58 protein-coding genes and 2 riboswitches (2 of these 60 cut by a window edge) are annotated in these 57671 nt (G+C 34.3%); of the genes, 43 read left to right on the top strand and 15 right to left on the bottom strand.

All coding sequences use genetic code 11. The annotated features are described in order from the left end of the window. From HYD3684_RS02895 to pyk, 10 genes are all read left to right on the top strand, one after another. Nucleotides 1-135, top strand: the 3' end of a protein-coding gene (locus HYD3684_RS02895; protein ID WP_015419195.1) for a hydrogenase 4 membrane component (E). Its footprint begins 489 nt before the window's first position; only the last 135 of its 624 coding nucleotides appear in the window; the start codon falls outside the window, past its left edge; it ends in the stop codon at nucleotides 133-135. After that, nucleotides 132-1499 carry a proton-conducting transporter membrane subunit gene (locus HYD3684_RS02890; RefSeq protein ID WP_015419194.1) on the top strand — a complete coding sequence of 456 codons (1368 nt, stop codon included), beginning with the start codon at nucleotides 132-134 and terminating at the stop codon, nucleotides 1497-1499. Before HYD3684_RS02895 ends, HYD3684_RS02890 begins: the two co-directional genes overlap by 4 nt. After that, nucleotides 1496-2719 carry a Ni,Fe-hydrogenase III large subunit gene (locus HYD3684_RS02885; RefSeq protein ID WP_015419193.1) on the top strand — a complete coding sequence of 408 codons (1224 nt, stop codon included), beginning with the start codon at nucleotides 1496-1498 and terminating at the stop codon, nucleotides 2717-2719. The genes HYD3684_RS02890 and HYD3684_RS02885 overlap by 4 nt, the downstream gene beginning before the upstream one ends. Before the next feature lie 13 nt (nucleotides 2720-2732). Further along, on the top strand, nucleotides 2733-3185 hold the full coding sequence (locus HYD3684_RS02880) for a hypothetical protein (RefSeq protein ID WP_015419192.1): 453 nt from the start codon (nucleotides 2733-2735) through the stop codon (nucleotides 3183-3185). Then, the gene (locus tag HYD3684_RS02875) at nucleotides 3179-5038 is read left to right on the top strand and encodes a proton-conducting transporter membrane subunit (protein WP_015419191.1); all 1860 of its coding nucleotides are present in this window, start codon (nucleotides 3179-3181) and stop codon (nucleotides 5036-5038) included. Before HYD3684_RS02880 ends, HYD3684_RS02875 begins: the two co-directional genes overlap by 7 nt. A 46-nt stretch (nucleotides 5039-5084) precedes the next feature. Beyond that, nucleotides 5085-5170: riboswitch (Fluoride riboswitch) on the top strand. A gap of 19 nt (nucleotides 5171-5189) precedes the next feature. Beyond that, nucleotides 5190-5558 (top strand): fluoride efflux transporter CrcB, encoded by a 369-nt coding sequence (crcB, locus tag HYD3684_RS02870; RefSeq protein WP_015419190.1) that lies wholly within the window; start codon nucleotides 5190-5192, stop codon nucleotides 5556-5558. Continuing rightward, nucleotides 5555-5866 (top strand): DUF190 domain-containing protein, encoded by a 312-nt coding sequence (locus HYD3684_RS02865; RefSeq protein ID WP_015419189.1) that lies wholly within the window; start codon nucleotides 5555-5557, stop codon nucleotides 5864-5866. Before crcB ends, HYD3684_RS02865 begins: the two co-directional genes overlap by 4 nt. Next, on the top strand, nucleotides 5863-6162 hold the full coding sequence (locus tag HYD3684_RS02860; RefSeq protein WP_015419188.1) for a DUF190 domain-containing protein: 300 nt from the start codon (nucleotides 5863-5865) through the stop codon (nucleotides 6160-6162). Before HYD3684_RS02865 ends, HYD3684_RS02860 begins: the two co-directional genes overlap by 4 nt. Continuing rightward, on the top strand, nucleotides 6155-7543 hold the full coding sequence (locus HYD3684_RS02855; RefSeq protein WP_015419187.1) for a chloride channel protein: 1389 nt from the start codon (nucleotides 6155-6157) through the stop codon (nucleotides 7541-7543). Before HYD3684_RS02860 ends, HYD3684_RS02855 begins: the two co-directional genes overlap by 8 nt. A gap of 22 nt (nucleotides 7544-7565) precedes the next feature. Further along, complete coding sequence (gene pyk, locus HYD3684_RS02850; protein WP_015419186.1) at nucleotides 7566-8999, top strand: pyruvate kinase; 1434 nt, start codon at nucleotides 7566-7568, stop codon at nucleotides 8997-8999. On the opposite strand, the gene HYD3684_RS02845 is transcribed toward pyk, so the two are convergent. The 3 genes from HYD3684_RS02845 to HYD3684_RS02835 form a co-directional block, all read right to left on the bottom strand. Beyond that, nucleotides 8996-9367 carry a HEAT repeat domain-containing protein gene (locus tag HYD3684_RS02845; RefSeq protein WP_015419185.1) on the bottom strand — a complete coding sequence of 124 codons (372 nt, stop codon included), beginning with the start codon at nucleotides 9365-9367 and terminating at the stop codon, nucleotides 8996-8998. The genes pyk and HYD3684_RS02845 overlap by 4 nt on opposite strands. A gap of 44 nt (nucleotides 9368-9411) precedes the next feature. Then, on the bottom strand, nucleotides 9412-10602 hold the full coding sequence (locus HYD3684_RS02840; RefSeq protein ID WP_015419184.1) for a class I SAM-dependent methyltransferase: 1191 nt from the start codon (nucleotides 10600-10602) through the stop codon (nucleotides 9412-9414). Between the two features lie 126 nt (nucleotides 10603-10728). After that, nucleotides 10729-11469, bottom strand: a complete 741-nt coding sequence (locus tag HYD3684_RS02835; protein WP_015419183.1) for a prenyltransferase/squalene oxidase repeat-containing protein — start codon at nucleotides 11467-11469, stop codon at nucleotides 10729-10731. Between the two features lie 92 nt (nucleotides 11470-11561). Further along, a riboswitch (Fluoride riboswitch) is annotated at nucleotides 11562-11631 on the bottom strand. 100 nt (nucleotides 11632-11731) lie between these two features. Between HYD3684_RS02835 and HYD3684_RS02830 the strand changes: the two genes are divergently transcribed. The 16 genes from HYD3684_RS02830 to HYD3684_RS02760 all read left to right on the top strand — a co-directional run bounded on the left by HYD3684_RS02830 (nucleotide 11732) and on the right by HYD3684_RS02760 (nucleotide 26887). After that, nucleotides 11732-12010: a hypothetical protein gene (locus tag HYD3684_RS02830; protein WP_015419182.1), complete on the top strand. Its 279-nt coding sequence runs from the start codon at nucleotides 11732-11734 to the stop codon at nucleotides 12008-12010. Continuing rightward, the gene (locus tag HYD3684_RS02825; RefSeq protein WP_015419181.1) at nucleotides 12007-12351 is read left to right on the top strand and encodes a metalloregulator ArsR/SmtB family transcription factor; all 345 of its coding nucleotides are present in this window, start codon (nucleotides 12007-12009) and stop codon (nucleotides 12349-12351) included. The genes HYD3684_RS02830 and HYD3684_RS02825 overlap by 4 nt, the downstream gene beginning before the upstream one ends. Beyond that, nucleotides 12348-12749, top strand: coding sequence for an arsenate reductase ArsC (locus HYD3684_RS02820; RefSeq protein ID WP_015419180.1), 402 nt, complete (start codon nucleotides 12348-12350; stop codon nucleotides 12747-12749). Before HYD3684_RS02825 ends, HYD3684_RS02820 begins: the two co-directional genes overlap by 4 nt. After that, nucleotides 12733-14016: a TolC family protein gene (locus HYD3684_RS02815; protein WP_015419179.1), complete on the top strand. Its 1284-nt coding sequence runs from the start codon at nucleotides 12733-12735 to the stop codon at nucleotides 14014-14016. Before HYD3684_RS02820 ends, HYD3684_RS02815 begins: the two co-directional genes overlap by 17 nt. Further along, entirely contained in the window at nucleotides 14013-15182 is a 1170-nt protein-coding gene (locus tag HYD3684_RS02810; protein WP_015419178.1) for an efflux RND transporter periplasmic adaptor subunit, read from the top strand. Before HYD3684_RS02815 ends, HYD3684_RS02810 begins: the two co-directional genes overlap by 4 nt. Then, entirely contained in the window at nucleotides 15179-18280 is a 3102-nt protein-coding gene (locus HYD3684_RS02805; RefSeq protein WP_015419177.1) for an efflux RND transporter permease subunit, read from the top strand. The genes HYD3684_RS02810 and HYD3684_RS02805 overlap by 4 nt, the downstream gene beginning before the upstream one ends. Then, entirely contained in the window at nucleotides 18270-18842 is a 573-nt protein-coding gene (locus tag HYD3684_RS02800; RefSeq protein ID WP_015419176.1) for a hypothetical protein, read from the top strand. Before HYD3684_RS02805 ends, HYD3684_RS02800 begins: the two co-directional genes overlap by 11 nt. Then, nucleotides 18815-19468 carry a MarC family protein gene (locus tag HYD3684_RS02795; RefSeq protein ID WP_015419175.1) on the top strand — a complete coding sequence of 218 codons (654 nt, stop codon included), beginning with the start codon at nucleotides 18815-18817 and terminating at the stop codon, nucleotides 19466-19468. Before HYD3684_RS02800 ends, HYD3684_RS02795 begins: the two co-directional genes overlap by 28 nt. 23 nt (nucleotides 19469-19491) lie before the next feature. Beyond that, nucleotides 19492-19770, top strand: a complete 279-nt coding sequence (locus HYD3684_RS08370; protein WP_158305776.1) for a hypothetical protein — start codon at nucleotides 19492-19494, stop codon at nucleotides 19768-19770. 98 nt (nucleotides 19771-19868) lie between these two features. Beyond that, nucleotides 19869-20330, top strand: coding sequence for a methyl-accepting chemotaxis protein (locus HYD3684_RS02790; protein WP_158305775.1), 462 nt, complete (start codon nucleotides 19869-19871; stop codon nucleotides 20328-20330). 97 nt (nucleotides 20331-20427) lie between these two features. Next, a complete protein-coding gene (locus HYD3684_RS02785) occupies nucleotides 20428-20784 on the top strand; it encodes a TraR/DksA C4-type zinc finger protein (RefSeq protein ID WP_015419174.1) in 357 nt (118 codons plus the stop codon). After that, nucleotides 20777-21988 carry an aminotransferase class I/II-fold pyridoxal phosphate-dependent enzyme gene (locus HYD3684_RS02780; RefSeq protein ID WP_015419173.1) on the top strand — a complete coding sequence of 404 codons (1212 nt, stop codon included), beginning with the start codon at nucleotides 20777-20779 and terminating at the stop codon, nucleotides 21986-21988. Before HYD3684_RS02785 ends, HYD3684_RS02780 begins: the two co-directional genes overlap by 8 nt. A gap of 112 nt (nucleotides 21989-22100) precedes the next feature. Beyond that, nucleotides 22101-23537: a leucyl aminopeptidase gene (locus HYD3684_RS02775; RefSeq protein ID WP_015419172.1), complete on the top strand. Its 1437-nt coding sequence runs from the start codon at nucleotides 22101-22103 to the stop codon at nucleotides 23535-23537. Next, nucleotides 23534-24880, top strand: a complete 1347-nt coding sequence (locus HYD3684_RS02770) for an FAD-dependent oxidoreductase (RefSeq protein ID WP_015419171.1) — start codon at nucleotides 23534-23536, stop codon at nucleotides 24878-24880. The genes HYD3684_RS02775 and HYD3684_RS02770 overlap by 4 nt, the downstream gene beginning before the upstream one ends. A gap of 1 nt (nucleotide 24881) precedes the next feature. Continuing rightward, a complete protein-coding gene (hisS, locus tag HYD3684_RS02765; protein ID WP_015419170.1) occupies nucleotides 24882-26093 on the top strand; it encodes a histidine--tRNA ligase in 1212 nt (403 codons plus the stop codon). A gap of 251 nt (nucleotides 26094-26344) precedes the next feature. Beyond that, nucleotides 26345-26887 carry a transglycosylase SLT domain-containing protein gene (locus HYD3684_RS02760; RefSeq protein ID WP_015419169.1) on the top strand — a complete coding sequence of 181 codons (543 nt, stop codon included), beginning with the start codon at nucleotides 26345-26347 and terminating at the stop codon, nucleotides 26885-26887. On the opposite strand, the gene dcd is transcribed toward HYD3684_RS02760, so the two are convergent. The 4 genes from dcd to purS are packed head-to-tail and all read right to left on the bottom strand — an operon-like array spanning nucleotide 26865 to nucleotide 30702. Continuing rightward, on the bottom strand, nucleotides 26865-27398 hold the full coding sequence (dcd, locus tag HYD3684_RS02755) for a dCTP deaminase (RefSeq protein ID WP_015419168.1): 534 nt from the start codon (nucleotides 27396-27398) through the stop codon (nucleotides 26865-26867). The genes HYD3684_RS02760 and dcd overlap by 23 nt on opposite strands. Continuing rightward, entirely contained in the window at nucleotides 27395-29818 is a 2424-nt protein-coding gene (gene lon / locus HYD3684_RS02750) for an endopeptidase La (protein ID WP_015419167.1), read from the bottom strand. The genes dcd and lon overlap by 4 nt, the downstream gene beginning before the upstream one ends. A gap of 15 nt (nucleotides 29819-29833) precedes the next feature. Beyond that, complete coding sequence (gene purQ / locus HYD3684_RS02745; protein ID WP_041112951.1) at nucleotides 29834-30490, bottom strand: phosphoribosylformylglycinamidine synthase subunit PurQ; 657 nt, start codon at nucleotides 30488-30490, stop codon at nucleotides 29834-29836. Next, nucleotides 30490-30702, bottom strand: a complete 213-nt coding sequence (gene purS / locus HYD3684_RS02740) for a phosphoribosylformylglycinamidine synthase subunit PurS (protein ID WP_015419165.1) — start codon at nucleotides 30700-30702, stop codon at nucleotides 30490-30492. The genes purQ and purS overlap by 1 nt, the downstream gene beginning before the upstream one ends. A 152-nt stretch (nucleotides 30703-30854) precedes the next feature. On the opposite strand from purS, the gene HYD3684_RS02735 reads away from it, so the two are divergent. Further along, complete coding sequence (locus HYD3684_RS02735; protein WP_015419164.1) at nucleotides 30855-31346, top strand: SCP2 sterol-binding domain-containing protein; 492 nt, start codon at nucleotides 30855-30857, stop codon at nucleotides 31344-31346. A 4-nt stretch (nucleotides 31347-31350) separates the two neighbouring features. On the opposite strand, the gene HYD3684_RS02730 is transcribed toward HYD3684_RS02735, so the two are convergent. Both HYD3684_RS02730 and trpE read right to left on the bottom strand, forming a co-directional pair. Then, nucleotides 31351-31950, bottom strand: a complete 600-nt coding sequence (locus tag HYD3684_RS02730; RefSeq protein WP_015419163.1) for a serine/threonine protein kinase — start codon at nucleotides 31948-31950, stop codon at nucleotides 31351-31353. Next, a complete protein-coding gene (gene trpE / locus HYD3684_RS02725) occupies nucleotides 31940-33430 on the bottom strand; it encodes an anthranilate synthase component I (RefSeq protein WP_015419162.1) in 1491 nt (496 codons plus the stop codon). The genes HYD3684_RS02730 and trpE overlap by 11 nt, the downstream gene beginning before the upstream one ends. Before the next feature lie 44 nt (nucleotides 33431-33474). Here trpE and carB point away from each other — a divergent pair, with 44 nt between their 5' ends. The 7 genes from carB to folK are packed head-to-tail and all read left to right on the top strand — an operon-like array spanning nucleotide 33475 to nucleotide 40154. Continuing rightward, nucleotides 33475-35061 carry a carbamoyl-phosphate synthase large subunit gene (gene carB, locus HYD3684_RS02720; RefSeq protein WP_015419161.1) on the top strand — a complete coding sequence of 529 codons (1587 nt, stop codon included), beginning with the start codon at nucleotides 33475-33477 and terminating at the stop codon, nucleotides 35059-35061. After that, nucleotides 35058-36542, top strand: a complete 1485-nt coding sequence (locus tag HYD3684_RS02715; protein WP_015419160.1) for a DHA2 family efflux MFS transporter permease subunit — start codon at nucleotides 35058-35060, stop codon at nucleotides 36540-36542. Before carB ends, HYD3684_RS02715 begins: the two co-directional genes overlap by 4 nt. Before the next feature lie 32 nt (nucleotides 36543-36574). Next, nucleotides 36575-37510: an ATP-binding protein gene (locus HYD3684_RS02710; protein ID WP_015419159.1), complete on the top strand. Its 936-nt coding sequence runs from the start codon at nucleotides 36575-36577 to the stop codon at nucleotides 37508-37510. A gap of 1 nt (nucleotide 37511) precedes the next feature. Then, nucleotides 37512-37913: a hypothetical protein gene (locus HYD3684_RS02705; protein WP_015419158.1), complete on the top strand. Its 402-nt coding sequence runs from the start codon at nucleotides 37512-37514 to the stop codon at nucleotides 37911-37913. Between the two features lie 23 nt (nucleotides 37914-37936). Further along, nucleotides 37937-38392 (top strand): 6,7-dimethyl-8-ribityllumazine synthase, encoded by a 456-nt coding sequence (gene ribE, locus HYD3684_RS02700; protein ID WP_015419157.1) that lies wholly within the window; start codon nucleotides 37937-37939, stop codon nucleotides 38390-38392. Between the two features lie 2 nt (nucleotides 38393-38394). Next, nucleotides 38395-39672: an amidohydrolase gene (locus HYD3684_RS02695; protein ID WP_015419156.1), complete on the top strand. Its 1278-nt coding sequence runs from the start codon at nucleotides 38395-38397 to the stop codon at nucleotides 39670-39672. Continuing rightward, on the top strand, nucleotides 39669-40154 hold the full coding sequence (gene folK / locus HYD3684_RS02690) for a 2-amino-4-hydroxy-6-hydroxymethyldihydropteridine diphosphokinase (RefSeq protein WP_015419155.1): 486 nt from the start codon (nucleotides 39669-39671) through the stop codon (nucleotides 40152-40154). Before HYD3684_RS02695 ends, folK begins: the two co-directional genes overlap by 4 nt. Before the next feature lies 1 nt (nucleotide 40155). On the opposite strand, the gene HYD3684_RS02685 is transcribed toward folK, so the two are convergent. Both HYD3684_RS02685 and HYD3684_RS02680 read right to left on the bottom strand, forming a co-directional pair. Beyond that, on the bottom strand, nucleotides 40156-43041 hold the full coding sequence (locus tag HYD3684_RS02685) for a DUF2309 domain-containing protein (protein ID WP_015419154.1): 2886 nt from the start codon (nucleotides 43039-43041) through the stop codon (nucleotides 40156-40158). Beyond that, nucleotides 43035-43766, bottom strand: coding sequence for a hypothetical protein (locus HYD3684_RS02680; protein ID WP_015419153.1), 732 nt, complete (start codon nucleotides 43764-43766; stop codon nucleotides 43035-43037). Before HYD3684_RS02680 ends, HYD3684_RS02685 begins: the two co-directional genes overlap by 7 nt. Nucleotides 43767-43836: 70 nt before the next feature. On the opposite strand from HYD3684_RS02680, the gene hemB reads away from it, so the two are divergent. Then, the gene (gene hemB / locus HYD3684_RS02675; RefSeq protein ID WP_015419152.1) at nucleotides 43837-44805 is read left to right on the top strand and encodes a porphobilinogen synthase; all 969 of its coding nucleotides are present in this window, start codon (nucleotides 43837-43839) and stop codon (nucleotides 44803-44805) included. Here hemB and HYD3684_RS02670 read toward each other — a convergent pair. Next, nucleotides 44797-46230, bottom strand: coding sequence for an aldehyde dehydrogenase family protein (locus HYD3684_RS02670; RefSeq protein ID WP_015419151.1), 1434 nt, complete (start codon nucleotides 46228-46230; stop codon nucleotides 44797-44799). The two genes, hemB and HYD3684_RS02670, sit on opposite strands and share 9 nt — an antisense overlap. Nucleotides 46231-46296: 66 nt before the next feature. Between HYD3684_RS02670 and HYD3684_RS02665 the strand changes: the two genes are divergently transcribed. Genes HYD3684_RS02665 through HYD3684_RS02655 form a run of 3 tightly spaced genes read left to right on the top strand, consistent with a single transcriptional unit; the run spans nucleotide 46297 to nucleotide 50356 of the window. Beyond that, complete coding sequence (locus HYD3684_RS02665) at nucleotides 46297-47667, top strand: amino acid permease (RefSeq protein WP_015419150.1); 1371 nt, start codon at nucleotides 46297-46299, stop codon at nucleotides 47665-47667. Beyond that, on the top strand, nucleotides 47664-49421 hold the full coding sequence (locus HYD3684_RS02660; RefSeq protein WP_015419149.1) for a bifunctional 3'-5' exonuclease/DNA polymerase: 1758 nt from the start codon (nucleotides 47664-47666) through the stop codon (nucleotides 49419-49421). Before HYD3684_RS02665 ends, HYD3684_RS02660 begins: the two co-directional genes overlap by 4 nt. Further along, a complete protein-coding gene (locus HYD3684_RS02655; protein WP_015419148.1) occupies nucleotides 49421-50356 on the top strand; it encodes an ABC transporter permease in 936 nt (311 codons plus the stop codon). The genes HYD3684_RS02660 and HYD3684_RS02655 overlap by 1 nt, the downstream gene beginning before the upstream one ends. A gap of 112 nt (nucleotides 50357-50468) precedes the next feature. Here the strand turns inward: HYD3684_RS02655 and HYD3684_RS02650 are convergent, their stop codons facing one another. The 3 genes from HYD3684_RS02650 to HYD3684_RS02640 form a co-directional block, all read right to left on the bottom strand. After that, nucleotides 50469-51734 carry a divalent metal cation transporter gene (locus tag HYD3684_RS02650; protein ID WP_015419147.1) on the bottom strand — a complete coding sequence of 422 codons (1266 nt, stop codon included), beginning with the start codon at nucleotides 51732-51734 and terminating at the stop codon, nucleotides 50469-50471. 197 nt (nucleotides 51735-51931) lie between these two features. Beyond that, on the bottom strand, nucleotides 51932-52177 hold the full coding sequence (locus HYD3684_RS02645) for a hypothetical protein (RefSeq protein ID WP_237698625.1): 246 nt from the start codon (nucleotides 52175-52177) through the stop codon (nucleotides 51932-51934). 118 nt (nucleotides 52178-52295) lie between these two features. Beyond that, nucleotides 52296-53414 carry an aminotransferase class I/II-fold pyridoxal phosphate-dependent enzyme gene (locus HYD3684_RS02640; protein ID WP_015419145.1) on the bottom strand — a complete coding sequence of 373 codons (1119 nt, stop codon included), beginning with the start codon at nucleotides 53412-53414 and terminating at the stop codon, nucleotides 52296-52298. A 44-nt stretch (nucleotides 53415-53458) separates the two neighbouring features. On the opposite strand from HYD3684_RS02640, the gene HYD3684_RS02635 reads away from it, so the two are divergent. The 5 genes from HYD3684_RS02635 to HYD3684_RS02615 form a co-directional block, all read left to right on the top strand. Then, on the top strand, nucleotides 53459-54247 hold the full coding sequence (locus HYD3684_RS02635; RefSeq protein ID WP_015419144.1) for a thiamine pyrophosphate-dependent enzyme: 789 nt from the start codon (nucleotides 53459-53461) through the stop codon (nucleotides 54245-54247). Beyond that, complete coding sequence (locus tag HYD3684_RS02630) at nucleotides 54207-54773, top strand: hypothetical protein (RefSeq protein WP_015471346.1); 567 nt, start codon at nucleotides 54207-54209, stop codon at nucleotides 54771-54773. Before HYD3684_RS02635 ends, HYD3684_RS02630 begins: the two co-directional genes overlap by 41 nt. Nucleotides 54774-54782: 9 nt before the next feature. Next, complete coding sequence (locus tag HYD3684_RS02625) at nucleotides 54783-56459, top strand: dynamin family protein (RefSeq protein WP_015471345.1); 1677 nt, start codon at nucleotides 54783-54785, stop codon at nucleotides 56457-56459. A 181-nt stretch (nucleotides 56460-56640) separates the two neighbouring features. Beyond that, nucleotides 56641-57228, top strand: a complete 588-nt coding sequence (locus tag HYD3684_RS02620; RefSeq protein ID WP_148233654.1) for a hypothetical protein — start codon at nucleotides 56641-56643, stop codon at nucleotides 57226-57228. Between the two features lie 10 nt (nucleotides 57229-57238). After that, nucleotides 57239-57671, top strand: partial view of an MBL fold metallo-hydrolase gene (locus HYD3684_RS02615; RefSeq protein WP_015419141.1) — the 5' portion only. 350 nt of this gene lie beyond the right edge of the window; the window shows 433 of its 783 coding nt (coding positions 1-433); it begins with the start codon at nucleotides 57239-57241; its stop codon lies off the right edge, out of view.

Raw genomic sequence — 57671 nt, 5'->3', positions numbered from 1 at the left:
TTTCTCTTTAGTGAACTGCCTTTTATAGTAGAAGCTGGTATTATCTTGGATGTTTTGGGTGTTGTGGTGGTGGCCGGTCTTTTAATGAGGGTAAGGGATGAAGATATAGAAAAAGAGGAGGAACTTTTAGGATGATATATTTATTGCCTTCTATATCTGCAACGCTTGGTGCTATTTTAAGTTTTAGTCTTTTTAGAAGTAAGCACAAAGAAGCATCGGTTTTGGCTAGTTTTTTGGCTTTGGTGTTTTCAATCTTTCTATTGTTTGAGCCAGATAGATTTACCGCATTCTTTTATGTGGATAGCTTATCAAAGATTTTTCTGCTCATGATATCTTCTGTTTATCTTGGTGTAGTGATATTTTCAATAGGATATTTAGAACATTCTCATGGACATCTTGTAAAATCTTGTCAATATTTTTCACTCCTGGATATATTTGTTGGTATCATGCTTTTTAGTGTGACTTTAAACAATTTTGGTCTTTTTTGGGTTTCCATAGAGGCTACTACTTTTGCCACAGCTTTACTTGTGGCCTCAGAAAATGATATAGCAGCTCTTGAAGCAGCCTGGAGATACATCATGATAGTATCTGTGGGCCTTACAATTGGCCTTGTGGGGACGCTCTTTTTGTACTCATCAGCCCATACGTTATCTATAACAGATCTTTTAAGCCGACAAAATCAAGGTAGCTTGTTTTTCCTTAGCGGGATGTTGCTTGTGATAGGCTATGGGACAAAGATTGGTATTTTCCCTATGTATACATGGCTTCCGGACGCCCATGGGAAAGCTCCAGCTCCTATAAGTGCTATATTTAGCGCTGTTTTACTGCCTGTATCCTTGTATCCTTTGATAAGGTTTTTTGAAGTTTATCAAGATCCATCTTTATCAAAATTTGCATTTGTTTTAGGCTTTTTAAGCGTTATGACTGGTAGTATCATGACTTTAAATCAAAGGTTGTACAAAAGGCTGTTTGCCTATTCATCTGTTGAAAATATGGGTCTTTCGTTGATAGGCGTAAGTTTGGGCTCTTACGCTTTGTTTGGTACTATCGTTTTGATATTCACTCACGCTTTTGCCAAATCCGGCGTGTTTATGTTAACAGGCAACATGCTTCATGAACTTAAAACAAGAAAGATCGAAGATGTTAAAGGGCTTATTAAGATTATGCCGAAAACTGGTTTATTTTTGTTCTTTGGTGCGCTTGCGGTTACAGGCACACCACCTTTTGCCACATTTTTTGGTGAGCTTTTAATAGTATCAAAAACTATAAACTATTATGGTTGGATTGTAGGAGTTGCTTTATTTTTCTTTTTGATGTGTGGATTTTTGTTTATAAACTACAGGGTGATAAACATGGTATTTAACGATGAGACAAAACCAGTATCTTCTGCAAAAGAAAGTCCTTTTACCTTTGTACCGGTAATATTTATAACATTGGCTGCGTTTGTGATACTTATAGTTCCTATCTTTTATAGGTTTATTGAGGGAGTTATAAAATGAAAAGGCTTCTTGGTATAGTAAATATCGATGGCAAAGAGCAACTTTTTGTAAGCTCTGGAACATTTGTAGGTTTTGTGGATAGCTCTCAAAGTAAAGACTTTAAAGCTTACAATTGGCAAAAAGGTTTAATAAAAGCCAAAGAAACCAAAGATGAGCTTTTTAACTTTAGACTTGGACCTTCGGCTGGGGCATTGTTTGAGTCTGTGGTTTTTAATATATACACTTACGGAGAGAGAATGAAAGAGGTTTATATAGACAATACCTACAAGTCAAGATTTATAGAAAATAAGATGATAAACAAAGATATCTTTGAGGCTTTAAAACTATCAGAACAAATTTGTGCAAGCTTTTCCTTTTCTCATTCTTGTGCGTTTTCAAGGGCTGTGGAAGAGGCATTTGGTATAACACCAGACGATAACACAAAGATTATGAGGCTTATACTTCTTGAGGTGGAGCGTATATTTAACCATATATTTGTTATATCTCGTCTTAGCGGTGCTGCTGCCCAAAAGGTTTTTACAAATCATCTAATATATCTATTTGATGAAATACTTAGTTTAAACAAAACGTTTTTTGGAAGTAGATTTTTAAAAAATATAAACACTATTGGCACAATCAAAGGTATATCTAAAGATAAGATGGAAGAGTTTGTTAAAAAGCTTGATGACATAGTAAAAGAGTTTTCGAAGCTTTATCAGTTTTCTTTAAAAAGCTACAATTATTTAGATAGGTTGCACAACACAGGTATTTTGACAATGGAGGATTTTGAATCTATCAATTTTGATGGGCCAGCTCTTAAAGCCATAGGTGCATCTTTAGATACCAGAGTTTACGAAGAGCTGTTGGAGGGCTTTGATAGCATAGTGCATGAGGGCGGAGATTCTCTTTCAAGGATGATAGTAAGAGCTGAGGAAATCATGCAATCTATGGAACTTATAAAAAAGCTTTTCCAAAAGCTTAAAACATCAAACAACAAAACAAACATTAAAATTGAAAAGGATAATCAAAAAAGAACGGCAATTGGCTTTGCTGAGTCTCCAAGCGGTGCAATTTATTATTATATTGAGCTTTTAGGAGATAAAATTAAATACGTCTATATTTCAACGCCTTCCATGTTTTTGATAAAAGCGATGGAAGCATCTTTGGTGGGCCAAATTTTTACAGATTTTGCTTTTACGATAGACTCTTTTGGAGCCTTTTTCGCAGATGCGGCAAAATAGCGGAGGATAGATTATGTTGTTTTGGCCAATTTACGGACTTTCAAAAAGATACAGCAAAAGATACAAGTTTGACATTCCTTCTAAGCCCAGAAACCCTTTCAGAAGATCTTTGCATGTATTTGTGATTGATGCTGGATCTGATGTAGAACTCCTTTTAGAATTTTACAGCCTTATGTCTCCAAAATACAACATTCACAGGTACGGCATTTTCTTTGTAAATACGCCAAGACATGCGGATTTGTTGATTATCTTATCAAAACCCACAGAGAAAATGCTGCCGATAGTTAAAGAGGCTATAAATCAGATGCCAGAGCCTTTTGGAGTACTTCTTATAGAAAATGAAACTTTTGAAAACGGCGTTGATATTGACTTGCCAAACCTGGTGGGACGCTTGAAAGGAAATTTGGAAGCTGAGGAAATATTTAAAAAATTGGTGGAGATAGCCAAAAGGGGTTTGATATGTTAGCATTTGTACTAGCGATAATTTTTTTCCTTTTGGGAATGGTGTTTTCTTTTAATAGAACAATAAGTTATAGCTTTGGTGTTTTGGGTGCTATATCTGCAGTTGTGCTTGGCTTTGAAGGGTACAAAGATGGATTTTACCATCAATGGGATATATACAACAACGTTAGTTTAGGTATAAACATAGACAAAGTATCATCGTTTTTTATAATCATTGCTTACATATGCTTTGCTTTGATGGCTTTTTACTCTATAGACTTTGGTAAGCTTTTTAAAAAGTCTATGGCTTTTTTGATGAACTTTCTGATGCTTAGTATGCTTATTGTTTTTTGTGCAGCGGATTTTATAAGTTTTCTTATCGCTTTTAAATTTGTAACCATAATCCTTTTTTTCAGCATATTAGAAAGACCAAACACCCAAAAAGAGGGTTATATCTTTTTAGCTTTTTCTGAAGTCTCTTACGCTCTTTTGTTTGTGGGTTTTGCTGTAGTAATAGCTTCAAACGGTTTGTTTTTGTTTAAAGCTGGATACAACAACGTTTTGTTTGCGGTTTTTGCGTTTTTGGGATTTGTTATGAAAATGGACGGAGTTCCAACCCATATATGGGTTCCTTTGGTTTATCCTAAAGCCCCTTCAAACATAGCCGCCATTCTTTCTGTACCATTAACACTTATAGGAGCCTACGGTGTATTTAGGGTATTGGTTCTAAGCGATAATTATTCTTATGTATTGGGGATTTTGGCAATAATAATAGGTTCTATAAGTGCTTTTTGGGGTGCTTTACAGGCGGCCAGAGAAACCCATTTAAAAACACTACCGGCTTATTCTACTATAGAAAACAACGGCATGATACTAACAGCCGTTGGTCTGAGCGCACTTGCGAAATACAGCCATTTAACGGTGCTGTCAAAATTTTCCTACCTTACAGCGCTCATCATCATAATAGCTCATTCTTTATCAAAAACCACGATGTTTTTAACCATTGGGCATGCAAAAGAGATGCTTGGAAGAGATTCCATAGATGATGTAAGGGGTATTTTAAAGCACATTAGCAAACCCGCCGGTATAGGCTTACTTATATCCGGTTTATCTTTTAGTGCGGTGCCTCCGTTGGTGGGTTTTGTAGCAGAGTGGATGCTTCTTGAAAGCTTGTTTCAATCTTACAAGTTTTCTGATTTTCTATTGAAGTTTATAATCACTTTTGCCGGTATTTTGATAGCTCTTGCGATGGGACTTAGTTCTTTTAGTATGAAAAAGCTTGTGGGATTTTCTGATCTTGGTGAACTAAACTTTGAACTAAAAAGGTTTAAAGATTTTACAATGAAATGGGCAGAAAATATACTTAGTTTTCTTATTATAACAAGCGGTGTTTTATCGTTTTTAATAATAAAATATCTTGGATACGAAGAGTTCTTGGATGGGCTTTTAGGTGTCCCTAAACCTACGCTTATTGTCTCAAGTAGACCGATATTTGGTGTCATATCGCCTTTCATGTTTTTCATCGTGGTAGGATTTTTCTTGATAAGTTTGTTGATCATACTAAAAGCCCAAAACAAAAATGTAAAAACCACCATACCTTGGGTTGGAGGTTTACCTTTGAAAGAAAACGAGGTTTACAATACCAGAGGCTATTCTTTTATAGTGGAGTATGTGTTAAGAGGCATATATAGAACGAAAGAACTAAGAACCAGTGTCGAAACCTACGATATATCAAACGCTATATACGATTTCTTGGTACGCTTTTTCAAACGATTAAGCGCTATTGTGTCAAACATAATTATGAATGGTTATTTACATTATTACATTATTTATATCATAGCTATATTTGTCATAGCACTGATTGTTTTTAAACTTTGATTAATTGAGTAAGATCATTGAACTTATGTATGTGATTTTGTATAATGTTAGCCAAGGAGATGGCGTTCTCCTTGATGCTCATAAAAGCATCAAAACCGCCTCACATATAAGGCTAATAACGCCTACCTACTCTATATTTTGAGGAGGTGATGTGAACTACTTAGTGGTTCTTTTAGGTGGTGGTGTAGGTGCTTTGACCAGGTATCTGGTCTCTATTTTTATTCAGAAGTTTGTGCCAAACTTTCCTCTTGGTACAATGGTGATAAATACAACGGGAGCGTTTTTAATAGGGTTTTTAAGCATATACCTAACTGAGGTGATAGATGCTCCTCCAAACATAAGACTTCTTCTTATAACAGGCTTTCTTGGTGGATATACGACATTTTCTACATTTACATTAGAAGGCATAGGTCTTATAAACAATGCAGATTATCTCAAAGCTTTTTATTACATAGTGGGCACAAACGTAATTGGGTTTTTATTTGTGGCTCTTGGTAGATTTTTGGGAGGTTTGTTATGAAAGGGTATCTTCTTCAAATACTTATAGAGCATGGGATAAAGTATAAGGGTAAATCTTTGTGTAGTAGCATAGAGCATGTTTGTATGGAAAACGGTATTCACGGTGCAACGGTGTTTAGAGCTATAGAGGGTTATGGTAAATCCCATAAAATACATCATCATGGTTTATTTGAAAAGAATGAACCAGTAGCCATTGAAATCATAGACACAAAAGAGAATATAGAAAAAATATTACCTGTATTAAAAAATATACTTCAAGAGCTAAACACAGGTCTTATAACCCTTGAAGAGGTGGAGATAGTAAGATGAAGAAGCTAAGAATATACTACAAAGAGCAAGATAAAATAGGGCATAAAAATGTAAAAAATTATATCTATGGGCTTTTAGAAGAAATTGGTATAAAAGGCGCCACTATATACGAGTCAATTTATTCTTATGGGCCTTCTGGGCGGGTTTCAAACGAGTATATAGAGGTAGAATCTTACAATCCGGGTATGAAGATGGAGATAGTAGATGAAGATGAAAAAATAAACACTCTTGTAGACAGACTAAAAGACAAAAATATTCATATTGTTATATCAGATTGTGAGGTAGTGTATGGATAATATATTCCACAAGATAGGTAGTTTTATATCAAGGCAAGATTATTTTTTAAAGTGGTTTATACTTGGACTAATAAACGGTGTTATATCTGGACTTGGTGCTCTTTTCTTTTATTATAGTTTAAAGCTTTGTGAGTTTATATTTTTTAACAAAATCCTTCATTATCATATACCATCTCCCACTGGTGAGGAAACAAACAACCTTATTTTTAAGCCAGGATTGGTTTATCTATTACCCATTGTAATAGCTTTTGGTGGTTTTATAGCTGGATTCATAGTGTTTAAGTGGGCTCCGGAGGCTGAGGGACATGGTACCGATGCAGCAATAGATGCCTATCACAACAAAAAAGGTTTTATAAGAGATAGGGTAATTTTTATAAAGACCATAGCTTCTGCTATTACTATAGGATCTGGGGGTTCTGCTGGAAGAGAAGGTCCTACGGCGCTCATATCTGCAGGGATAGGCTCTTGGCTTGCAAGACTTTTGGGGCTCAGCGAAAAAGATAGGGAAAGGATGTTGGCCGTGGGTATAGGAGCAGGTATAGGTACTATCTTTAAAGCTCCCATAGGTGGTGCTATCTTAGGAGCTGAAATCCTTTATAAATCTGATTTACAAGCCGATATCATATTTCCTGGGCTTGTGGCTTCTGCTGTAGGATATTCTATATTTGGGAGTATCGTTGGTTTTGTGCCTGTGTTTGGGTATTATCTACAAAATTTTAACCCTCTAAGATTGCCCCTTTATATAATCTTAGGTATCGTGTGCGGAATCGTTGGGCGCATATATGCAAGAACATTTTATTATTTTAAAGATAATCTTTTTAAAAGCCTAAAAACAAACATATATTTAAAACCTGTCATAGGTATGTTTTTAACAGGTATTATAGGTATGGCTTTCCCGGAGGTTTTAGGAACTGGTTACGGTTGGCTTCAGGGTGCTATAGATACCAAGTTTAGTATGTTTAATACATACGGTATTCCTCTTTTTATATTCTTTGTTTTGTTGGCTTTTATAAAAATAATAGCCACATCTTTGACGGTAGGTTCTGGAGCTTCTGGGGGTGTGTTTGCACCGGGGCTTTTTATAGGTGGATTTTTAGGAGCGGGGCTTGGTATTGTTTACCATCAGCTTTTTCCGTCTTTGGTGAATACAAGTCATATAGGTGGTTTTGTAATAGTTGGTATGTTGGCTTTGTTTGGCGCTGCTGGTAAGGCTCCTGTGGCAGTGACTCTTATGGTTGTAGAGATGACTGGTAGTTATCAGCTTTTACCAGCTTGTATGTTGGCGGTGGCGGTAGCTTACCTGGTCTCTGGAGATTATTCTATATACAAATCCCAAGTAAAAACAAGAGAAGATTCTCCCGCTTACAAAAGCCTAGCTTAAAATTATAATAGGAGGGGGTAAGATGATAGAGTTTTCAAAAAGTAAAACAAAGATCGTATGTACCATAGGACCAGCTTCACAAGAGATTGAAACTCTTACAAAGATGATAGAAAATGGAATGAACATTGCAAGGATAAACTTTGCTCATGGGAGTTTTGAAGAGCACAAAAGCGTTGTAGAAAATATAAGAAAAGCCTCAAAAATAGTAGGCAAAGATGTAACGATAATGGGAGATTTACCGGGACCAAAGATAAGAATAGGGGATATCAAACCGATGGAGATTAAGAAAGGAGATATTCTCATCTTATCAGAAAAGCCCCAAGAAGGAGTAATACCAATAAATTTTAAGGATTTTAGTAAGTATGTGAAAGCAGGTGATAGTATATACATGAACGATGGTTTCGTAGAGCTAATGGTGGAGAAAGTAGAAGATGATAAGGTGTACGCTGTTAGCCTAAGTGCTGGTAAGATCTCTTCTCACAAAGGTGTAAATTTACCAAATGTAGACCTTCCGGTAAAAGCCATCGGTGATTATGAAAAAAGATGCATTGATTTTGCTAAAAAGATAGATATGGATGCTATAAGCGTATCCTTTGTAAAAGATCAATCAGATGTAATAGATGCAAAAGAGTATTGCAACACCATAGATTATCATCCTTTTATAATAGCTAAAATAGAAAGACCACAGGCTTTAAAAAATATAGATGAGATTTTAGAAGCCTCAGATGGTATCATGGTGGCAAGAGGGGATCTTGGCATAGAAACCCCTATAGAATGTATAGCTATGACCCAAAAACATATCATCAAAAAAGCCAACTTAGCTGGAAAACCTGTAATAACAGCTACCCAGATGCTTGAATCTATGGTAGAAAGCCCAAGACCCACAAGGGCAGAAGCCTCAGATGTTGCCAACGCCATATTGGATGGAACAGATTGCATTATGGTATCTGAAGAGTCTGCGATAGGAAAACAACCAGATTTGGTGGTATCTACGTTGGCAAATATAGCAGCGTGCGCTGAAAAAGAGTTTGACAAAAACCCTATTTACAAAGCTTTTTTACAAGAGCTATCAACTTTAAACACCTTAGAAGATATAATGGCATACAACGCTTTTAACATGGCAAAGCATATAAACGCATCTCTTATGATTGTACCCACCACCAGCGGTACTACAGCAAGGCGTATGAGCAAGTTTAAACTCCCTGTCTGGGTGCTTGGTATCACACGTGATGAAAGGGTGAAAAAACATTTGGGGTTCTCTTACGGGGTTTTTGGCTTTTACGATCAAAACCCTCCCACCGACAAATACAGTGTAAACGCTTGGAAAGAGTATATAAAAAACATCGTTGGAGATAATCTTTATAAAAGCCTACAAAACACTTACGCAGTGCTTCTTAGAGGACCTTCTAAAAGAAATAAAGACGTTGGTAACTCTTTGGAGGTTATAAAACTCTAATATTTATTAAGATGATCTTCTAAAAACTTTCTTAGTATGACGTTTTTATCAAAGTTATGATGCTTAAGACAATCTATAGCTTCTTTGTTTGATATAGACAAAAGGGCTTTAACGATAGCCATTAGCTCGTAGGTGTCTCTTTCTTCTGATAGCATACTACAAAGCTTAGGAACAGCTTTTTGATTTTTTCTTTTTTCTATTACTTCTATTACAAGCATTCTATTTTCTGGTGTTGGGTTATCAAGGCCATATAAGAGTTTTTCATCAAAATCAAGAGATGTAAAATGATAGATATCTTTCCCGCAATTGGGGCATATCCTTTCATCCCCTTTTAGTTCAGCCCAGCAATAAGGACAAAACCATTTCATTGCTTTATTCCTTTATCCATAGGTTCAATATGAATAATCATAGCTTATTTATTAACAGTTATAGGGCTAAGGAATTGTCTTTTTATAACAGGGTATTCATTAAGTACACCTTTAGAAAAAAGAATTTGAAAAAGATGATTGGAACCGGTTAGGAACGATACCGCAGAACCTATTAAGTAAAGGTCCCACATACGGAAGAACTCCTCGCCATTTTTTTTCACAACTTCTTCGGCATGCTTATAAAATCTTTTTCTCCACTCTTGAAGCGTCTTGTAATAATGGAGTCTCCAATCATCTATATCTATGAGGTTGAATTCTAACCCTTTGGTTGCTTCAATTATTTCGGTAAGTGCAGGTACATACCCTCCGGGAAATATGTATTTTCTTATCCACTTGCTCGGGCTTTCTGGTAAACCCTTTCCTATGGTGTGAAGAAGAAAAAGGCCTTTTTCTTCAATAGTATTGTGTACTATTTTAAAGAAGTCTTTATGTCTTCCTTTACCTACATGCTCAAACATACCTACCGAAACTATTTTGTTAAACTTCTCTCCAAGACGTGGTAGATCTTCATAGTGCATTAGATAAACTCTTGTTCTACTACTTAGTCCATTGTTTTCTATCTTTGATTTTATATAATCGTATTGGTTTTTTGAAACTGTTATACCTACAGTTTCTATGTTGTATAGTTTTGATGCTTCAAGAATTATGGCACCCCAACCACAGCCTATATCCAACAATTTATCCCCCTCGGTAAGTTGCAGTTTTTCATATATAATCTTCCTTTTTTCCTTTTGCGCCATCTCTAAGCTCTGATGTGCATCTGTAAAGAAAGCACAAGAATATGTCATAGAATCATCAAGCCAAAGCTTATAAAAGTCGTTGCCAAGATCGTAATGACTTCTTACTTCCTTTTCCTCAGTAAACTTCAGAAGTCCAATATATCTAAGAATATTTCTAAATAAACTATTTCTAAAATTTTTGTTTAGTTTATTTTCTTCAAGATAATTAAAGGAGGCCACTAAAAATCTCTCAATATCTCCATCTATCTCTATGGCTCCTTTCATGTATGCCTCTCCAAAGCCCATTTCAGGATCTTTTAGTATGTTTAATATAACATTCTTATCTTTGATTTTAACTTTGCAATTACCACTACCGAGAACTCTACCGTCTGGAAGCTCGACGCATAGTCCTTCTTCTAACCTTTTACCAATCTCCTGAATTAAAGATTCTAACATTTATAACCTCCTCCTTTTATTTTTCTTACATAAGATAAAGCCTCACTTGAGCCCATCAAAAATTTTTGCACTCGTCTTTTGCCTAAAATATTTATTATCATCATTCTACTTTCTATATTTCTTTATTCATAGGTTCAATATGTTCAATATGAAAATACCGCAGTAGTTTGATCTTAAATCTGGTAGAGCTTCTTTGGTTTCTGAAAAAGCGCCGTATTTGTCCTGGGTCATAAGTACAAACTCTTTTGCTTTTGAAATGTACTTTAATTCTCTGTTTAGAGCTTTTAAAAGCCAATAACCTGCATAAAGAGTTGAAATGTTTGTATATTTTAAGTTAGGGATTGGCACTATGCCTAAATCCTTGTCAAAATAAGGGTCTATATCTTTTTCTAAATTACCTGTTATAGCGTATATTAAAGAAACCGTTTTTATATCTGATTTATCTATAGAGCTTATAAAATGCTTGGTTTTTTCTTCAGAGTATCCTATATCGTAATATGCTGATATCCTTTTAAACATCAGTATCCTTAAAAGTTCTAAGTTTATATCTTCTAATTGTTTGGTTGATATCTCAAAGTGTAGCTCAACGCCTTTTCTATATGTTCTAGGATCTTCTTTTAAAAGCTCAATACATCTAATAGAATAATAATATTTTTCAAGTGTATCAGCCTCTAAAAATGAGTTTAGGATATACCTGATAGTTTTATCAGATATACTTTTACCAAACATTATAAGCGTTCTTATGGCATAGTAAGTATCGTAAATGTTTGTTTCTTCCAAATATATATGTCTATAAAACGAATACCCGCCATCGCTACAAAGCTTAGACATCACATATTCTACAGATTTTTCAATAGCTTTTTCCATCTTTATATACCCCTCCATATATTAATTGTAAAAGCTTCAATGTCGCCTACAAGCGCTGCGGGATAGTTCATAAAACCTCCTAAAATATCTCAGAGCTTGTAGGCGTTATCAGCCCCCTTTTGAAGGAGGCGGTTAAAGGAGAACGCCATCTCCTGGTGATTATATTTTACCATTAAAAGCATAAAACTACTATGAGAAAACTCATTGTATATATAAAAAATTTTTTATATAATAAATACTAACCTAAAAGGAGGTAATGTTTATGGAAGGCAAAAAGCTAAAAGACGTAAGCGAAGTAAAACAAACCCAAGAAGGTGTTAAAATAGATATAGTAGAAGATGTGGATCCAAGCAAAGTAGAGCAAATAGTGGAAAACTGCAAAGCAGGAAGATGTGAGTGTATGAGCAATGAAATGAAAGCCAAGGTTAGTTTTATGGATTTTAAGAAAGAAAACGGCAAGCTTAGCATAGAGATAAAAGGCGATGTGACAGAAGAGGATATAAAAGCTTCTATGGAAAAATCCAAAGTAATAGTAAAATGACAAAAGAAGAGCTAAGGCGCATATTTTATGCGCTTTCTGATGATATAAGGCTTGAGATAATAAGTGTGTTACTAAAAGAAGAAGAGATATGCGTATGTAGTTTCATGAAGCATTTTAACATATCTCAGCCAAATATCTCTTTTCATCTTAGGATTTTAAAAGATGCTTCTTTACTAAAAGCCAGAAAACAAGGCAAATGGGTTTATTATTCAATAAACAAAGAAAACCAAGTTTTGGAGCTTTTAAAAGATGTTATAATAGAATCTATAAATGTTGATATGTTGCATGGCATACTTGTAGAGGATTTATCTTGTAGCATAGAGGAGGGGCCAAGATCATGAACATAGCTTTTATATGTGTGGGAAACTCTTGTAGAAGCCAAATGGCAGAGGGCTATGCAAAGCATTTTTTAAAGGATTTAAAATCCAAACACAACATATACTCCGCTGGGATGAACCCAAAAGATCAAATACATCCTTTGGCCATAGAGGTAATGAAAGAAGATGGGATAGATATAAGTTCTCAATATCCAAAAGCCTTGGAAGATATACCTCTAAAAGACCTTGATATATATATCACACTATGCGGTGAAGAGGCTTGCCCAAACATACCAGGAGTTAAACATCTTCACTGGGGTTTAGAAGACCCAGCCAAAACAAACGATATAAACGTTTTTAGAAGCGTTAGAGACATCATAAAACAAAAGGTAAAAGATTTTTTGTATGAACTTGAAACTTAAAATTTTTATATCTGGTCTTATCTTAAGTGTAAACGGGTTTTCTTTGAGCCTAAAAGAGGCTATAGATCTTAGTTTAAAGCACAATACCTTTATCCAAAAAGCCAAAAACAACGTCTATATAAAAGAACAAGAGCACAAAAAAGCCATAGTGTCAAAACTTGGTGAGGTAGATATAAACGCCGATACATCAAAATTTAACACTCCAAGGCTTCTCATACCCTTTGTACCAAAGCTTCCGCTTTCACCAAGCTCAATACCACCAAGCGCTTACAATTTGACTACGCTGTCTTTATCTTATACAATCCCTTTGTTTACTGGTTTTAAGCTTTTAGAAAATATAAAAATATCTGATTTAGCAAGCAATATAGCAAAGTACAACTATAAACTTACTAAAAGGCAAATCGTTTTCAACGTTTATTCTATATATATAAACGGCATTATCCTAAAAAAAGATCTCATGGCTCAGCAGCAAAGGCTAAAAGCCTTAGAAAAGCTTTATCAAGATGTGTCTTTGGGAGTAAAGCTTGGAAAGTTTGCACCGGTGGATTTGATGAAAGTCCAATATGAGTTAGCTCTAACCAAAGCCAGTATAAAATCCATAAGAGACGATATAAACTCTGTAAAAGCATCTTTAAACACGCTAACAGGTTTAAAATCCATAGATTGGCATTTTGAACCTATCAAGTACAAAGAAGAACATTTTGGAAATTTAGAACAACTTATAAATATAGCCCTAAAAAACAGATATGAGTTAAAAGTGGCAAAAGAAAACGAATATATTGCCAAAAGAAAGCTTTTCTTAGCTAAGAGCTCGTATCTACCAAATATTTATTTTAACTACACATATTCAAAAATCATAGGTGGTGGTGCCGAAGAGCCTCAATGGAGTTATAACCTTATGGCATCTGTGCCAATATTTGATTTTGGGAAAAGGTATTTTGATATACTATCAACTCACAAAGAATACCTAAATACAAAAAAAGACTACGATCAAACCGCCCTTGATATAAGAAAAGAGGTGGTAGATGCTTATTCAAAATTAAATTCCGCAAAAGAAAACCTAAGAGCTTCTCAAAAAGCGCTTGCTTACGCAGAAGAGGTGATGAAGATAGAAGAACTAAAGTATAAAACTGGTGCTGGGGATATGTATGATACTCTTTTGGCGATAGCAAACTGCTACAACACACTTGCAGATATGTATAAAAATCAATATACCCTTTATCTCATGCAAAAATATATGGATTACGTGTTAGGAGAGAAGTTATGAAAGCTAAAGCAGTTGGTATTGTTATAGCTATTCTTGTGATAGTTTTAGCTATTTACGCTTTTATAGAAAGGAAAGAGTATATAGAAGATGAAGAAGCGGCAAAGGCATATCCCATCGTATTAAAAACGGCAACGACACAAGAGGGAACAATAGCTGATAAAGAAACATTTTTGGGTAAATTTGAACCCAAAAACGAGGCAAGTATAGCATCGAGAGTGAGTGCTTATATCCTCTATGTGGCTAAAGAAGGCACAAAGGTTAAAAAAGGAGATTTGTTGGTAAAATTAGACGACTCAAATATAGTTTCTAATATAAACGCTTTAAGAAATAACCAAGCATCCATAGCTTTTCAACAAGAGGCTTTAAAAAGGAATTTAGAAGCTTTAAAAACCAAATATATAAACCAAAAAAAGATATATGAAAGAGACACGGTGCTTTATCATCACGATGCCATATCAGAAGAGGCTTTTGAAAAATCCCAAGATCTATATCAAGAGGCAAAGTCCCAATATGAGGCTACTATAAATCAAATAGAAGGGCTCTCACAGACAATGATGGGCATTGGCAATCAAATAAAGGCTTTAGAAGATGATCTAAAGTATACAACCATTGTAGCTCCTTTTGATGGTGTGGTATCAAAGCGCTATTTAAAAGAGGGGAATTTGGCTATACCCGGAAAACCAATCCTTGATTTGGAAGGCACCGATGGTAAATATGAGGTTTATGTGGATGTGCCACAAGACTTTGTAAATTATGTAAAAGTAGGTGATGTAGAAACCATAAAACTAAATGGAAAAACTCAAAATGCCACAGTAGAAACTATCATACCAAAAGCCCAAAACAATATGGTAAGCATAAAACTATATTTAGATCAAAACACCATAGGTGCAATCCCAGATATGTATGTGAAGACAGAGCTTACAAAAGGCCAGTGTAGCGCTACTCTTATACCAAAAAATGCAGTGAATCATACATCAAAAGGCTATTATGCTCTTGAGATAATAAACAACAAGGTCCACTGGGCAGCTTTTACACCAATTGCAAGAAACGACGAGTATTTTTGTACAAAAGATATACCTCCAAATGTAAGACTTGGTATAGCAAATAGATCTGAGATGCTATCCATCCAAGAAGGACAAAAAGTCCTAACAGAGGGCTCAAAATGATAAACTACTATATAAAAAAGCCTCACGCAGTTTTTGCCATTCTTATAGTTGCCATTTTTCTTGGGATCATTGGATATTTTGAACTCCCAAGGGATTTGTTTCCACCTTCCAATAGGCCTCAAGTGGCAGTGGTTACCATAGAACCCGGTGCTTCTGCTAAATATGTAGCCGATCACGTTAGTTCTGTGATAGAAAGAGAGCTTTATACTATAGATGGAGTAAGAAGGGTGTTTTCTGCTTCTCAGGATGGGCTTTCTGTGGTCACTGCAGAGTTTCATTACGGTAAAAGCATAGGCCAAGCAGAAACAGACGTGGCAAACTCTATCACAAAGATAAGAAGCTTACTTCCTTCAGATATCCAAGAACCAGCCATATATCCCATCACCTCTTACACCCCACCGGTGGTAGTATTAGGCGTATGGCCTAAAAAGGGTACAAACTTATCTCTTGCAGACGTAAGGTATATAGCGGATAACTATCTAAAACCCTCTCTTCTTAGAACAGGTGTCGTGTCAAACGTAGATGTGTTTGGGGGTTATCAAAAAGAGATAGATGTAGAAATAGACCCTATAAAGCTCGCCTCTTATCATCTAAGCGTTTCAGATGTTATAGATGCTGTTAAGTTTGCCAACAAAGATGTACCTATGGGTATTATATTAAACAAAAACTCCCAATATGTATTTAAGCTAAAAACTGAAGCCAAGAGCTTAAATCAAATTAAAAACATATACATAACACCCAATATAGCCCTAAAAGATATCGCCACCGTCAAATACGCTATCCAAGACCCAAGATCCATGTATAGAGCAAATGGGCATCAGGCTATAGCCTTAGCTATACAAAGGCCTTACGGAGGAGCTGCTCTTACCACTATAGATGCGGTTTATAAGCTTTTGCCAAAATTAAGAAACGAGTTCCCAGAACTAAACATACAAGTAGCTGATTCTCAAAAAAGACTAATAGAGTTATCAAACGACAACATGTTTGAAGCTCTAAGAGATGCAATTATATTTACATCTTTGGTGATATTTATATTCTTAGCAGATCTTAGGATGACCTTGATCTCTGCTATGTCAATACCTTTTGTTTACGCTGGTACCATAGGTATTATGTGGATACTGGGTATGGAGTTTGACTTAGTTACCCTTACAGCTATAATCCTTGCACTTGGCATGCTTGTAGATGATGCTATAGTTATACTTGAAAATATAGAAAGGCATTATGTAGAGCTTAATAAAAGCCCAATACAAGCGGCGATCGATGGTACCAAAGAGGTTATGCTTGTGGTGTTTGCCGGGACTTTGGCTACATCTATAGTGCTTTTGCCACTTTTGTTTGTAGGAAGCTATCCTGAACGTATATTTAGACCTTTAGCTGGAACGCTTATAATAGCAGTGCTTGTTTCTTATATTGTTTCTATAACGTTTATACCTATTGTTAGTGTTAGGTTTTTAAAATCTGAAGGTAAAAAACTACCCTTTGAGACATTTATAAACAACGTTGTAGAAAAGATACTGAACCCTCTTAAGAGCTTTTATATAAGCTGGAACGCTCTTATGATAAACAACAAAATAGCTATGAGGGTTTTCATGATTTTGGGGGTGCTTCTTTTTGTCATAAGCCTGAGGGATATCTTGCCTTTAGAAGGAAGAGATCTTATGCCGCCTATGGATACTGGTATTGCTATAGCAAAAGTAACATTTTATCCAAACACATCTATATACAAAGTAGATGAAGAAACCGCCAAGATAGAAAAATACATATATAGCTTAAAATCAGACGGCAGATACGTTACAAAAACCACATCCATAGCCATAGGTACAGAGCCAGGTGTTTTTACAGTGGGTGGTGGTACGCCTTACCAAGCTTCAATGACTATTCATTTTATAAATCGCTTCAAAAGGACAAAAACTTTGTGGCAACTTGAAGATGAGATAAGAAATTTTATACATACGCTTCCGGATGTTGAGTATGCGGATGTTTATGATTATGGTGCTACAGCAGTTTCTTCTATAACCGCTAACCTCGATGTAACACTTTTTAGCCCATCTTTGAGCGCTCTAAACGAAGCGGGTAATGAGATTATGAAAGTACTTGCCCATACCAAAGGTCTAAAATCCTACTCGAGATCTTGGGATATGAACGCTTTGGAATATGATTTTAAGATAGATAAGCAAAAATGTGCATTTTATCACACTACTCCTTTTGCCGTAGCATCGCAGGTAGCTCAGGGGCTTAGCGGTTTGGTTTCATCTGTTTTCACAATACCAAATCAAACTGGATATCTCATAAGGGTTATATCCTATCCTCAAGATAGGGACAAGCTTTTTAAGTTTAAAACTTACCCTATCAAAACACCGGATGGATTTATACCATTGGAAGCTTTTGGGCATTTTGTAGTAAGTCATCAACCCACCGTTATCACAAGACAAGCTATGGAGTATACCATTGATCTTTATGGTTATAGATCTACATATCCAATCACTCATATAATGGATAGTTTTGACAGAGAATTTAAGAAACTACACATAAAACTCCCACCAGATGTAAAAATGGAACAAACTGGAGATATATCCATGATGAGCGATTCTATGGGTAGGATGGCAAAAGCCATAGGTATAGGCATAGTGCTTCTTTATCTGGTGCTTGTGCCTGTGTTTGGTTCTTGGAGGTCCCCTCTTGCTATCATACTTGCGATACCCCTTGGTGCAATAGGTGGGGCTTGGGCTTTGCTTATAATGGATAAACACGGCTCATTGCCAGCTATTATGGGTTTTGTGCTTTTAGGAAGCATAATAGTTAAAAACTCAATACTTCTTATAGATTTTATCCAAGAGCGTCAAAAAGAGGGCATGGATTTAAAACAAGCCATATCAGAAAGTATAAGACTAAGAACAAGACCTGTTTTGATGACAGCCTTTGGTACAGCAGTGGGTATGATACCAATAGCCTTAGAATGGGCTATAGGACTTGAAAGACTTGCTCCTTTGGCGGCAGTGGCTATAGGTGGACTTCTTTTAGGTACATTTTTAAGCTTGGTTTATGTACCAACGTTTTATTATTTACTTTCTAAAAAAGGACAAAACAATGAAACCTAAAGTATATATCATTCCGGCTATATCCATGTTGTTTTCAATACTTGCCTTGTTTGAGGCTTTTACAAAGAGTATAAGACATGATGTTATAAATTACATCAAGGTGTCATCTTACGATACGGGATATCTGTTTTTGCTTTTGTATGTGATACCTGTTTTACTTATTTTTATTCATATTAAAAGCCTAAAAGGAAAAACCAACAAGTTTTACCCAATGGGTATACTATACAGTATGGTGGGGCTTGTACTTAGTATCTTGGTAAGTGTTAGAAAAGCCGATGTTTTTTTTGATTTTGTAGTAAAATACCATCCTTACATATACATATTTCCCATTTTTGCGATAGCGATATTTTTGAGGAAAGTGAACAAAAAGCTGTTTTTAGCAGTACTCTTGTTGGATGTTGTCTATACTTTGCTTTTAATAAAATATTTACCAATACACCATTTACATGTAAATTTTTCTTCCACTTATACAAGAATGGCATTTACCTATCTTATACTTGTATTTTTACATATAATAGCTTACAATAAACTCAAATGGACAGAAAGCAGGCAATTGACATAATTTATTTTATAATAAAATTTAGCATATCTATTTTTGCTATCCTAAATCCCTTTGGTGCTTTGCCGGTGCTTGTAAGCCTCACAAAAGGCTATGCAAAAGAGGACTTGTCTTATGTGGTTAAAACATCTTCCATATACGCTGGTCTTACTTTGATATTTTTTGTGTTGTTTGGCGATCTTTTGTTTGAAATATTTGGTATAGGTCTTGGGGCTTTTCAAATAGGCGGTGGTATCATACTATCGTTTGTATCTGTAAATATGATATTTGGCCAGCCCCATAGAGAAAGAGCTTCCCATCAAGAACTTGAAGAGGCTGAACAAAAAGAAAATATAGCCATAGTACCCATAGCAATACCCCTCTTGGCAGGACCCGGTGCTATTAGTACTGTTATAACAATAGCGTCCTCTTACCGTAGCGTATTTTACCATGTCTTGTTGATTTTGAGTATTTTAGTGGCCTGTATAGGAGTGTTTTTAGTTTTTAAAAGCGTAGACAAAATAGTCAAAATACTTGGTAAAATTGGTATAAACATATTATCAAGACTTATGGGGATACTTCTGATGTCTTTGGCTATGCAGTTTATTATAAAAGGAATACAGTTAGCGTTTCCTACTTTAGGAAAGTAAAATTTTAATGATATAATATTTTTATGAAAAGGTTATCATCGCTTGAAAAGATTCAGTATACTAACATACTATCTATAGTAATATTTGCTATATCTTTGATAGTAGAGATTTACCAATATGGTTTGTTTGATATAGCAAGGGTTTTAAATATTTTTAACTTCTTAGCAGCATGGTTTATTTTTGTAAATATAAGGAAAGTCCAATCGTTTATAAAAGATGCATCTATGGTACTAAAAAAGCTTCTGATGGCGATCTCACAGATAGAATACACTTTCAGGATGCCGGTGAACTTGAGCTCTTAAGAGAAAGCGTTAACAATTTACTAAATCAAATAGAAAGCTTTATCGTAGATTTAACAAATATAATAAAAGCTGCTTCCACTAAAAATACAAATATAACAATGAACGAATCTATATTTAAGGGAAGTTTTTTAGAAGTAGCCAAAAGTTTTAAAGAGCTTTTAAATTTAATAGAAGAAAACGAAAGATTTATGGAAAGAGCAAACTTTTCTCAAGAACTTTCTAGAATAGGTGGAGGGATATCTTCTAACCTAAAGTTAATAGAAAAAGATATAAAAAATATTTTTACAAAGCTAAACGTTATAAAAGAACAAAGCGTACAAACCTCTCAGCTATCAAATAACGCCACTAAAGATGTAGAGGATGTGGTAAAGGATTTAGAAAATATTTTAGAAGATATCAAAAGTTCTAACGAGTCTATTCAAACGCTTATATCAAAAACGGAGAATATTACAAAGATTTTAACAACTATAAGAGAAATAGCCGATCAAACCAATATGCTGTCTTTAAATGCTGAGATAGAAGCAGCTCGTGCTGGTGAACAGAAGTGGAGAAATGTTTGAATATACTGATAAAATTGTAGAAAATGAAGAAAAAGAATTGCTTATTCGTGAACAAATTTAATAGCTTTTTATATAAAAATACGTTATATTATTATATATGCTAACAGAAGAGCAATTGAATGAACTTAAAAGTATGCTAATAGAGCAAAAAAATATGATAATAGAAAGACTCGAAAAACAAATAGACGACGTGGAAGATGTCATTTTTTCAGGTGGGGATGAGTTAGACAGGGGAGGTCTTGAAGGTTCTAGGCTTTTACGATATAGAACCACTGATAGAGAAACAAAGCTACTTAAAAAGATAGAATATACGCTGGCTAAGATAGATAACGGTACTTACGGGTATTGTGAAGTATGCGGAGCAGAAATACCTTACGAAAGATTGAAAGCAAGACCCGTCACAAGTATGTGCATAAGATGCAAAGAGTTAGAAGAGGAGAACGAAGATGGATAATTGGATGTTTCCGCGTATTAAAAGTTTACCGCCGTATGTGTTCGCTGTGGTAAACGAGTTAAAAACAAATATGAGAAAAAACAATGAGGATGTTATAGACTTGGGTATGGGAAACCCAGATTTGCCCCCAAATCAAGAAGTTATAGAAAAACTTTGTGAGACTGCCAAAAAACCAAATGTGCATGGTTATTCAGCGTCAAAAGGCATACCAGGTCTAAGAAGGGCGATAGCGAGTTTTTATAAAAAAAGATACGGTGTAGATTTAGACAAAGATAGAGAAGTTGTAATGACAATGGGGGCAAAAGAAGGTTATTCCCATCTTATGCTTGCTATGTTATCACCAGGAGACAGCATTGTAGTAAGCAATCCCACATACCCTATACACTACTATGCACCCATTATAAGTGGAGGCAATGTCATAAGCATAAATATAGAAGAGCCAGATTCAGAAGATTTTGAAAACAAATACCTTGAAAATCTTTTTAATTTAGTTAAAAATAGCCTCAAAAAACCAGTGGCCATAGTGCTTAGCTTTCCTCACAATCCCACAACGGCTACTGTTAGCCTTGAATTTTTTAAAGAAGTTGTAGCTTTTGCAAAATCAAAAGGTATATGGCTCATACACGATTTTGCTTATGCTGATCTTGGTTTTGATGGATACAATCCTCCTTCTATTCTTCAAGTGGAAGGAGCCAAAGATATAGCTGTGGAACTTTATTCGATGTCTAAGGGCTTTTCAATGGCTGGTTGGCGTGTAGCTTTTATGGTAGGCAACGAAATACTTGTCAAGAACCTTGTTCATCTTAAAAGCTATTTAGACTATGGTCTTTTCACACCAATTCAAGTGGCTTCTATAAAAGCGTTGGATGGAGATTACTCTTTTGTAGAAAAAAATAGGGATATTTATAAGAAAAGAAGGGATGTATTGGTAAAAGGTCTAAACGATATGGGATGGCATGTAAAACCGCCAAAAGCTGGTATGTTTGTCTGGGCTAAAATACCTTCTTCTATTAATATGAATTCTTTGGATTTTTCTATGTATCTTTTAAAAGAAGCTAAAGTGGCTGTCTCTCCCGGTGTGGGTTTTGGTGAGATGGGAGAAGGATATGTTAGGTTTGCTTTAGTAGAAAATGAAAAGCGTATAAGACAAGCCATTAAAAATATGAAAAAAGTCTTAAGTCATCAGCTTAAACTTAGTGCATAATATATGTATATAGTCCAAATACCGCCTGCTGAGGCATGGACACACTATAATGGCGGGATAGAAATACCTCAGCCCAAGCCGATATGTTGGGTTTGGTTTTAATGGTAATGTTATGCTTGTAAACTCTGTTAAAAATGTAAAACCAGAAGATGTAAAAGTTTTCCTAATAGAAGGGACTTCTTTGGAGCTTTTAGAAAAACATATTAAAAATTTTAAAAGCTTGAAACCGACTATAGAAAAAACAATGGAAGTGGAGAGATTTAAAGGTAAAAAAGGAGAATTTATTAAACTTATAGATCCTATTACTTATATATATTCTTTAGGAGAGCCGGATAAAATTACAGAAGACGTGTATAGAGAAGTGGCAGCAAAAGCAAGCGCAAAACTAAAAAAAGATAAGATATCTAAAGCTGTGTTAATAGCTGATACAAAATATTCAAGAGCTATTACAGAGGGGCTACTATTAGGAAACTATGATTTTGATAAGTACAGAACCAAAGACAAAGAAGAAAAGTTTGAGATAGAAGCTGTCAACATATTAAACGGTGATCAAAAGGATATAAATATCGGTAGTATAGTAGCCGATGCTCAAATTTTTTCAAGAAACCTTGTAAACGAACCAGGATGTGTTATAAATCCGATAACGCTTGCTAATATAGCAAAAGAAGAGTGTGAAAAAGTTGGTTTAGAAGTCCATGTATACGATGAAAAATGGATTCAAGAGCAAGGTATGAACGGTCTTTGGATGGTGGGCAAAGGCTCAGAAACACCTCCAAGGTTTATACACATAATATATAAACCTAAGAAAAATAAGAAAAATAGAAAGAAACTTGCTATAGTGGGTAAAGGGCTTACCTTTGATAGCGGTGGGTTAAATATAAAAACTGGTGATTATATGAGAACTATGAAGTTAGACAAATCTGGGGCTTGTAATACAATAGCTATTATGAGAGCTATAGCAAAGCTTGAACCAGATGTTGAAGTGCATGGGTTCATAGGAGCAGCTGAAAATATGCCAGATGGCAAAGCTTATAGGCCAGATGATATAATAGTGTTTAGAAACGGTAAAACCGCTGAGATAGACAATACAGACGCAGAGGGTAGAGTAACACTGGCAGATGTATTATCTTATGCTTCTGAACAAAAACCTGATGTCATAATAGATATGGCTACCCTTACTGGTGCTTGTGTTGTAGCGCTTGGTGAATTTACTGCAGGGCTTTTTGTAAATGACCAAGATTTAGGGAATACGCTTTTAGAGCTTTCCAAAAAAACCGGTGAAAGGTTGTGGCAACTGCCATTAGACGATGATAACCTAAGAGAGAAGATAAAATCTCCTGTGGCGGATATTAAAAACACAGGTGGAAGATACGGCGGTGCTATAACGGCTGCTATGTTCTTGCAAGAGTTTATTGGAGAAGGTATAAAATGGGCTCACCTTGATATAGCAGGACCAGCTTTCACAGAAAAAGAATACAAATATTATTCAAAGGGCGGTACAGGTTTTGGCGTGAGAACACTTATTGACTATGTATTAAATACAAAATGATTGTAATAGTAGGAAACGGCCCTGCGGCAGTTAGCGCCGTAGAGGCTATAAGAAAAGTAGATAAAGATATACCAATAAGGCTTTTTTCCGCCGAGAGTTTTCCAGCTTATGCTCCAAATTGTATGGAAAACGTAATTAGAGAAGATATTGGCGAAGAGGCTCTTTTTTTTAAAGGTGGCTTCGAGTTTTATAAAAAAAATAACGTTGATATCCTTTTAGAGACTCCAATAGTAGAAATAGATCCAGATGCTAAAAGCCTAAAAACCAAAAGCGGTGAGACATATAAATACGATAAGTGTCTTGTGGCTATAGGTACCTATTCCTTTATACCTCCTATAGAAGGTGTAGATTTAGAAGGTGTGTTTAGTGCTAAAAGTTTACCAGATGTTCATAAAATAAAAGATTACCTAAAAAGAAACGATGTTAAAAACATCGTTATCATAGGAGCAGGTCCAATAGGCGTAGAAGATGCCCAGACACTTTTACATATGGGATACAGAGTGCATGTTATAGAGATATTTGATAGAATACTTCCAAGAATGCTGGATCATCAAATGTCTTACATTTATCAACAAGCTTTGGAAAAAGATGGTATAAATTTTTATACTGGGCATCAGGTAATAGCCATTCAAGGAAAAGATGGAAAAGTAAAGTCTGTGTTGGTAAAAAAGCTCTCAAACGACAATAGCTTTGAAATACATGCCGATATGATAATAATGTCTGTGGGAGTAAGACCAAGCATAAATATAGTTAAAAATGTAGAAATACACAAAGAAAACGGAAGAATTGTAGGTGGTATACTTACAAATGAGTATCAAGAAACATCTGCAAAAGACTTGTACGCTGCAGGTGATATATGTTCGAGTGTTGATATATGGGGTCGCCATAGGTGGATAGCTCTTTTTCCTGCTGCTGTGCAAGAGGGTTACGTGGCTGGGTTTAACATGGCTGGTAAAAAGGTCATAAACACTGGAAGCGTTGATTACAATGCTGTTAAAACAAAAAAAGTAACGGCTGGCTCTGGCGGTCTTTTTGAAGATGCCGAGAGATCTTTTACGTTTGAAAAAGACGGGGTGTTTTTTAAGATTTTCATAAAAGATGATTTGGTATATGGATATCAATTTGTAGGTTATAAAAGCCCAATAAAGCTAAACCCAAAAAATAGATTTTTACCTTCAAAAGAAATAAAAATGGGTGGTATTGGCTTAGAATCTTCAGGTGTTTTAATGCATCACTTTATGAGAACAAAAAAACCGCTTACCAAGTTTGATATAGAGTCTATGAAGATGGGTAATTTAAGGGCTCTTTCAAATCCAGCTCAAGATATACCTCTTTGGGTATAGTATGGAAAACATAAAAGCTATAAGGGGATTTGACGATATCTTTTTTGAAGAAGTTAAGAAATTTAGGTATATAACAGATACTTTTAGAAAGCTTTTTGAAGTTTACAATTTTGAAGAAATAATTCTTCCTATAGTTGAATACAAAGAGCTTTTCGATAGAAGTGTGGGTGAAATTACAGACATCGTTCAAAAAGAGATGTTTGTATTTGAAGATAAGAGCAAGAGAGTGCTGGCATTAAGACCAGAAGGCACAGCTGGAGTGGTGAGGTCAGTGGTAGAACATGGACTTTTGTATAAAAAACCTTTCCTAAAACTTTTTTACGAAGGGCCTATGTTTAGATATGAAAGACCTCAGTCTGGTAGAAAACGCCAATTCCATCAAATAGGTTGTGAGGTTTTAGGTCTTGATAATCCAATTGCCGATTTTGAAATAATAAACCTTTGTTTTGAGGCTTTTAAAAAACTAAACATAGATATAACCCTTGAAATAAACTCTATTGGATGCCCCGTATGTAGGCCAAAATATAGAGAAGCTCTAACAAATTATCTTAAAGATATCGAAGGACTATGTAAAGATTGCGAAGAAAGGCGCTTTAAAAATCCTTTAAGGGTCTTGGATTGTAAAGTTGAAACCTGCAAAGACCTTACAAAAGAAGCTCCAATGATGCTTGATTATCTTTGTGAAGATTGTTCTAATCATTATAAAAGCCTAAAAACCTATTTGGATTCTTTTGGGATACCTTATAAAGAAAACCCACGCCTTGTGAGGGGTTTAGATTATTATACAAAAACTGTGTTTGAATTTGTAAAAGATAATCTTACCCTTTTAGCCGGTGGAAGATACGATAATTTAGTAGAAAGTTTGGGTGGTCCAAAAACACCTGCCGTGGGTTTTGCTGCTGGTATAGAGCGTATTATGTTGTTTTTAAAATCCCAATACAAAGAAGATTTATACGCTGTAGTTTATATAGAAAACACGGTATTAGAAGCTTTAAAAGTTGCAAACATACTAAGAGAAAAAGGCAAAAGGGTAGAACTTATATCAAAAGGGTCAAATTTAAAGAAAAAGCTTGAGATAGCTGATAAGTTAGGTGCTTCATACGTATTAATAATTGGACCAGAAGAGTTGCAAAAAGGTGTTTATATATTAAAAAATATGAGCACAAAAGAACAGCAAGAGATAAGAGATTTAGAATCCTTGGTTAACGTGTAGTAACCAAGTATATATAACTTATATTTGTATTTTTATTTTAGTATGCTTAAATTGAAAAAAAACTAAAGCGTTTTTATATTGCTAATAGCAAGGCTTGTGTCTATCTTAGTAGCTGCAATAAAAAAAACAACTGGAAGATCTCCAGAGTTTGTCTAAAATTAAAAGATATTACAAGCTCTCATCGCTGCTGATATAGATTTTAAGCAAGGATATTTGGGCAAACCTTCAGAAAATTTATTATAATATTTGCCATGAAAAGGTTTAGTGTAAGTGTACTTTTGGCAATGTTTTTTGTTGTTTTTGGCTTTTATACTAAAAATGTATACGCTTTTAAATATAACTATTGCTTTGAACAGGCTGCAAATAAGTACGGTGTAAATGTGAAACTCCTTTATGCCATAGCAAAAGTTGAGAGTGATTTTAATCCCTATGCAATAAATGTGAATGCCAATGGCAGGAGTATAAAAGAATATTATCCAAAGAATAAATACCAAGCCAAAATAGTGTTAAATTATTTGCTTAGGCATGGCTATAACTTCGACGTAGGAATAGCTCAAATAAATATAATGAATATAAAAAGATGGGGTTTGGACCCTTACGCTCTGCTAGACCCTTGTTATAACCTTGATGTATCCGCTAAACTTTTAAGAGAGCTTGTAGATAGGTATGGGCTTAGTTGGCAGGCCATTTGGCATTACAACGGAAGACCTTCTTACGCTTATAAAGTATACCATGCACTCATATGGCTTCAAAATCATAACAGCATATACGCTACTTCTTATCAAAATCCATAAAAATCTTTGAAGGCGTAGCTCCTTTTTGACATAAGTATTTGCCTCTGTAAACTTTGCTTGGTATTTCGTCGAGTTTAGCAAAAACAAGCTGGCATATCCTCATGCCTTTATAAAGCTTAATAGGGTATTTGTTGGCGTTGTAAAGCTCTAATGTAATTTGACCTTCAAATCCAGCATCTACCCAACCAGCATTTTCTATGAAAAGCCCAAGACGACCCAAGGAGCTTCTTCCTTCTACAAAAGCTGTTATAAATTCTGGAAGTTTTATATATTCCATGGTAGAGGCCAATAAAAATTCGCCGGGGTTTATAATAAAATACTCTTCGAAAGTTACAGTTTTTGCCTGTATAGGGCTTTTAATATCTATTGTATCTAAATCTTCATAAAAAGCTATTGAATTGCTAAGTTTTAGATCCAAAGAAGAGCACTGTAAAGAAGACTCATCAAAAGGCTCTACTATAATTTTTGAGCTCTTTATGTAGTCCAATATGGTTCTATCGCTTAGTATCAAGACTTCTCCTTAGCTTTTTTAGATTTAGAACTTTTTTTAGACTCCTGCTTTACGATGTTATCCTTAAAAACAATTTTAAATACCTCATCTAGATGGTCTACAAAGTGAAATTGCATTTTTTCTTTCACATAATCTGGCAAATCTTCCATTACTTCAACTTTGTTTTTTGATGGTAATATAACTTCATATATACCAGCTCTTTTTGCAGCAAGAATTTTTTCTTTTACACCACCTATGGGCAAGACCCTTCCTCTTAAAGTAACCTCGCCCGTCATAGCTACGTCAAGTCTTACTGGCTTTTCAGCAAATGTAGATAATATACCGGTAGCTATAGCAATGCCAGCCGACGGACCATCTTTTGGCACAGCGCCTTCTGGAACGTGTATATGCACATCGTATTTTGAAAACAATGAGCTATCTATTCCATACTGATCTGCTTTAGATTTTATATAAGAAAGAGCAGCTTGGGCAGATTCTTTCATAACATCTCCTAAAGAACCGGTCAATATAAGAGCCCCTTTGCCTTTTAATTTTGTAACTTCTATATACATTATTTCACCACCCACCTCAGTCCAAGCAAGGCCTGTAACAAGACCAATGGCTTGCTCTAATTCTTCTTTTTCTCTGATAATACGAGGTACACCGAGAAGCTCTTTAACTGCAGCTTTATTTATCACAAAAGGTGGTTTTTGACCTTTTAGCTTTTTAACGGCCAATTTTCTCAATAAAGATGCCAACTTTTGCTTTAGGTTTCTAACGCCTGCTTCTCTTGTGTAACTTCTAATAACTTCTAATATAGCTTCATCTTCTATGTTCACTTCTGATTCTTTAAAGCCGTGATCTTTTATGATTGCAGGTAACAAATGATTTTTTGCTATATGAAGCTTTTCTTCTTCAGAATACCCGGAAAGATAAAGCACCTCCATTCTATCTAAAAGAGGTTGTGGTATAGTATCTACTCTATTACCAGTTGCTACAAAAAGCACTTCCGAAAGATCAAAAGGATGCCCTATGTAAAGATCAGTAAAAGACTTATTTTGTTCTGGATCCAACACCTCTAAAAGAGCTGCCGCTGGATCTCCCTGGAAAGACACAGACAGCTTATCTATCTCATCAAGCATAATAAGAGGATTTTTAACGCCAGCTTGCTTTATAGCTTGAATTATACGCCCTGGCATAGCCCCTACATATGTTCGTCTATGGCCTCTTATTTCTGCTTCATCTCTTATGCCACCTAAAGAAATCCTTACAAATTTTCTTCCTGTGGCTTTTGCTATAGATTGCCCCAAAGATGTTTTACCAACGCCCGGTGGTCCAATGAAACAAAGTATTGTAGACTTAGAGCCCTTACCCTTTGTAAGTTTTCTAACAGATAAGTATTCTATTATACGCTCTTTTATCTTTTCTAAATCATAATGGTCTTTATCCAAAAGTTTTTGGGCTTTTTCTATATCAAAAATATCTTTGGTTTTTTTGTTCCAAGGCAGTTCAAAAATCCAATCAAGCCATGTTCTTATGACTGTGCTCTCTGCTGATTCTGGATACATCTTGGATAATCTATTTATCTGTTTTTCTATATCTTCTTTTACAGATTTTGGTGCTTTTAATTTTTTTAATTTCTCTAAATATTCTTTTATCTCTGCTTGCCTATCATCGCTTTCTCCAAGCTCTTCTTGTATTGCTTTCATCTGCTGTCTTAAATAGTATTCTTTTTGCTCCTTTTCCATTTTTTCTCTGGCACTATTTTTTATGCGATTTTGTAACTCCAATATGCCAACTTCCGAGAGAAGCAAATCATGAATTTTAACAAGCTTTTTCTTAAGATCTGTAATTTCTAATATGCTTTGAGCATCTTGGGCTTTTAAATCAAGTATAGAAGCTACAAGATCTAAAAATTTATCTAACTCTTCGGTTTCCCTAACTATTCCTACAAAATCAGGTATTATTTGCTTACCCAAATTGACAGCTTTTTCTATTAGATCTTTTATGGAATTTACATAAGCCTTTTCTTTTGGTGGTAAATCATCTATTTTTATTATTTCTTCTTTTATAGGCAAAACATCTGCAACATAAATGTTGTTTACTTTTTCTAAAGCTTTGAGCTCACCTTTTTCCAAACCTTGGGCTAATATCTTAAGTCTACCATCTTCTAGGGGAACTGCCCTTAGTATTTTGACTATAGTACCTATTTTATATAGATCATTTAGAGACTTTGGCTCTTCTTGGTCTCTATCTTTTTGTAGTACAAAAAACATAAGCTTATTGTGTTTAAAAGCATCTTCTATAGCTCTTACAGAAAATGGTCTTCCCACAAAAAGTGGTATAACCATTCCAGGGAATACAACAATATCTCTTAGTGGCATCAAATTTAACTTTTGAATTTCTTGGCTTGTGTAAATGTTTTGGGTCTCTAAATCCATATTGCCTCCTTTAAGTTAGGCTATAAGAGAATGCCAAATTTTTAGGCCATCCAAACCACCTAAAATATCTTCAGATATACGCTCAGGATGAGGCATCATACCGACTACGTTGCCGGTTTTATTACACACTCCAGCGATGGAATTCAAAGAACCGTTTGGATTTTCTCCTTCGTATCTAAACACCACTTGGTTGTTCTTTTCAATCTCTTCCAACACATCTTCTGGCGCGTAAAATCTACCATCGTGGTGAGCTATGGGTAGCACTATTATCTCTTTTTCTTCTAATTCTTTTGTAAAAGCTGTAGAAACATTTTCTACTGATATATTTACTCTTTTGCATATAAATCTATCGTTTTCGTTTGGAAGGAGCGCTCCAGGCAATAGTCTTAACTCTGTTAAAATTTGGAAACCGTTACATATACCAAGCACATATCTACCTTTTGTTGCAAAGTTTACTATGGCTTCTGCCAAAGGCGTTTTGGAAGCTAAAGCCCCAGGTCTTAAATAATCTCCAAAAGAAAATCCTCCTGGTAATATAACAGCATCAAAGCGATCCAAATCTCTAACTGTATAATCAATTAACTCTGCGTCTTCTTGCAAAATGTCTTTTACTATATAGTAAGTATCGTAATCGCAGTTAGAACCCGGGAACACGCAAATACCTATTTTCATCATAGCACTTCGTAATCTTCAATAAGTGGATTTATAATATAATCTTCAATCATCTTTTGTAGATTTTCAAGTGAATCAGCTTCTATTTCTACTATTTTCCCTATTCTTACATCTTTTATATTGAAACCAGCTTCGTTTAACACATCTTTTAAAGCCCTACCTTGAGGGTCTAGAATACCTTCTTTTGGCATTATTATTACTCTCTTCTTCATGATTTTATTATAAATCATTTTATTGTCTTAGGTGTAAAATTTAGTAATTAGAATATTGTTATATTTGCATTTCTTTCCTTTGCATAAGAAAGAATTAAGTATGTATTTATCTAGATAATATAAACTTTATAAAGAATTTTAAGGAGGTTTTTATGAAAAAAGCTATTTTAGCTATGGGTTTAGTGGGTGCATTGAGCGGTCTTGCTAATGCTATTGTGATGATGGATGCAAATTATGCCAGGGAACTCTGTAACCTTTGGGACCAAACGCCGGCATTGGTGGGTATGGCCTCTTCCAGTAGCGAATGGAGAGGAGCACCTGTAAGAAAGCTGTTTTTATACAGAAAAGATTGCTCTCCTAGCAAACAAATTGAGCTATACATTCAGAATATGAACGGGAAAGCTGAATGTGTTTATGGTGGTTGGGCAAAAGATAGACGCACTGGAAACGATTTTCTTATGTATGCTACCACAAAACATTGGATAGAAATGGGTAGAGGTGACTATGGCCCAATGCATGCCATGATGTTTGGTGAACTCTCATTTTCTGGCCCTAAATTTGTGGCTATGGCTAATATGGGACCGTTTTCAAAGTTTTTAAGGCTTTTAGGAAGAATACCTGCTCAAACCAACGTTTGTCCTTAATCTTTTAAAAAGTGGATGGGGGTTGGGAGAGGAGTTTTTTTAACTCAACATAGACTTTTTCTTTGTTTGTTTTATATAGCTTCCCTAATTCTATAGCTTGATCTTTGTTTAAGATATTTTTTCTCCTTAAAGACTGTATAAACTGTGTTATATTTTTAGGATTCTTTGAGAAACTGCCCCTATCAAAATCCAATATGTATATATTGAGCGAATCATCTATCAATATATTTTTGTATTCTTGATCAAACTCTCCTCTGTTTAATCCTATACTGTCTAAATAGTAAGCCGCCTCTAATATGGACCCTAAAACATACCTTTTCTTTTCTTCTTCTAAAAGCCAAAAAACTTTTTCAAAAGGCTTACCATCTATATATTTGTAAACGAAAAAATCTTCTCCTTGGCATACTATCTGTGGAAACCTTTTATCGTCATACAAAAATGACAATATATTTGCCTCTTTTTTTATAGCGTAGATGGCTTCTTGATGTATGGCTTTTTTTATACAAAAACGCTCTTTATTATCTTCGTAAGTATATATTTCACCTCGCCAACCCTTTGCTAAAAAACAAATATTTTTACCTTTTATAAACTGCTCAAAGTTCACGAGAAGCTTCTGCAACGCTTACAGCTTTCATAACACTCGAAGCTTTTGATAACGATTCTAAGTATTCCTTTTCTGGTATTGAATCTGCTACTATACCAGCCCCTGCTTGCACATAAAGATCATTGCCCAATATTGTAGCTGTCCTTATTGCGATGGCAAAATCTATGTTTTGATTTAGGCTTATATAACCAACAGCACCACCATATATATTTCTTTTTGTGGGCTCTAACTCTTCTATAATCTGCATAGCCCTTACTTTTGGAGCTCCAGATAGAGTACCGGCTGGTAACGCATGCTTTATTACTTCAAAGATAGAATGTTGCTTTGCTTTTTTCCCGTATACATTTGAGACTATGTGTATAACATGAGAAAATTTTTCTATATGCATCATGTTATCCACATAAACACTTCCTGGTTCTGCTATGGCACCTATATCATTTCTTGCCAAATCAACGAGCATAACGTGTTCTGCTATTTCTTTTTCATCGCTTAGAAGTTTTTTTGCAAGCTCTTCATCTTCTTCTTGGGTTTTGCCACGTTTTATAGTTCCAGCTATTGGTCTTATTTCTACCGTATCGTCTTGGATTTTAACCAATGTTTCTGGAGAAGAACCTATGATTTTTACATTATCAAAATCTAAAAAATACATGTAAGGTGATGGGTTTAAATACCTAAGTGCCCTATATATGTTTAAAGGATTTGTATGTATTTTTTTGTGAAACCTTTGAGAAGGCACCACTTGTATCACATCACCGTTTTCTATATAGTTTTTGCATATGTTAACTATATTAATAAACTCTTCTTTGGTCATATTTGAAGACCATTCTTTTAAATCGGGTTCTTTATTGTTTATATCAAGAAATGAAACATCTTTGTTGTTTTTTAGTTTGATAATTATATCTTCTATGTCTTTTAAAGCCTTTTCGTAATCTTCTTCAGGATTTCTTACCCTTATAAGTTTTATAATTTTGATAGTGGCTTTTAAATTGTCAAATACTATTAAAAAATCAGTAAATATCATATCTACATCTGGTATGTCTAAACCAGGTTTTTGTGTTTTTTTATATTTTTCAATAGGATGATAGTGCTTTACTATATCATAGCTTATATATCCAACAAAACCACCACAGAATGTTCCAAGCGTCTTATCGTTATAAAATTTAAAGCTTTTATAAAGATTTTCTAAAGCTTCTAAAGGCTTTGAGGTTCCTTTGGTTATCGTATCGCCATCTTTTATAAAATAAGTATCATCTTTTTGATAAAAGCGTAAATTTTTGCCCTTACATATAAAAGAATATCTTCCCCAGTTTTCTTTTGTTTCGGCACTCTCTAATAAAACATTTTGACTCTCTTCATCTTTTAGCTTATAGAATATAGAAAAGGGGGTTTCAGAATCAGCCAATATCTCGGTATACAAAGGGATAGTGTTGTAATCTTTGCAAAGGCTTAAAAAATCATCTTTAGTTATATTTACTTTCATTTTTCTTATTATAACATGGATTTTTATTATATATTATTATATTGATGAAGAAAGTTATTATACTAGGAAGCGGCCCAAATAGAATAGGCCAAGGCATAGAGTTTGATTACGCTTGTGTACATGCCATACAGGCAGTGCAAGAAGAAGGCTTTGATGCTATTATGATAAACTGTAATCCAGAAACTGTTTCCACAGATTATGATACTGCCACAAGACTTTATTTTGAGCCTATCGTAATGGAAAATGTAAGCTATGTGATAAAAAGGGAAAGCGATGTACTTGGAGTACTTCTTCAGTTTGGCGGTCAAACACCTTTGAAGTTAGCTAGTGAGTTTAGGGAAAAAAATATCCAAGTGTTGGGCACATCTCCAGACAGTATAGATTTGGCTGAGGACAGGGGAAGGTTTAACGCTTTAATGAAAGAGCTTGGTATTTTGCAACCAGAAGGCGGTATCGCTATCACAAAAGAAGAAGCTATAAAAGTTGCAAAAGATATAGGTTATCCTGTTTTAGTAAGGCCCTCTTACGTACTGGGGGGAAGGGCTATGAAAATCGTTTACACAGAAGACGAACTTCTTGATTATCTTGAACAGGCAGTGGATGTAAGCTATCAAAGACCTGTTTTAATAGATAAATACTTGAACGATTCTATAGAAGTAGACGTAGATGCTTTATCAGACGGAGAGGATGTTTTAATAGGTGCTATCATGGAACATATAGAAGAAGCTGGGATTCATTCTGGTGATAGTGCAGCTTCTATCCCACCTTATACCTTAAAAGAGGATGTTTTAAAAGAAATAAGAGAGCAAACTATAAAAATAGCAAAAGCTTTAAAGGTGAAAGGGCTTATAAATCTTCAATTTGCTATAAAAGACAACATTCCATATGTGCTTGAAGTAAACCCAAGAGCCTCTAGAACCGTACCTTACGTTAGCAAAAGCGTTGGATATCCGTTGGCAAAGATAGCTACAAAAATATCGCTTGGCAAAAAGCTAAGAGAAATTGCTCCTGAAGTATTTAACAAAGAGCATCATATAGCATCTGATTTTTTGCCTAAAGATTTTAAATACTTTACTATAAAAGAGGCGGTATTTCCTTGGAATAAATTCCCAGAGGTAGACCCGATATTGGGACCAGAGATGAAGAGTACCGGTGAAGTGATGGGTATTGGTACTTCTTTTGGTATAGCTTACTATAAAGCCCAATTAGCGGTTGGAAGCAAAATACCACTTTCTGGAAACGTTTTTATTTCAGTAGCCGATAGAGATAAGCCAAAGATAGTTGAGCTAGTATCTGAGTTTTTAAATCTTGGCTTTAAAGTACTTTGCACTGAAGGAACAGCGTCTTTCTTAAAATCAAAGAATATTTTGGTGGAAAAAGTTTTAAAAGTTTCAGAAGGACGTCCAAATATAGTAGATTACATAGCAAATGGAGATATTCAGATAATCATAAACACACCCTCTGGTCATAAAGAACGCTCAGATGCTTTTTATATAAGAAGAGCTGCCATAAATCATAAAATATCTTACACCACCACTATAAGAGGAGGATATGCAATACTAGAAGCTATAAAAGCTATAAAAACTAGCAATGGAAAAATAGAAGTTTTCTCCTTGCAGGAGATAAGGTGAGCGTTCAAGAAAAAATACTTCATGCAATAATCGTAATGATAGGGGCCTTCATGGCCATTTTGGATACCACGATAGTAGATGTTGCTTTGCCTAAAATGATTGCACCTTTACACACAGATTTATATGGTATTCAATGGGTAGTTACCGCTTATATGATATCTTCTGCAGTGCTTTTACCTTTAATTGAGTATATAGAATCCAAAGTTGGTTTAAAAAATATGTTTGTAGCAGGTATTGGGCTTTTCACAGGAGCAAGTTATATGTGTGGAACATCTCACAGTCTAAGTGAGATTATAGTATTTAGAAGTATTCAGGGGGCTGCGGAAGCTCTTATAATGGTATCAGCTCAGGCGATACTTTTTAGTGTTTTTGAAAACAAAGGCACTGCTATGGGTATTTTTGGTCTTGGAGCTAGTTTAGCCCCGGCAGCTGGTCCTACCATAGGCGGATGGCTTACTCAACATATAGGCTGGGAAGCTATATTTTTTGTAAATGTTCCTGTGGGTATTTTAAACACGTTTTTATCTATTTTCTTTCTTAAAAACCTAAAAACTGGTAAAAAAATAGAAAGTTTTAACCTGATAAGCCTTTTATTTATAAGTATAAGCACAGTATCTTTGATAGTGCTTTTATCAAATGGTCAGAAATGGGGATGGTTTAGTTCAAATATCACTATAATATTTTCCTATATAGCTTTGATAAGCTTTTTACTTTATATAGGAATAGATCTATATTCTAAAAATAAGCTTATAGACCTTAGCGTATTTTCAAAAAGAAACTTTCTTATGGCGTTTTTTGCATATTTTTGGATCCTTGGTTTTTCTATGTATGCTGTTTTTTATGCGTTGCCTTTGTTTTTTGAAAAGTTAAAAGGAATAGAGAGTTTTAAAACAGGTCTCATACTGCTTCCTTTTGCCATTTCTATAGCTGTTTTTTCGACTGTAGGGGGAGTACTGAGCGATAAGAAAAATCCGAAGATCGTTCTTTTGGTATCAACTGCTATATATATTGGAAGTCTTTATTTTTTCTTGTTAAAATTTGATTACTATACACCAAAATCAGTGGCAGAATTACAGCTTATAATAGTTGGTGTTGGACTTGGTTTATTTTTCCCACCGGTTACCGTTATCGCTTTATCTGGATTAGAGGAAAAAATGCTTATAGTGATTACCATTCTTGATTATATAAGGTTTATAGGGGGCTCTTTTGGTACGGCTATTGCTACAAATATATTAAATGCCAGAACAGATTTTCATTTTGACAATATAAGTTTTATCCAAAGTTTTAACGCTTTTAAAATAAAAGAGTTTTTAAATTCCAATTATCTATCAAAACCAATAAAAGAGGCTATTTTATACAAGGCTATGGAATTACAGGCTTTTTCGGAAGCTTTCCAAGATTTATTTTTCTGGTGTGTGGTGTTTGCCCTTATAGGGGTGTTGTTTTTTGCCATTGATTTTAAGATAAAGTTAAAAGCATAGAAACTTTTTTGGCAATTTGATATATTGTTATTATGAACAATGTAAATAACGATTTAAAATCTTTTGAAAATCTTAATTTAAATAAAAAATCTGTATGCCCAAAATGTAAAGGCAAAGGGTTTATAATAACAGAGGATAACACTGTAGAACATTGCGATTGTATGTTTTCTTCTAAAGAACCTTTGCTAAGGGCTATGAACATACCAAAAAGATATTGGAGTATAGCAAACAACCAAGATATTTTAAACAACGAAGGCGTAAATCAAAGCTATACAAATGCCTATATATCTGTACTTGATTACGTTAATAAATTTAAAGAAAATTCAGGGAAAGGACTTTTTTTAATAGGACCACCAGGGGTTGGAAAAACTTATTTGTCTGTATTTCTTTTGCTTTATTTAGAAGAAAAATACAAAATAAAAGGGCTTTTTTACGATGTGAGAACGCTTATAGTAGATTTAAAAGCTCTTATAGGTAAAGATAGATATGCTGAGAATATGAACAGTTATGATAAATTTCTTACAAAGATAATCAAATCGCCCATACTTGTCTTAGATGATCTTGGTAGCGAAGTGCTAACAGATTACAATAGAGATTTAATTACATATATAATATCTTCTCGTTATAACGACATGAGGCCAATTGTTATAACTACAAATTTTGATCTTGCAAGATACGATATTAACCCAAAAGATGTGGGACTTGAAGATAAACCAGCCACCAAAAGCAACAAGAAAAAGATGGATATGATAACATTAAAATTACAAAAGAAACCTTTTGAGAACGAGCAAGAAGACGTGCGTGGAAAAGTATTTTCTTACAAAGATCTACCAAATGCTTTAAGAGGAGACTTAGCCTTAAGGTTGGGAGATAGTATAGCTTCAAGGTTGGGGGAGATGTGTGATTTTATATATATATTTGGGCAGGATAGAAGAGCGTTAAAAGGGAAAACGAAAAAAGGAACTTAATATGGTAAAATCAAAAGATTTTATGGCTTTTAGTAAAGATATTATAATTAAGGATTGGCAGCTAAAACTTTTGGCTTTGTTTATAAGCGTTGGATTGTGGCTTTACGTAAACTATGGAAACTATGTACCGATAGAGGTCTACAAAACCGTTCACGTAAAGCATAAATCTAAGGATTACGTTTACATAGTGGAACCTAAGAACGTTATTTTAAGCGTACTGGTGGTGGATAGGGTTTTAAATCCTAAAACGTTAAGAGATACAAAAGCCTATATAAACGCTAGGACTCTTAAAACCGGAATAAATATTGCAAAAGTAAATATTGAAGCACCTATACCTTTTTTGGTAAAACCAAATCTATCAAAACCCACATATGTCAGAGTTTTTGTTAAGAAAAAGCGGTAAAAATAGTTTATAATCTAATAGTTATGATTATAGAAGGCTCTTTTTTAGGTGAAGGTTTAAGGATAGGTATAGTAGCTTCTAGGTTTAATTCAACCCTTGTAGATAGGCTTATAGAGGGCTCTTACGATGCTCTAAAAAGACACGGGGTAAAAGAAACAGATATAATGCTGGTAAGAGTACCAGGAGCATGGGAATTGCCTTTAGCCTGTAAAAAGCTTGCAAAAAAAGATGTAGATGGTGTTTTGGCTCTTGGAGTGCTCATAAGAGGTCAGACGCCTCATTTTGACTATATAGCCGCAGAAGTATCTAAGGGTTTGGCAGTTATATCCTTAGAACTTGAAAAGCCTATAGCTTTTGGTGTGATAACAGCAGACAGCATAGAGCAAGCTATAGAGCGCTCTGGTACTAAACAAGGCAACAAGGGTTTTGAAGCGGCAATGGCTTTAATAGAGACTATAAACGTTTTAAGAAACCTTTGATTATGTTTGACATACTTATAAAAAACGCTCACTTAGATGGCGCTGTTTTAGATATTGGTATAAAAGATGGTATTATTAAAAGCATAAAACAAAACATAGAAGAACCAGCAAAAGAAACTATAAACGCAAAAGATAAGATCGTTATGAGCGCTTTTTGTAACATGCACACCCATGCAGCCATGAGCCTTTTAAAAGGTATCGGTCAAGATCTCACGCTCATGGATTGGCTTCAAAAAGTTATATGGCCTTTAGAATCAAAATTTGTATCAAAAGAGTTTGTAAAAGATGGTACACTGTTGGCTGCTGCAAAGATGATAAGAGGGGGCACCACATTTTTTCTTGATATGTATTTTTTTGAAGAAGAAGTGGCCAGTGTGGTAGAAGAAGTTGGTATAAGGGCTGGTATTGGTTTTGGGATACTTGATTTTCCAACAAAAGTTGCCTCTACTCCAAAAGAATACCTCGAAAGAGCAAAATATTTTTTAGAAACCTTTAGATCTCATAAGTCTGTTATACCGGTTTTGTGCCCTCACAGTGTTTATACCTGTTCTAAAGATACCCTTCAAAAATCCCTTGAGCTAGCAAAAGAGTTTGACGCTTATATACATATGCACATATCTGAAACCAGAAAAGAAGTAGAAGGAATATTGGAAAAATATTCAAAACATCCGTTAGAATATTTAGATGAAATAGGTATATTGTCTGATAAGTTTATAGGAGCCCATGCTGTGCACCTCAATGAAGACGAAGTATCTATAGCTTCTCAAAGGAAGATAACAGTAGTTCATTGTCCAGATAGCAATCTAAAGCTTGGATCTGGCATAGCGCCTATTTGGGAGTATGTTAAAAAAGGTGTCAAAGTAGCTCTTGGTACAGACGGGGAAGCTTCTAACGATAACCTTTCTATGTTGGAGGAGATGTCTATTATGGCTAAACTTCAAAAAGGTTATTTCGAGGATTCAACCGCTATGCCTGTAAACACCGCCATAGATATAGCTACCAAAAATGGTTTTGAGGCTTTTAATATAAAAGCTGGTATTATAAAAGAAGGTTATGACGCTGATATACTTATAATAAACCCAAGCGAAGATATATCAAATATCCCTATTTACAATGAGAAAGCACTACTTCTTTACTCTTTAAACGAAAGTTCGGTAGAAACTACTATAGCAAGGGGCAAAGTGTTGTATCATAAAGGGGAGTTTAGGACTATAGACATAGAAAAACTCAAATTCAACGTAAATCGCTGGAAAGAAAAAATCCAAAGCGCTTTGGTATGAATGTCGTATACCTTGGTATAGGAAGCAACTTGGGTGATAGAATTTCTTATCTAATAAAAGCCTTAGACAGGTTAAAAGAGATATCTTATGTAGAAAAAATATCTTTTGTGTATGAAAGTTTGCCCTTTGGTATGGAAAATCAGCCAAAATTTTTAAACTTTGTAGCAAAAATCCAAACTAATTTAGGTGATTTTGAGCTTTTAAAAACTATAAAACAAATAGAAAAAGATTTAGGAAGACAAGAAAGACCAAGATGGTATCCAAGAGAAATAGATATAGATATATTACTTTTCAATAAGAACATCATACTCACGAAACCTTTAGAAGTTCCGCATCCATATCTTTTAGAAAGAGATTTTTTTTATTATCCTCTGTTGGAAATAGACCCTGAGGTGTATCATCCATTAAAAAGGGCAAAGCTAAAAGATATAAACACAAAACCTATAAACAGGTTGGAGTTTTTCTCTGGACTTTATATATAAACTATATTACAAACTGATTTATGCCCCTAGAATCCACAAGCACTTCTAAGTTTCCATCTTTAAAGGTATAAGCTACGCCTTTTAGTTTGTCTATTATTATAAGCCTTACCCATTCGTTAACCACTAGTTTTAAAGCCTCTTTTACCTCTTGGGCAGCTTCTAAGACTTTTTCGGCAGGTGCTTCTATAAAGGTTAAAAGCCTTATGGGTTCATGGTAAGGTATCCCGTCATGATAGACAGTTTGATAAGGAAGGCCTGTCCTTAGATCACCGTAGTTTCCTGTCCAAACGCCTACTTTTGCTACTACGTTGTGGTATACTTTAGACCCAGCTCCAAGCCTTTCGTTGTCTGTAGTAGAAAAATAATGTTCCATATTTATCCATTCACCTATTATAAATGGCCCTGAAAGGATGTTTTTGAGGATTTTGTCGTCTTTGTCTATCTCCCAGGTGTAAGATTGCATAAAGAATCTATTTTTTAGAGCTATATTTTGGGTGCTAGAACGCTTTCCTACATAAACCCCCATATTTTTTGAAAGTCCCCACTCTGGCCTTGTTTCAGACCAGTCTATAGCCCTAACAGGTATTCTATCACCAGAACCTGCATAGGGAAGCGTTTTTGCCCTTTCTTCCCTTGTTTTTTGAGAAGCTATTTTAAAATCTTTTACTATTTTATCAAATAACGCCCTATCTTTTTGAGGTATAACTTCTGTATCGTAAAAAGTTATCTCGTCGGTGGTAGTGTTGTGTATGCCTGGTATAAATATTGTATCTTCTGGTATTTTGATACCAACTTTCTCTAAACCTTTTCTTATTTGGCTTTTGTTTGCTATATTTGCCAGTATTCTAACGTTTGGAAGTCCGTTGTTACCACCACAAGCACCACAATCAAGGGCAGATTCAAAAGGATTGTTATCGGAAGTGCTTCCATGAGCTATCAAAAGTACAAACTTTGGTATGTTTTCTGTAAGTCCTATAAGTTTTAAAAAGTTTTCCACAAGATTTATCTGTTCTTCTTCTGTATAGCCTACGTTTGAAAGTCTAATCTTTTCCAGTTCAAAGCTTTCTTTGTTTATGTTGTATTTTGTTTTTAAAATCTCTAAAATACGTTCATCTATACCTTTGTGGTTTTCATTTATAATTGCTTCAAATAAATCTTTGGCTTTTTTATCGTTTATGTGTTTTTTGAACTCTTGATGATAAGCTTCTTGAATCTTTTGTATAAAAAACTTTTTTGCATAAAATTCTATTTCTTCTTCACTTAGTTTGTCTATTGTAAAACGTGTTTTTGGTTTTTTGGCTTTTATAAAAGATAAAATCTTTAGTGTAAAATCTGGAAAAAGGGTTTTGCCAAACAAGTTTACACCAAAAAGCCATCCCATAGCTTCTACCATAAAAAACGGTGTGTAGGGGTTATTTTTAAGAGATTCTAAGGTCTTTTTAAATGTGTAGTTTATGTTGTGCTTTGTCTTATAATCATGGTGCTCGTCTTCTGGAAGCTCAAATATTATTTTTTGAGGTTTTATCAAAGCTGGACATAAATATTGCTCATGGCCTTTGTCAAATTCTATAAAGGCTATTGGAGTACCAAAAAAGCCTGCTACTCCGTAGGTGTTGTAGTTTCCAAGCCTCTCAATATGTCTTCTTATGGCCTCAGATCTTACATCTATACAAAAAACGGCGCTTGCCAATATATCCCTTTGAATTTTTTCGTTAGATTGCAAGAAATCTATAGTGTACTCTTTTATATATGAATCTTCTAAAGATTTAAGCCATATGTATCCTTCCTCTTCTTTTAACTTTTCTATTAAAAACGCAAAATCCGTTATATCTTTTTGTTTATCAAGGTGTAGTAAAAGTTCGTTTGCTATGTTTTGAATGCGGTAAGCCTCTAAAAACACCTCCTCTGAGAGATAGTCGCTTAAAATAGCTTTTGGGCTATCTTTTTCTTCTAATCTATCTATATATTTTGATGGAAGTATGTTTTTGGCTTTTAAAAGCTTCAAAACAAAAAGCGTTTTATTTTGCTCGAAAGCCTTTTGAAGTTCTACAAAATTTGATATAGGATAACGGTTTAGATATTTTTTCTCGTAATGAAGCCTTACGGCTAAATATTCAAGCAAAGATGCTGGGTGTATCTGCTGGAAATAATAATCCTCGTTGTCTTCTCTATATTTTATAAAAGCTGCCCATCCAAAATCTTTTAAAAGATGATTTAGTATATATCTTTCAACGTTTTTTGGAGAGAACTCATGTAGTATGGTATCTGCATACTCTTCTTCGTTTAAGCTAGTATTTAAACCTTCATATAGTTTAAAAGCTCCAAACATGCCTTTTTGTCTTTCTGGCATAGACATTGTAGTCTGACCTTCATCTAAAAACCTTGCTACAAACTCCACTATCTCTTTTTCTATGATATCTGTTATGTTATCTTCAAATATTGCATCTAATATTTCAGATAGCATCATATCTTCTATAAGCTCTTGAAATAGCGTGTCTTCGTCTTTAACTATCTTTTGATTGAAGTAATCTATGAGGTTTATATCTGGGGTTGTGGAAGATTTTACTTTGTAATATTTCCAGTCTTGACTTATTTCTGTTATAAACTTTTTGGACTCAGCAAAATACATCTGAAGCCCAATGCTTTTTAAAAACTCAAAAAGATTTTTTTCTAAAATATCTCTTTTTATAATACCTTCTTTGTAGAGCTCTACATAGTAATCTGGATCCATATAAACTTTTGCCTTATAAAGTTTTGAAGCTTGTTTTAAGGCTTCTTTAAAAGGCATATCTTCAAATCCGTGTAAAGGATTATGATGTACAAACGTAGTCATGGGCCAATAGTGTGGTATATATTTTCTAATATTATCAAGATAAGCTTTTACCATGTTAAAGCCTCCAAAAGATTAGAAAACCCAACTAAAGCGAGCACCAAAAGCAAAAATGTCATAGCTATAGCAGTCTTACCAGATATATCTTTGTAGACGATGTTTTCATTAGGTGCTCCAAAGATGGTATTTTTCATTATCCTAAAAGCCATAAAAAAGTTTGCAAAGAATATCCAGCTAAATATTATATAATTTACAGTGTTAGCACTTTCTTTTAAAATACCCAAAAACAACGAAAAGAAGTTTGAAAAAGGTGGATAAAGTCCCAAAGCCATAAGCGTTAATCTTAACATAAGAGCCAACTTTGGAGATTTTAAGGCAAGGCCCTTTACATTGTAAAAATTTGCACTTTCAAATATCTCTATGTACTTTATGGATATCGTATAGAGTAAGAACGCACTTCCTAAAACGGATAAGTAATACACGTTAAAAATATGACTTGGTAGCACAAACACCGAGACTGCGTTTAGAAATAAAAAATAATAACTTAACCTTGTAAGATTTGTGGTTTTATAAGACAGATAAAATGTCAGTAAAGATGTAGCAAAAGCCGCTGCTTCAAGTATTATATTGTAAGAGCTTTTTGGTAAGTAAGGGAATAGTGTGTATATTAAAAATCCAATAGCTGATATAGAAAATATAATAAGTGCATTTCTTGGTTTTGGGCTTTTAAAAAGTATATAATAAGGCAATGCGCCCATCAAAACAATAGCCAAGTAAACCATAGACACCTCCTAAAAATATATATGACAAATAGACATTTTCAAGTGCCTGGTATAATATTATAATAAATGTATGAATAGAAGACCAAGAAGATTAAGGGCAAATGAGACCATAAGAACGCTTGTAAGAGAGACAAGCATAGATTTATCAGATTTGGTGTATCCTCTTTTTATAACATACGGAGAGAATATAAAAGAGCCTATTTCTTCTATGCCGGGAGTTTATAGGTTTTCTATAGACAAAGTGTTGGAAGAGATAAAAGAATGCCTTGATATTGGTATAAAAGCTTTTATACTTTTTGGTATACCAGAGAAAAAAGATGAAGAAGGTAGAGATACGTGGTGTGATAGCGGTATCATACAACGGTCTTTAGAAGCTATAAAACAAAAGTACCCAGAAGCATACCTAATAACCGATGTATGCTTTTGCGAATATACTTCCCATGGACATTGTGGTGTTATATTAAACAACGACGTAGATAACGATTTGACGTTAGAAAATCTGAAAAAACAAGTGGTTTCTCATGCAAAACATGGAGCAGATATGGTAGCACCTTCTGGTATGATGGATAATATGATATCTGCTATAAGAGAGGCTCTTGATAGTGCAGGTTTTTATAAAATACCTATTATGGCTTACTCCGCTAAATACGCATCTAAGTTTTATGGACCTTTCAGGGATGCCGCAGATTCTGCACCGTCTTTTGGTGATAGAAGAACTTATCAGATGGACCCTGCCAACAAAAGAGAAGCTATCATAGAAATGGACTTAGACTTTGAGCAAGGGGCAGATATTATAATGGTAAAACCAGCCTTAGCTTATCTTGATATAATACATATTGCAAAAGAGCGCTACAATATACCAATAGCTGCTTACAACGTAAGCGGTGAATACTCTATGATAAAAGCAGCTCATAAACTTGGTTACATAAACGGCGTAGATGTGATGAATGAAACGCTTTTATCAATAAAAAGAGCCGGAGCTGATATTATCATAACATACTTTGCCAAAGAGTTTGCTCTTCAAAAGTTTTTAGATTGATATTAAAACATTTTTTATCTCAGTATAATCTTCTACAGCAAATGAAGGTCCTTCTCTTCCTATGCCAGAAAATTTAAAACCCCCGTATGGCATGTGATCTACCCTAAAGTTTGGACCTTCGTTTATGTTTACGCCTCCTACTTCACACTTTCTCACAAACTCCATAGCTACATTTATATCCTTTGTATAAACCCCTATTTGTAAGCCGTAATCCCCTTCGTTTATTATGCTTATCACCTCGTCTATATCTTTGTATCTGTTTATATTTACCACTGGTGCGAAAGCTTCTTCTTTAAATATTGTACTATCTTTATCCACATCTAAAAGAAGCGTTGGTAAAAGATAGTTTGTACCTTTTATATTTTCTATGTTTTTTGCTTTTTGCACTACTTTTGCACCTTTTCCCACGGCTTCTTTTATCCACTGTTTTACCTTTTCCACTTGATTTTTATCTATCATAGGTCCCATATCTACTTCCTCATCCATGGGATCTCCTATCTTTATATTTGATATTTTTTCTTCTAAAAGCCTTAAAAATGGTTCTAAAACATCTTCGTGTACAAAGATTCTTTGAATGGATATGCACACTTGCCCAGCCATTGAAAAACCGCCCTGAACTGCTTTTATAGCTGCTTTTTCTAGATCTCCATCTTTATGGACCACCAGAGCTGAGTTAGAACCAAGCTCTAAAACAAGTTTTTTAATACCTGCTTGTTTTGCTATAAGCTCTCCCACCATTTTGCTTCCTGTAAAAGATACCACCCTTACATCTTTATGTGTGGTGAGAGCTTTTCCTAAATCTCCATAGCCTGGTAAAACAGATATGGCTTCTTTTGGTAATCCTGCTTCAAGAAGAAGCTCACCCATTATAATTGGGCTCAAAGGTGTTTTTTCGGAAGGTTTTACTATGACAGGGCATCCAGCAGCTGTAGCTGGACCTACTTTATGGGCTGTTAAATTTAAAGGGAAGTTAAAAGGTGATATAGCCACCACTATACCAGCAGGTACTCTTATGTAAAATCCAAATTTTGATTTGCCATTTGGATGTGCATCCACTGGATACGTCTTACCATATATTCTTTTTGCCTCCTCCGCTGAAAATCTGAAGGTTTCTATAGCTCTATCTACTTCTATCCTTGCCTCTTTTATGGTTTTTCCTACTTCGTATACGATGGCCCTTGCTATTTCTTCTTTGTTTTTTCTTAAAAGCTCAGAAGTTTTGTAAAGTATTTCATATTTTTCAAAAGCGCTTAAACTTGATAGTTTTTTAAGTCCAACTTTTGCTTTTTCTATAGCTTTTTCTACATAAGAATCGTTAACAACGTAAGATTCTCCTACTTTTGTATTATCGTATGGATATATTACGTCCAAAACTACATCTGTTTGTATAAATTCCCCGCCTAAAATGGGTTTTTTTACTATCATAGGTTTACATTATAAATTTTCTATTGGTTTTTGTCAATGCTAAAAGACTTATGGTATATTTTATATATGAGTTTAGATATTTTTAGAAAAAAGCATTATGTTGAAGAGCAAAAACTTCTAAGAGAAGTTAAAGCCACAGAGCTGGTTTTAATGGGTGTAGGCGCTATAATAGGCGCTGGTATATTTGTTATTACTGGTATTGCTGCCGCTACAATGGCAGGTCCTGGTATTGTGCTATCTTTTATACTTGGGGCTATTTCACTTGGTATTAGCGCTTTTGCCTATGCTGAGCTTGGTTCTGCTATACCAGTTTCAGGCAGTGCTTACAGTTATACCTACTCTTTTTTAGGTGAGATAATAGCGTGGCTTGTAGGATGGAATCTTGTTTTAGAATATGGCATATCCACTGCCGCTGTGGCTGTTGGGTGGTCTTCTTACTTTAGATCTTTCTTAAAAAATAGCTTTGGTATAACACTGCCTCATGCATTAACGGGGGCTTACAATCCAAGCGCTGGTACTTATATAGATATAAGTGCTTTTTTGATAATACTTTTTATGTTTGTTATTTTGCTTTTAGGAATAAAAGAAAGTGCTTTTGTAAGCTCTTTTGTGGTGGTATTAAAAATTTTGGTACTTATTATATTTGTGGTGTTTGCACTGCCTCATATAGATTTTAAAAACTATAAAGATTTTCTACCTTATGGTATATCTGGTGTTTGGCATGCCACTGGTCTTATAATATTTGCTTATCTTGGTTTTGACGCTGTTTCTACTGTAGCTGAAGAAGTCAAAAATCCTCAAAGGGATTTACCAATTGGTCTGATAGGTTCTTTATCGCTAAGTACGTTTTTTTACATTGTAGTTAGCTTTACGTTGACAGGAGTTGTAAACTACAAAGAGTTAAATGTACCAGATGCTATTGCTTTTGCTATGGAAAAGTTAAACATGCATTTTATAGCAAGCATCATATCAATAGGTGCTGTTATTACCATTACAAGTGTTATTATGGTTATGGGGCTTGGGTTTACACGGGTAATTTATGCTCTTTCAAGAGACGGGCTTTTGTTTGAGTCTTTGTCTGACATTCATCCGAAATTTGGCACTCCGCATAAAGCTACTATAGTAGGAGCACTTGTGCTTTCTTTAGCGGCTGGATTATTTCCTTTAAAGGATTTAGCAGAAATGGTTAATATAGGTACATTGTTTGCTTATTTTATGGTAGGTATCAGCGTTGTTTTATTAAGAAAATCTAAGGACTATAATCCAAAGTTTAGAATGCCAATGGCTAAGATACTTTTACCATTAAACTTGTTTACACTTCTTCTTATTATGGCAGGATTACCTTTGTTAACATGGATAAGATTTTTAGTATGGTGTCTTGTTGGGCTTTTAATATATATATTTTATGGATACAAACATAGCCAATTAAGCAGATGAATTTTGTTTATGTAGATAAAGAGCCTGTTTTAATAAAAGCTTTAGACTATCTTTCCTCTGGTGATGTTTGGTTTATAGACACAGAAACCACGCCAAAAGATATAAGACTTTTTCAAGTAGGATTAGAGAATGGCCCTATTTATGTGGTAGATTTCTTTTTTGTAAAAAGAGCTCCAGAACTTATAAAAGATATAATAGCTAAAAAGGGTGTGGTAGGACACAACTTAAAATATGATTTAAAGTATCTTATGAAATACGATATACATCCTTATACTACGTTTGATACTATGATAGGAGCACAGTTGATAGGTTTAAATAGATTTTCTCTGGCCAGTGTTTACAATTATTTTACAGGTGAAAGTATAGACAAAAAAGAGCAGTTTTCAAATTGGTCTTCGAAAGAGCTTACAGAAAGTCAAATTTTTTATGCTGCAAAAGATGTAGAGGTTTTGAGGCTTTTATACGAAAAGCTAAAAAATGAATTAAACAAAGAACCTACTATCGTTGAGATATTACAAAAATCAAGAGTGGCGAAGGTTTTTGGATTGGAAAGTGCGCACGCTATAATAGAAATGGGCTTTGTGCAGGAGCTTGCTAAAATTGAACACACCGGGATAGGAATAGATACAAAAGAAATAGAAGCCATGAAAAAACAATTACAAAGGAAAACCCAAGAGCTTGCTATGAACTTTTATATAAAGTACCGTATAGATATAAGTAGCCCTAAAAAAGTAGGTGAATTTTTAGAAAATCATTTAAATATTTTGCTCCCTCGCACTGATAAAGACAATATAATCACAGATGATAGTGTGTTGGCGGAGTATCTTGACAGCGAAAACGAAAAAGCAAAAGATGTGATAAGTAGCGTATTGGAGTTTAGAAAGCTTCATAAGTTGCAAGAAAAGCTATCGGAGATTTTAGAGTACAACGAAAACAACCGCGTACATCCAGAGTTTTGGCAAATAGGAGCCGTTACCGGAAGAATGTCCTCTTCAAGACCAAACGTTCAAAACATACCAAGAGATTTAAGAAGTATTTTAAAAGCTAAAGATGGATACGTGTTTGTAATAGCTGATTTCTCACAAATAGAACTAAGAATAGCGGCAGAGTATGTTAAAGACGAGATAATGATAGATATAATAAACAAAGGAGAGGATCTTCACAAATTCACAGCCTCCTTAATTACTGGTAAATCTTTGGAAGATATTACAAAAGAAGAAAGACAAAGGGCAAAAGCGGCAAATTTTGGTCTTATATACGGCATATCAGAAAAATCTCTTTCTTTGTATGCAAGAAACTCTTACGGGGTTGATATGTCTATAGAAGAAGCCAAGAGATTTAGGGAAGTGTTTTTTTCTACATTCCAAGGGATAAAAGCTTGGCATGAAAGAATAAAAAAAGAGTTGAAGGCAAAAGGTGAAATCAGGGTAAAAACTCTTGGCGGAAAACCTATGATAGCCTATACTTTTACCGATGCTGCTAACTATCCAATACAAGGTACTGGAGCAGAATTGTTGAAGCTCTCAGTCTTAATTTTCTCCCAAGAGCTTAAAAGAGCTTTTCCAAGTATATTTCACGAAGTAGCAAACGTTGTAAACTTAGTACACGATGAGATAGTGGTGGAAGCAAAAGAAAATTATAAAGAGGAAGTATCTAAGCTTTTGGAGAAATCTATGATAAAAGCTGGTTCTATACTTCTTAACAATGTAAAAGTAGAAGCGGAGATAGTTATTAACGATCGCTGGGTAAAGTAATGCTTAGATTCTTAAGTATAAGAATTTTGCAGGGTATTTTTGTAGTTTTGACTATAAGTTTTCTATCATTTTTAGCCATCAACTTTGCACCAGGGGGATTTTTTGATCAGCTTAAACTAAACCCAAGTGTATCCAAAGAGACTATAAAACAGCTTGAGGCTTTTTACGGTCTTGATAAACCGCTTTTAATAAGATACATAGATTGGCTTTCTAATGCTTTGAGGTTCAATTTAGGTTATTCTATAGAGTACAACGAAAGTGTAAAAAAACTTATTTTAGAACGCATACCAAATACCCTGATGGTATCTGTACCATCGGCTTTTTTATCTTGGAGTTTAGCCTTTTTTATCGGTGTTTTATCGGCTTTTAAAAAAGATACAAAATTAGATAAATTTTTACAAGGTCTAGCTTATATATCAATGTCTATTCCATCTTTTGTGATGGGGTTTTTAATTATGATGTTTTTTTATCAAACGCATTTGATCAATATATCCGATATGTTAAGCGGTGTCAACATAAAGCATCTTGTGCTACCAGTAAGCGCTCTTGTTCTCTCTTCTTTTGGTGGACTATCAAGGCTTGTAAGAGCAAATGTGATTGAGATATTAAATAGTCCTATATATATTTTCTTAAAAGCTTCAAAAGTTAATAAGAGTGTTGTTGTATGGCATGTTTTGAGGAATGCAATGCCACCTTTTATAGTACTTCTTGGATACGAGTTATCATCTTTGATATCTGGAGCTGCCTTGGTGGAAATAGTTACCAACTGGCCCGGCATGGGACTTCTTATACTAAACGCTGTATTATCAAAGGATCTATTTTTAGTAATGGGTAGCCTTTACGTTGGAAGTATAATGCTTATACTTGGTAACATTATAGCCGATGTATTATTATTTATCAATGATCCAAGGATCAAAAGAGATACTATTTTCTAATGGCTTAGTACCTGGTAAAATTTGTAAAATAAAAGCCCCAGCATAAAAAGCACATAGATTCTTAGAAATATCAAAGAAAACTTCACCCAAAAATTATACTTGCTCATAATCCTTAACCTCCTTGAAATAGAGTCTGAAAAGCATACACTACAGAGAGCACCATAACAAACACTATTATCAAAGCTACAAAAACGTTTGACCATAGGTTGTTTGTATAGTTTCCCATTAGTTCTTTATCGTTTAAAAGCAAAAGCAAAAACAACAAAGCTGGTGGTAATAAAAATGTATTCATAACCTGTACCAAAAGATTTATAATTACCAAAGGGGCGTTTGGTATAAGAACTATGCTACCAGCTACACTTACGCTAAGTATATAAATTGTATAAAACCATTTTGCCCTTTGAAAAGGTAAGTTTAAACTGTGTTCCCAACCAAACACTTCTCCAAAAGCCCAAGAAGTGGAAAGAGCCAGTGCTACAGCAGCCACAGCACCAGCGGAAAAAAGCCCTATTGCAAATATAGTCCCAGCGTACTTACCTAAAAATGGTACAAGAGCTCTTGCGGCCTCTGAAGCATCTTGTATATTGTTGTAAGGTGGATGTCCGTATAAAGTAGCACCTGTGGTTATTATGATTGAAGCAGCTACTATAGCAGTACCAAGACTACCTATAAACGTATCTATTCTTCCCATTTTTATATCCTCTACGCCCATTTTTCTATCCACCACAGCGCTTTGTTGGAAGAAAAGCATCCAGGGGGCTATAGTGGTACCTATGTTTGCTATAAAAAGTGTTAGAAACGTAGGTGAAAATATATCTATACCTTGAAACGTAAAAGATTTCAACACCTCATTTATATCTGGGTGGGCTTTTATAGCCGCTGGTATGAAAACTAGCTGTAAAAGGGCAAAAGCTATTAGAGATTTTTCTACAAACATGTATCCACCGCTTAAAACAAGCAGTATCATAGCCCCAACAGCTATTGGAATAGTCACTTCGTAAGGAAATCCAAACACCATTTTGACAGCGGCACCTATACCTATAAACTCAGTAACAAGGGTAAATGTGTTTGCTATAAAAAGGTCTGCCAATGAGAAAAACCCCCAAAACTTACCAAATTTTTTGTATATAAGCTCAGCATGTCCTTCTTTTGTAACAGCTCCAAGCCTTACAGTCATCTCTTGAACCACAAAAGCAAGGAATGACATGATAACTACAGCACCCACAAGCGTATACTTTGTCTGAGCCCCTGTAACGGCATAGGTGGTGATGCCACCGGCATCGTTATCTGCCATCATCACTAAGAAACCTGGTCCAAGCACTAAAAACGGTGCTATAACCCTTTTTGCAATTTGTGTGAATTTTGATTGTTCTACCATGCTAATATTATACTTTGTCTTTATTAAATTTTCATTAAAATGTTAATTTATTTTATGTAGAGATAAAACCTTTTTATTTTAACTTGTTTAATTTTATAAGATTTGTTTTTGGATTTTAAGAAAAGAGTTTAAGAGATAATGCCAAAAGATAGATAATGTCTAAAGATAGATAATGTCTGAAGATAGGGCAAGATTTTTTACGACTCTTCGTCTAAAACGAGCAAGACATTTATCCTTGAGATATCAAGACTGATGAATTTCGGCATATTTTGAGATTGATTTGAAAAACTGTACCAATCTTGAGCACCTTCATTTTTAACAATATTAAGCAATCCATTTCTATCTACGATTGCCACTCTTTTGTTCATTTTGATTAGCTTTTCTTCCATTCTCTCTAGAGATTTTTGACTTTTACATCTTATAAGCCTAACTCGGTTTAACATCTTAGCTCGCCACAAGCTTCTTAACTTCATGCTTTTACCTCCTTTTAAGTATATCTTAAATATACTCTTTTAATGTTAATATTTTATTAATTTTTGATGAAAAATATATGAAGATACTTTAATTTTTCAAGCTTTTAAAAGCTTCATAAAGAATCTCTAAGTCCTCGCTGGAATAAGATAGCGACGCAGTTAACCTTAGAATGGCTTTTTTTCTTGGTACTGTTGGGTATCTTATAGCTTGTATAAATACGTCATTTTCTAACAATTTGTTCCTTAGTTTTAGAGCTTCATCTTCTTCACCTATTTTTATTGGTATTATAGGTGTGATAAAGTCTTCTTTTGTATGAAAATTGAATTCTTTTATCATATCTAATATAAATTTTGTCCTTTGTTGTAGCTCTTCTTTGTATTTGTTTAAATTTTTTTCAATAAGTTCTAAGGCTTTTATAGAGGCAAAAACCATTGGAAGTCCCAAAGCTGTAGAAAATATGTAAGACCTCGCTTTATTAACGATATATTCTACAATTGATCTTTTTGCACAAACAAATCCACCTTGAGAGCCTATCGCTTTTGATAAAGTACCCATTATGATGACATTTTCTTCTGGTAAAAGCCCAAAATAATTGTATATACCTTTTCCTATAGTGCCGGTGGCATGCGCTTCGTCAATAACAATATAAGCTTCAAACTCTTTTGAAATATCTATTAACTCTTTTAGCCTTGCTAAATCTCCTTCCATGCTAAATACAGAATCAGATACTATATAAGCTCTTCTGTGTTTTTGTCTTGTAGATTTTAAAAGCTCAAAAAGATGATTTATGTTGTTATGTTGGTAAATATATTTTGAAGCTTTTGATAGTCTTATTCCATCTATTATTGATGCATGGTTTAATTCATCGCTGTAAAAAACATCTTTTTCATTTCCAAGCGCTTGAAAAAGTCCTATGTTTGTAGAGTATCCAGACGGAAAAACTACGCAATCTTCTTTGGATTTTAACTGACTAAGTAGAAGCTCTAGCTCTTTATGGTATTTTGTATATCCATTTACAAGGCTTGAGGCAGTAGCGCCTATAGTGTTTACTTCCCTTAGTTTTTCTACAACATAATCTATTACTTCTTTGTTTTTAGACATACCAAGATAATCGTTTGAACAAAATATTCTCTTGTTTTCTATAGCTTCTCTTTTCCTGTACAGTTTTTGGCTTTTGATGTGTTCCAACTCTTCTTCAAAGTTCATAAATGTATTATACAAACTTTTAAAAAGTGATATAATTTATTATTATGATTACTAAAAGCTTATATACGGGGGCAGAAATAACTTGGTGTAGGAATTGTGGGAACTTTGGCATCATGGGTGCCTTGGGGGCAGCTATCAACGAACTTACAGATAGTATACCTCTTGAAAAATTTGTCATGGTAACAGGCATAGGCTGTCATGGCAAAATATTTGATTATGTTGATATAAACGGTTTCTATTCTTTACACGGAAGAGCTATTGCCACTGCAAGTGGTATAAAACTAGCCAATGAAGATTTAAAAGTAATATGCTTTGTTGGAGATGGTGATGGATACGGCGAAGGTCTTGAGCATCTTATCTTTGCTGCCAAAAGAAACATAGATATTACAGTCATAGTACATGATAATAGATCTTATAGTCTTACTACTGGACAGTTTACACCCACCAGTGCTTTAGATTTCAAAGGCAAATCTACACCAAAAGGACCACCAGAAGATCCTATAAATCCCATATCGCTTTTAATGGAAGCTGGAGCCACTTTTGTTGCAAGAGGATACTCTGGCTATATAGACCATCTTAAGGATATTATAAAAAAAGCGGTGCTCCATAAAGGTTTTTCCATTGTGGAAACCCTCCAGCCTTGCGTGATATTTTACAATACATATGACTTTTACAACAGCAGAGTCTATAAGATAGAAAACCACGACCCTTCAGATTTTGAAAAAGCTTACAAAATAGCCAAAGAATGGGATTACATAAAAACAGATGCAAAAATTCCTATAGGTGTTATATATGAGAATACAAACAAGAAGACCTATGAAGATAGGATATGAGATTATAAAATTTTGTATATTGGCTTTTAGTCTGTTAAGCCCCTTGGTGTCTTTGGCATATCCTTCTGATTTTAAAGATCAGGTTAATTTGGTTTTTAACGTATTAACTGGCAAATCTTGTGAACATTTATACGATGTTGCAAATGCTATATACAGAAATCAGGCTAATGAATATAACGCTGACATAACCCCTCTAACATCTTACGAAAAAGTAAAAAAAATATGCCAAGAAAATAGATTTATATGTGCTAAAGACAACAATGAGCTTTTGTTTAGAATAGGAAAGATTAAAGATGAAAATGATGGATATAAAATCGTTACAATGAATTTCTATACTAAAAGCAATAAAAACCTTTTAACAAAGTGCAACATAGTTGTAAATAGTAAAAATACAAACAGAGGCTATCCTATATCTTTGCCAGAGATATCAAGCAATTTAAGGGATTGTATAAAAACTATTGAAAATAAGCATTGTGTTGTAAAAGCCTTAAACAACATTTATACTACTTTAGAAGCTTTACCATAGGAGATAGTTGTGAAGGTAAAAAAAATAACTGATGCATATGAAATAGGGGATTTGGATGTAATTTATCTTTACAATGGAGGTTTAGAGCTTTTCAAATTTATAGAAAGTATTGGTAAAGATAATAAAGATATAATGCGAATTAAACTTACAAACTATATAGAGTTTGATAAACCTGTTAAGCTTGTTACTCCAACTTCCGATTTAGAATTTACTAATATAGAGGATTTACTATGGTATATAAATGACGAAGATTTAAAGAAATATAAAATTATAACAGAAAATAAAACAGACCTATTTAAACTTTTGCAAAATTTATCGTATGTTCAGATATTTATAAATATCTATACCAAGGAAGATTTAAAATGGTTAAACGTATATGAGAGTTTATATCATAATATAGGAATGTTTGAGAATGCAACTATCCAGCTATTAGATATGATAAAGAACACAAATATAGATAACTATGGTTACAAGGATGTAAAAGAGCTTTTTATAAAAAAACTTGAAAATATATATAAAAATGTTATCGACATAAAAAGCAGAAATCTAAAAGTTTCAGTACTTGCAAGTAAAAAATCTGGAAAAAGCGTGTTTGTAAATTCCATCCTAAAAGACTGGTATTCTCCTACTAGCTTAGAACTACCTACACCAAACATATGTAGATTTATTCCATCTAAGAATAAAGAAATTGTATTCAAATATCGTGGTCAAGAAATGAGGTTCGAGAAGCCAAAAGATTTATACAAATATTTAGAAAAAATATATATAGAAGCTAGGGACAAAAACGAAGGCTTGGATGATATGGAAGTATATTACAGAGTAGAGAATGAAGATTATAGTTATGAAACATTAGATACTCCAGGGCCTAACTTAGCAGGAGCTACTAAACATAGAGAAATTACAGAAAGAGTTATAAGGGAAAGTGATGTTGCGATATTTTTGATAGATTATACCAAACATCTGGAAAGCGATGAAGAAGAGTTTTTAAAACACTTAAAAACAGAATTTGAAAAGTATGGTAAAGTTCATTCTTTTGTTATTATTGTAAATAAAATGGATCAGAAGTTTTTATCAGAAGATACAAACAGAAGTGGCACTAGAATATTAGATTATATAAGATATAAATTAACTCTTTTAGGATATCATGATTTTGTAGTGTTTGGCGTATCGGCTTTGCAATATTTTTCTGCTTTAATAGTAGAGAGAGTATGCAGTGAATGTAAAAATCTATCTGGTAAAGCACTTGTAGATAAGCTAGATGATTTAACATATCAGTTTGGAAATTCTGAAGAATCAACTTTGATCAATTTTGCTTACGAAATGTCAAGAAGATATATGAGAATGGAAAACGAGGAGAATATTACCCTTGAAAGATTAAAAGAGCTTAGTGGTATTCCTTTTGCCCTTAACTATATTGGAGCTGTTGCCAAAGATAGGGCTATGTTTGAAAAACTTAGGAATTTAATATATAAACTTGATGAAGATAAAGTATCTATCATTACAGGGCTATCTATAATAAAACTACAACTTTCAGAAAATAAAGAAAGATTGAGAGCTATATTTGATATATTCCAATCCAGTGTAGACTCTATCAACAAGCAAGTAGAAGAATACTTAGCCAAAAGAGATCAAGACGCAAGATCTGCGTCATACTATACAGAAGATATTAAAAAAAAATCTAATTAGCAGTATAGAAGAGCTAGTAAATAAAGAAATAGAAAACGTAAAAGATAGGTTATCTTCAAAAGAAATAAAATCTAAAGAAGAGATATATTTGATATTAGAAAATCAAATCAAGAAGATAACAGAAGAAGGATCCATAGTGTTTTCAAAATATATTGATGATATTATTAAACAAATAAAGACGATGTTAGATCAAAATGTTGTTATAGTTCAACAAAAACTATCTTTTGTTAGAGATGAATATAATGCTACTATAAAAAGAATCAACGAGATAATAAAATCTGACATGGATGTAGATTCATTTTTCCCAGAATTAAAAGTAGATATACAAATCAAAATGGAAGATTTAATATCTATATTAAGCGAGTTAGTAAAGTCTACTTCAGATATCAAATTAGACTATGATGAATATATAACTCGAGAAAAAAGAGGATTTTTATTCTTTAAAAAAACAGTTTACAACATAAGAGACCTTGACTCTTTGATAGTAGATATAATTTATGCAATAAAAAAACATACTTATCAAGTGTTTAGCGCCTTAGAAGGTAATATAGAAAATACATTAGCAAAACTTAAAAATAAGCTTGATGAGCAGATAAAGGAAATAGATGCTTTTGCTAGAGAACAACTCGAGCTTGCTAGAAATCACATAGAGGAGGATTCAAAGAGAGCTAAAATGGCTTTGGTAGAACTTGCTGGATTCACTCAGGTATTCCAAGAAGTTACAAATGTGTGGGATAATTTGATAAAACCAATTCAATTAGGTTCTTGAGGATCATATCATGGAAAGGATTTTATTTGAAAACTCCGAACATAAATTTATACTTTTAGGATTTAGCGAAGCTGCCAACGAAGATGGTGTGCCAACAAATCAATATCTGATAGTAAACAATGGTAAAGGTATACTATTAGATCCAGGAGGATTTGGTTTATATCCAAAACTATCTCAAAGGCTGTTAAAATATCTGGACTCTACCGAAGACCTTGTGGCTATCTTTTTATCCCATCAAGATCCTGACGTAGCTGGAGGCGTTGGCACATGGTTAAGAGTATTTATGGATGCAAAAGTATACATGTCTCATGTGTGGCATAGGTTTATCCCTCATTATAATATAGACGATCCTTCATCGTTTATTTCTATAGATGACAATGGGGGTATTATAAAAGTAGGAGATGCTAATCTATTGGTAGTACCAGCTTATTTCAATCATTCGC

The sequence above is a fragment of the Hydrogenobaculum sp. 3684 genome (assembly GCF_000213785.1).
Lineage (GTDB): Bacteria > Aquificota > Aquificia > Aquificales > Aquificaceae > Hydrogenobaculum.
This window is presented reverse-complemented; position numbering and strand designations above follow the sequence as displayed.

Excerpts from the sequence above, each read along its gene's own strand:
- HYD3684_RS02890 (WP_015419194.1), top strand. The coding sequence starts at position 132 with ATGATATATTTATTGCCTTCTATATCTGCAACGCTTGGTGCTATTTTA.
- HYD3684_RS02885 (WP_015419193.1), top strand. The coding sequence starts at position 1,496 with ATGAAAAGGCTTCTTGGTATAGTAAATATCGATGGCAAAGAGCAACTT.
- HYD3684_RS02880 (WP_015419192.1), top strand. The coding sequence starts at position 2,733 with ATGTTGTTTTGGCCAATTTACGGACTTTCAAAAAGATACAGCAAAAGA.
- HYD3684_RS02875 (WP_015419191.1), top strand. The coding sequence starts at position 3,179 with ATGTTAGCATTTGTACTAGCGATAATTTTTTTCCTTTTGGGAATGGTG.
- HYD3684_RS02865 (WP_015419189.1), top strand. The coding sequence starts at position 5,555 with ATGAAAGGGTATCTTCTTCAAATACTTATAGAGCATGGGATAAAGTAT.
- HYD3684_RS02860 (WP_015419188.1), top strand. The coding sequence starts at position 5,863 with ATGAAGAAGCTAAGAATATACTACAAAGAGCAAGATAAAATAGGGCAT.
- HYD3684_RS02855 (WP_015419187.1), top strand. The coding sequence starts at position 6,155 with ATGGATAATATATTCCACAAGATAGGTAGTTTTATATCAAGGCAAGAT.
- pyk (WP_015419186.1), top strand. The coding sequence starts at position 7,566 with ATGATAGAGTTTTCAAAAAGTAAAACAAAGATCGTATGTACCATAGGA.
- HYD3684_RS02845 (WP_015419185.1), bottom strand. The coding sequence starts at position 9,367 with ATGAAATGGTTTTGTCCTTATTGCTGGGCTGAACTAAAAGGGGATGAA.
- HYD3684_RS02840 (WP_015419184.1), bottom strand. The coding sequence starts at position 10,602 with ATGTTAGAATCTTTAATTCAGGAGATTGGTAAAAGGTTAGAAGAAGGA.
- HYD3684_RS02835 (WP_015419183.1), bottom strand. The coding sequence starts at position 11,469 with ATGGAAAAAGCTATTGAAAAATCTGTAGAATATGTGATGTCTAAGCTT.
- HYD3684_RS02830 (WP_015419182.1), top strand. The coding sequence starts at position 11,732 with ATGGAAGGCAAAAAGCTAAAAGACGTAAGCGAAGTAAAACAAACCCAA.
- HYD3684_RS02825 (WP_015419181.1), top strand. The coding sequence starts at position 12,007 with ATGACAAAAGAAGAGCTAAGGCGCATATTTTATGCGCTTTCTGATGAT.
- HYD3684_RS02820 (WP_015419180.1), top strand. The coding sequence starts at position 12,348 with ATGAACATAGCTTTTATATGTGTGGGAAACTCTTGTAGAAGCCAAATG.
- HYD3684_RS02815 (WP_015419179.1), top strand. The coding sequence starts at position 12,733 with ATGAACTTGAAACTTAAAATTTTTATATCTGGTCTTATCTTAAGTGTA.
- HYD3684_RS02810 (WP_015419178.1), top strand. The coding sequence starts at position 14,013 with ATGAAAGCTAAAGCAGTTGGTATTGTTATAGCTATTCTTGTGATAGTT.
- HYD3684_RS02805 (WP_015419177.1), top strand. The coding sequence starts at position 15,179 with ATGATAAACTACTATATAAAAAAGCCTCACGCAGTTTTTGCCATTCTT.
- HYD3684_RS02800 (WP_015419176.1), top strand. The coding sequence starts at position 18,270 with ATGAAACCTAAAGTATATATCATTCCGGCTATATCCATGTTGTTTTCA.
- HYD3684_RS02795 (WP_015419175.1), top strand. The coding sequence starts at position 18,815 with ATGGACAGAAAGCAGGCAATTGACATAATTTATTTTATAATAAAATTT.
- HYD3684_RS08370 (WP_158305776.1), top strand. The coding sequence starts at position 19,492 with ATGAAAAGGTTATCATCGCTTGAAAAGATTCAGTATACTAACATACTA.
- HYD3684_RS02790 (WP_158305775.1), top strand. The coding sequence starts at position 19,869 with ATGAACGAATCTATATTTAAGGGAAGTTTTTTAGAAGTAGCCAAAAGT.
- HYD3684_RS02785 (WP_015419174.1), top strand. The coding sequence starts at position 20,428 with ATGCTAACAGAAGAGCAATTGAATGAACTTAAAAGTATGCTAATAGAG.
- HYD3684_RS02780 (WP_015419173.1), top strand. The coding sequence starts at position 20,777 with ATGGATAATTGGATGTTTCCGCGTATTAAAAGTTTACCGCCGTATGTG.
- HYD3684_RS02775 (WP_015419172.1), top strand. The coding sequence starts at position 22,101 with ATGCTTGTAAACTCTGTTAAAAATGTAAAACCAGAAGATGTAAAAGTT.
- HYD3684_RS02770 (WP_015419171.1), top strand. The coding sequence starts at position 23,534 with ATGATTGTAATAGTAGGAAACGGCCCTGCGGCAGTTAGCGCCGTAGAG.
- hisS (WP_015419170.1), top strand. The coding sequence starts at position 24,882 with ATGGAAAACATAAAAGCTATAAGGGGATTTGACGATATCTTTTTTGAA.
- HYD3684_RS02760 (WP_015419169.1), top strand. The coding sequence starts at position 26,345 with ATGAAAAGGTTTAGTGTAAGTGTACTTTTGGCAATGTTTTTTGTTGTT.
- lon (WP_015419167.1), bottom strand. The coding sequence starts at position 29,818 with ATGGATTTAGAGACCCAAAACATTTACACAAGCCAAGAAATTCAAAAG.
- purQ (WP_041112951.1), bottom strand. The coding sequence starts at position 30,490 with ATGAAAATAGGTATTTGCGTGTTCCCGGGTTCTAACTGCGATTACGAT.
- purS (WP_015419165.1), bottom strand. The coding sequence starts at position 30,702 with ATGAAGAAGAGAGTAATAATAATGCCAAAAGAAGGTATTCTAGACCCT.
- HYD3684_RS02735 (WP_015419164.1), top strand. The coding sequence starts at position 30,855 with ATGAAAAAAGCTATTTTAGCTATGGGTTTAGTGGGTGCATTGAGCGGT.
- trpE (WP_015419162.1), bottom strand. The coding sequence starts at position 33,430 with ATGAAAGTAAATATAACTAAAGATGATTTTTTAAGCCTTTGCAAAGAT.
- carB (WP_015419161.1), top strand. The coding sequence starts at position 33,475 with ATGAAGAAAGTTATTATACTAGGAAGCGGCCCAAATAGAATAGGCCAA.
- HYD3684_RS02710 (WP_015419159.1), top strand. The coding sequence starts at position 36,575 with ATGAACAATGTAAATAACGATTTAAAATCTTTTGAAAATCTTAATTTA.
- HYD3684_RS02705 (WP_015419158.1), top strand. The coding sequence starts at position 37,512 with ATGGTAAAATCAAAAGATTTTATGGCTTTTAGTAAAGATATTATAATT.
- ribE (WP_015419157.1), top strand. The coding sequence starts at position 37,937 with ATGATTATAGAAGGCTCTTTTTTAGGTGAAGGTTTAAGGATAGGTATA.
- HYD3684_RS02695 (WP_015419156.1), top strand. The coding sequence starts at position 38,395 with ATGTTTGACATACTTATAAAAAACGCTCACTTAGATGGCGCTGTTTTA.
- folK (WP_015419155.1), top strand. The coding sequence starts at position 39,669 with ATGAATGTCGTATACCTTGGTATAGGAAGCAACTTGGGTGATAGAATT.
- HYD3684_RS02685 (WP_015419154.1), bottom strand. The coding sequence starts at position 43,041 with ATGGTAAAAGCTTATCTTGATAATATTAGAAAATATATACCACACTAT.
- HYD3684_RS02680 (WP_015419153.1), bottom strand. The coding sequence starts at position 43,766 with ATGGTTTACTTGGCTATTGTTTTGATGGGCGCATTGCCTTATTATATA.
- hemB (WP_015419152.1), top strand. The coding sequence starts at position 43,837 with ATGAATAGAAGACCAAGAAGATTAAGGGCAAATGAGACCATAAGAACG.
- HYD3684_RS02670 (WP_015419151.1), bottom strand. The coding sequence starts at position 46,230 with ATGATAGTAAAAAAACCCATTTTAGGCGGGGAATTTATACAAACAGAT.
- HYD3684_RS02665 (WP_015419150.1), top strand. The coding sequence starts at position 46,297 with ATGAGTTTAGATATTTTTAGAAAAAAGCATTATGTTGAAGAGCAAAAA.
- HYD3684_RS02660 (WP_015419149.1), top strand. The coding sequence starts at position 47,664 with ATGAATTTTGTTTATGTAGATAAAGAGCCTGTTTTAATAAAAGCTTTA.
- HYD3684_RS02655 (WP_015419148.1), top strand. The coding sequence starts at position 49,421 with ATGCTTAGATTCTTAAGTATAAGAATTTTGCAGGGTATTTTTGTAGTT.
- HYD3684_RS02650 (WP_015419147.1), bottom strand. The coding sequence starts at position 51,734 with ATGGTAGAACAATCAAAATTCACACAAATTGCAAAAAGGGTTATAGCA.
- HYD3684_RS02645 (WP_237698625.1), bottom strand. The coding sequence starts at position 52,177 with ATGTTAAACCGAGTTAGGCTTATAAGATGTAAAAGTCAAAAATCTCTA.
- HYD3684_RS02640 (WP_015419145.1), bottom strand. The coding sequence starts at position 53,414 with ATGAACTTTGAAGAAGAGTTGGAACACATCAAAAGCCAAAAACTGTAC.
- HYD3684_RS02635 (WP_015419144.1), top strand. The coding sequence starts at position 53,459 with ATGATTACTAAAAGCTTATATACGGGGGCAGAAATAACTTGGTGTAGG.
- HYD3684_RS02630 (WP_015471346.1), top strand. The coding sequence starts at position 54,207 with ATGAGAATACAAACAAGAAGACCTATGAAGATAGGATATGAGATTATA.
- HYD3684_RS02620 (WP_148233654.1), top strand. The coding sequence starts at position 56,641 with ATGTTAGATCAAAATGTTGTTATAGTTCAACAAAAACTATCTTTTGTT.